Origin of the sequence: Enterococcus malodoratus ATCC 43197, from assembly GCF_000407185.1 — a bacterium.
In the GTDB taxonomy this organism is placed as follows: Bacteria; Bacillota; Bacilli; order Lactobacillales; family Enterococcaceae; genus Enterococcus_A; species Enterococcus_A malodoratus.
In genome coordinates this window covers 1-40,742 of the sequence record NZ_KE136485.1, presented here as the reverse complement: position 1 = coordinate 40,742, position 40,742 = coordinate 1, and the positions used below count along the sequence as shown (strand labels likewise).

44 protein-coding genes and 2 pseudogenes are annotated in these 40,742 nt (G+C 36.9%); 15 read left to right on the top strand and 31 right to left on the bottom strand.

The annotated features are described in order from the left end of the window. Nucleotides 1-183: 183 nt before the first annotated feature. Nucleotides 184-864: an IS6-like element IS1216 family transposase gene (locus I585_RS22570; RefSeq protein ID WP_016249960.1), complete on the top strand. Its 681-nt coding sequence runs from the start codon at nt 184-186 to the stop codon at nt 862-864. Between the two features lie 33 nt (nt 865-897). Here I585_RS22570 and I585_RS22565 read toward each other — a convergent pair whose 3' ends face one another. The 5 genes from I585_RS22565 to I585_RS23985 all read right to left on the bottom strand — a co-directional run bounded on the left by I585_RS22565 (nt 898) and on the right by I585_RS23985 (nt 6,293). Then, on the bottom strand, nt 898-1,614 hold the full coding sequence (locus I585_RS22565; RefSeq protein WP_010738954.1) for an AAA family ATPase: 717 nt from the start codon (nt 1,612-1,614) through the stop codon (nt 898-900). Beyond that, a complete protein-coding gene (locus I585_RS22560; protein WP_010738953.1) occupies nt 1,607-3,043 on the bottom strand; it encodes a Mu transposase C-terminal domain-containing protein in 1,437 nt (478 codons plus the stop codon). The genes I585_RS22565 and I585_RS22560 overlap by 8 nt, the downstream gene beginning before the upstream one ends. Beyond that, the gene (locus I585_RS22555) at nt 3,015-3,608 is read right to left on the bottom strand and encodes a recombinase family protein (RefSeq protein WP_010738952.1); all 594 of its coding nucleotides are present in this window, start codon (nt 3,606-3,608) and stop codon (nt 3,015-3,017) included. The genes I585_RS22560 and I585_RS22555 overlap by 29 nt, the downstream gene beginning before the upstream one ends. 266 nt (nt 3,609-3,874) lie before the next feature. Then, nucleotides 3,875-5,698: a leucine-rich repeat protein gene (locus tag I585_RS22550; RefSeq protein WP_010738951.1), complete on the bottom strand. Its 1,824-nt coding sequence runs from the start codon at nt 5,696-5,698 to the stop codon at nt 3,875-3,877. A gap of 505 nt (nt 5,699-6,203) precedes the next feature. Further along, the gene (locus I585_RS23985) at nt 6,204-6,293 is read right to left on the bottom strand and encodes a type I toxin-antitoxin system Fst family toxin (protein WP_111945280.1); all 90 of its coding nucleotides are present in this window, start codon (nt 6,291-6,293) and stop codon (nt 6,204-6,206) included. Between the two features lie 423 nt (nt 6,294-6,716). Here I585_RS23985 and I585_RS22545 point away from each other — a divergent pair, with 423 nt between their 5' ends. Together I585_RS22545 and I585_RS23795 are read left to right on the top strand one after the other, a co-directional pair. Beyond that, nucleotides 6,717-6,995, top strand: a complete 279-nt coding sequence (locus I585_RS22545) for a hypothetical protein (protein WP_010738950.1) — start codon at nt 6,717-6,719, stop codon at nt 6,993-6,995. Nucleotides 6,996-7,117: 122 nt separating this feature from the next. Then, nucleotides 7,118-7,489 carry a transposase gene (locus I585_RS23795; protein WP_010738949.1) on the top strand — a complete coding sequence of 124 codons (372 nt, stop codon included), beginning with the start codon at nt 7,118-7,120 and terminating at the stop codon, nt 7,487-7,489. Here the strand turns inward: I585_RS23795 and istB (I585_RS22540) are convergent. Together istB (I585_RS22540) and istA (I585_RS22535) are read right to left on the bottom strand one after the other, a co-directional pair. Beyond that, on the bottom strand, nt 7,426-8,154 hold the full coding sequence (gene istB, locus I585_RS22540; RefSeq protein WP_010738948.1) for an IS21-like element helper ATPase IstB: 729 nt from the start codon (nt 8,152-8,154) through the stop codon (nt 7,426-7,428). The genes I585_RS23795 and istB (I585_RS22540) overlap by 64 nt on opposite strands. Then, entirely contained in the window at nt 8,151-9,560 is a 1,410-nt protein-coding gene (gene istA / locus I585_RS22535; RefSeq protein WP_034709730.1) for an IS21 family transposase, read from the bottom strand. The genes istB (I585_RS22540) and istA (I585_RS22535) overlap by 4 nt, the downstream gene beginning before the upstream one ends. A gap of 136 nt (nt 9,561-9,696) precedes the next feature. Between istA (I585_RS22535) and istA (I585_RS22530) the strand changes: the two genes are divergently transcribed. Together istA (I585_RS22530) and istB (I585_RS22525) are read left to right on the top strand one after the other, a co-directional pair. After that, nucleotides 9,697-10,680, top strand: coding sequence for an IS21 family transposase (gene istA, locus I585_RS22530; RefSeq protein ID WP_099050648.1), 984 nt, complete (start codon nt 9,697-9,699; stop codon nt 10,678-10,680). Between the two features lie 8 nt (nt 10,681-10,688). Continuing rightward, on the top strand, nt 10,689-11,483 hold the full coding sequence (gene istB, locus I585_RS22525) for an IS21-like element helper ATPase IstB (RefSeq protein ID WP_010738945.1): 795 nt from the start codon (nt 10,689-10,691) through the stop codon (nt 11,481-11,483). Nucleotides 11,484-11,527: 44 nt separating this feature from the next. On the opposite strand, the pseudogene I585_RS22520 reads toward istB (I585_RS22525), so the two are convergent. From I585_RS22520 to I585_RS22480, 9 genes and pseudogenes are all read right to left on the bottom strand, one after another. Further along, nucleotides 11,528-11,785, bottom strand: a pseudogene (locus I585_RS22520) (DUF4158 domain-containing protein); the annotation flags it as partial. A 3-nt stretch (nt 11,786-11,788) separates the two neighbouring features. Beyond that, on the bottom strand, nt 11,789-12,343 hold the full coding sequence (locus tag I585_RS22515; protein ID WP_010738943.1) for a recombinase family protein: 555 nt from the start codon (nt 12,341-12,343) through the stop codon (nt 11,789-11,791). A 352-nt stretch (nt 12,344-12,695) separates the two neighbouring features. Beyond that, nucleotides 12,696-14,099, bottom strand: a complete 1,404-nt coding sequence (locus tag I585_RS22510; protein ID WP_034709728.1) for a PTS galactitol transporter subunit IIC — start codon at nt 14,097-14,099, stop codon at nt 12,696-12,698. Nucleotides 14,100-14,123: 24 nt separating this feature from the next. Then, nucleotides 14,124-14,420, bottom strand: a complete 297-nt coding sequence (locus I585_RS22505; RefSeq protein ID WP_010738941.1) for a PTS sugar transporter subunit IIB — start codon at nt 14,418-14,420, stop codon at nt 14,124-14,126. Between the two features lie 15 nt (nt 14,421-14,435). Further along, nucleotides 14,436-14,903, bottom strand: coding sequence for a PTS sugar transporter subunit IIA (locus I585_RS22500; RefSeq protein WP_010738940.1), 468 nt, complete (start codon nt 14,901-14,903; stop codon nt 14,436-14,438). 143 nt (nt 14,904-15,046) lie between these two features. Then, entirely contained in the window at nt 15,047-15,988 is a 942-nt protein-coding gene (locus I585_RS22495) for a sugar-binding transcriptional regulator (RefSeq protein ID WP_010738939.1), read from the bottom strand. A gap of 71 nt (nt 15,989-16,059) precedes the next feature. After that, nucleotides 16,060-16,716, bottom strand: a complete 657-nt coding sequence (locus I585_RS22490) for an L-fuculose-phosphate aldolase (protein WP_010738938.1) — start codon at nt 16,714-16,716, stop codon at nt 16,060-16,062. Nucleotides 16,717-16,736: 20 nt separating this feature from the next. Then, on the bottom strand, nt 16,737-17,912 hold the full coding sequence (locus I585_RS22485) for an iron-containing alcohol dehydrogenase (protein WP_010738937.1): 1,176 nt from the start codon (nt 17,910-17,912) through the stop codon (nt 16,737-16,739). Nucleotides 17,913-17,924: 12 nt separating this feature from the next. After that, a complete protein-coding gene (locus I585_RS22480) occupies nt 17,925-18,956 on the bottom strand; it encodes a 2-hydroxyacid dehydrogenase (RefSeq protein ID WP_010738936.1) in 1,032 nt (343 codons plus the stop codon). Nucleotides 18,957-19,192: 236 nt separating this feature from the next. Between I585_RS22480 and I585_RS22475 the strand changes: the two genes are divergently transcribed. The 8 genes from I585_RS22475 (at nt 19,193) to I585_RS22440 (ending at nt 26,023) form a co-directional block, all read left to right on the top strand. Further along, nucleotides 19,193-19,387 (top strand): hypothetical protein, encoded by a 195-nt coding sequence (locus I585_RS22475; protein WP_010738935.1) that lies wholly within the window; start codon nt 19,193-19,195, stop codon nt 19,385-19,387. 332 nt (nt 19,388-19,719) lie between these two features. After that, the gene (locus I585_RS22470; RefSeq protein ID WP_010738934.1) at nt 19,720-21,102 is read left to right on the top strand and encodes a Y-family DNA polymerase; all 1,383 of its coding nucleotides are present in this window, start codon (nt 19,720-19,722) and stop codon (nt 21,100-21,102) included. Then, complete coding sequence (locus tag I585_RS22465) at nt 21,086-21,604, top strand: hypothetical protein (RefSeq protein WP_010738933.1); 519 nt, start codon at nt 21,086-21,088, stop codon at nt 21,602-21,604. The genes I585_RS22470 and I585_RS22465 overlap by 17 nt, the downstream gene beginning before the upstream one ends. Continuing rightward, nucleotides 21,591-21,827, top strand: coding sequence for a hypothetical protein (locus I585_RS22460; protein ID WP_010738932.1), 237 nt, complete (start codon nt 21,591-21,593; stop codon nt 21,825-21,827). The genes I585_RS22465 and I585_RS22460 overlap by 14 nt, the downstream gene beginning before the upstream one ends. A 110-nt stretch (nt 21,828-21,937) precedes the next feature. Further along, the gene (locus I585_RS22455) at nt 21,938-22,267 is read left to right on the top strand and encodes an SOS response-associated peptidase family protein (RefSeq protein WP_010738931.1); all 330 of its coding nucleotides are present in this window, start codon (nt 21,938-21,940) and stop codon (nt 22,265-22,267) included. Nucleotides 22,268-22,403: 136 nt separating this feature from the next. Next, nucleotides 22,404-23,552, top strand: coding sequence for a tyrosine-type recombinase/integrase (locus I585_RS22450; RefSeq protein ID WP_051104497.1), 1,149 nt, complete (start codon nt 22,404-22,406; stop codon nt 23,550-23,552). Continuing rightward, nucleotides 23,539-25,650, top strand: a complete 2,112-nt coding sequence (locus I585_RS22445) for a tyrosine-type recombinase/integrase (RefSeq protein WP_010738929.1) — start codon at nt 23,539-23,541, stop codon at nt 25,648-25,650. Before I585_RS22450 ends, I585_RS22445 begins: the two co-directional genes overlap by 14 nt. Further along, on the top strand, nt 25,643-26,023 hold the full coding sequence (locus tag I585_RS22440; protein ID WP_010738928.1) for a DUF6262 family protein: 381 nt from the start codon (nt 25,643-25,645) through the stop codon (nt 26,021-26,023). The genes I585_RS22445 and I585_RS22440 overlap by 8 nt, the downstream gene beginning before the upstream one ends. Nucleotides 26,024-26,164: 141 nt before the next feature. Here I585_RS22440 and arsC read toward each other — a convergent pair whose 3' ends face one another. From arsC to I585_RS22390, 11 genes are all read right to left on the bottom strand, one after another. Beyond that, nucleotides 26,165-26,569: an arsenate reductase (thioredoxin) gene (gene arsC / locus I585_RS22435; RefSeq protein ID WP_010738927.1), complete on the bottom strand. Its 405-nt coding sequence runs from the start codon at nt 26,567-26,569 to the stop codon at nt 26,165-26,167. A 65-nt stretch (nt 26,570-26,634) separates the two neighbouring features. Then, nucleotides 26,635-27,405, bottom strand: coding sequence for an ABC transporter permease (locus tag I585_RS22430; protein WP_010738926.1), 771 nt, complete (start codon nt 27,403-27,405; stop codon nt 26,635-26,637). After that, nucleotides 27,398-28,333, bottom strand: a complete 936-nt coding sequence (locus I585_RS22425; RefSeq protein ID WP_010738925.1) for an ABC transporter ATP-binding protein — start codon at nt 28,331-28,333, stop codon at nt 27,398-27,400. The genes I585_RS22430 and I585_RS22425 overlap by 8 nt, the downstream gene beginning before the upstream one ends. A gap of 94 nt (nt 28,334-28,427) precedes the next feature. Then, nucleotides 28,428-28,601 carry a hypothetical protein gene (locus I585_RS23480; RefSeq protein ID WP_010738924.1) on the bottom strand — a complete coding sequence of 58 codons (174 nt, stop codon included), beginning with the start codon at nt 28,599-28,601 and terminating at the stop codon, nt 28,428-28,430. A gap of 48 nt (nt 28,602-28,649) precedes the next feature. Next, the gene (gene arsB / locus I585_RS22420) at nt 28,650-29,735 is read right to left on the bottom strand and encodes an ACR3 family arsenite efflux transporter (protein ID WP_010738923.1); all 1,086 of its coding nucleotides are present in this window, start codon (nt 29,733-29,735) and stop codon (nt 28,650-28,652) included. A gap of 278 nt (nt 29,736-30,013) precedes the next feature. After that, a complete protein-coding gene (gene arsA / locus I585_RS22415) occupies nt 30,014-31,741 on the bottom strand; it encodes an arsenical pump-driving ATPase (RefSeq protein ID WP_010738922.1) in 1,728 nt (575 codons plus the stop codon). Between the two features lie 33 nt (nt 31,742-31,774). After that, nucleotides 31,775-32,152: an arsenite efflux transporter metallochaperone ArsD gene (arsD, locus tag I585_RS22410; RefSeq protein WP_010738921.1), complete on the bottom strand. Its 378-nt coding sequence runs from the start codon at nt 32,150-32,152 to the stop codon at nt 31,775-31,777. Beyond that, the gene (locus I585_RS22405; protein WP_010738920.1) at nt 32,130-32,477 is read right to left on the bottom strand and encodes an ArsR/SmtB family transcription factor; all 348 of its coding nucleotides are present in this window, start codon (nt 32,475-32,477) and stop codon (nt 32,130-32,132) included. Before I585_RS22405 ends, arsD begins: the two co-directional genes overlap by 23 nt. Nucleotides 32,478-32,713: 236 nt before the next feature. Continuing rightward, the gene (locus I585_RS22400) at nt 32,714-32,944 is read right to left on the bottom strand and encodes a thioredoxin family protein (protein WP_010738919.1); all 231 of its coding nucleotides are present in this window, start codon (nt 32,942-32,944) and stop codon (nt 32,714-32,716) included. A 20-nt stretch (nt 32,945-32,964) separates the two neighbouring features. Next, nucleotides 32,965-33,951, bottom strand: a complete 987-nt coding sequence (locus tag I585_RS22395; RefSeq protein WP_010738918.1) for a permease — start codon at nt 33,949-33,951, stop codon at nt 32,965-32,967. Between the two features lie 29 nt (nt 33,952-33,980). Then, the gene (locus I585_RS22390; RefSeq protein ID WP_010738917.1) at nt 33,981-34,268 is read right to left on the bottom strand and encodes an ArsR/SmtB family transcription factor; all 288 of its coding nucleotides are present in this window, start codon (nt 34,266-34,268) and stop codon (nt 33,981-33,983) included. A gap of 209 nt (nt 34,269-34,477) precedes the next feature. Here I585_RS22390 and I585_RS22385 point away from each other — a divergent pair. Continuing rightward, a pseudogene (locus I585_RS22385) lies at nt 34,478-34,762 on the top strand (SOS response-associated peptidase family protein); the annotation flags it as partial. Between the two features lie 95 nt (nt 34,763-34,857). Here I585_RS22385 and I585_RS22380 read toward each other — a convergent pair. Further along, the gene (locus tag I585_RS22380) at nt 34,858-35,064 is read right to left on the bottom strand and encodes a hypothetical protein (protein ID WP_010738915.1); all 207 of its coding nucleotides are present in this window, start codon (nt 35,062-35,064) and stop codon (nt 34,858-34,860) included. A 150-nt stretch (nt 35,065-35,214) separates the two neighbouring features. Between I585_RS22380 and I585_RS22375 the strand changes: the two genes are divergently transcribed. Next, nucleotides 35,215-35,784 carry an NAD(P)H-dependent oxidoreductase gene (locus tag I585_RS22375; protein WP_010738914.1) on the top strand — a complete coding sequence of 190 codons (570 nt, stop codon included), beginning with the start codon at nt 35,215-35,217 and terminating at the stop codon, nt 35,782-35,784. Between the two features lie 780 nt (nt 35,785-36,564). Here the strand turns inward: I585_RS22375 and I585_RS22370 are convergent. The 3 genes from I585_RS22370 to I585_RS22360 all read right to left on the bottom strand — a co-directional run bounded on the left by I585_RS22370 (nt 36,565) and on the right by I585_RS22360 (nt 40,223). Continuing rightward, complete coding sequence (locus I585_RS22370; RefSeq protein WP_010738913.1) at nt 36,565-38,058, bottom strand: primase C-terminal domain-containing protein; 1,494 nt, start codon at nt 38,056-38,058, stop codon at nt 36,565-36,567. Between the two features lie 860 nt (nt 38,059-38,918). Further along, nucleotides 38,919-39,380, bottom strand: a complete 462-nt coding sequence (locus tag I585_RS22365) for a hypothetical protein (RefSeq protein WP_010738956.1) — start codon at nt 39,378-39,380, stop codon at nt 38,919-38,921. 3 nt (nt 39,381-39,383) lie between these two features. Then, entirely contained in the window at nt 39,384-40,223 is an 840-nt protein-coding gene (locus I585_RS22360) for a ParA family protein (protein WP_010738955.1), read from the bottom strand. Between the last annotated feature and the right edge of the window lie 519 nt (nt 40,224-40,742).

The window sequence follows — 40,742 nt, the reverse complement described above, 5'->3', positions numbered from 1 at the left end:
TTTATACTCTTGCTATACTTCGTACTGAAGTACATCAGAAAAATGCCAGCTCCTAGTGAAAACCAGGTGCTGGCATTTTTCTATATTTATCCTCTTGATAGAAGAAATCGGTTCTGTTGCAAAGTTTTAAATCTACTATCAAATAAGGTAGAATAATAGAAAAAGATAGCAGGAGGAATGACGATGAATCATTTTAAAGGAAAGCAATTTCAGCAGGATGTGATTATTGTAGCCGTGGGCTACTATCTTCGTTATAACCTTAGCTATCGTGAAGTTCAAGAAATCTTATATGATCGTGACATTAACGTTTCTCATACGACGATTTATCGTTGGGTGCAAGAATATGGCAAACTACTCTATCAAATTTGGAAAAAGAAAAATAAAAAATCCTTTTATTCATGGAAAATGGATGAAACGTACATCAAAATTAAAGGAAAATGGCATTATTTGTATCGAGCCATCGATGCAGATGGTTTAACCTTGGATATTTGGTTACGTAAAAAACGGGACACACAAGCAGCCTATGCTTTTCTTAAGCGGTTAGTGAAGCAGTTTGATGAACCGAAGGTTGTAGTCACAGATAAAGCCCCCTCTATTACAAGTGCCTTTAAGAAACTAAAAGAATACGGCTTTTATCAATGGACAGAACATCGTACCATTAAATACCTGAATAATTTGATTGAACAAGACCATCGTCCAGTAAAGAGACGCAATAAATTCTATCGAAGTTTACGCACTGCCTCTACCACGATTAAAGGCATGGAAGCCATTCGAGGATTATATAAGAAAACCCGAAAAGAAGGCACTCTCTTCGGGTTTTCGGTCTGTACTGAAATCAAGGTATTATTGGGAATCCCAGCTTAAATCATAGATACCGTAAGGGATTTTATTCTTTATTTAAAACTTTGCAACAGAACCAAAGTTACCCTTCGTGATTTTTATGATACTAGTTATAGCTTCGTAGTCTGAAAAATCTTCAAGTTTAAGATCCAATCCAAGATCAGACCACTTATATTCAATGATATGATGAGTTTCATCTTTACTAAGGTTATCAAACTCATGTGCAAATCCGATTCTTGAATAGAGTTGAGGGTATCTACTTAATCGTTTTTCTATACCAGGCATACCGATCAGGACCATAGCAATATCATTTTGATCATAAATATCTCTTAATTGCTCGAAATGTTGAAGTTTTAAACGGTCAATTTCATCAACGATAATTAAATCAATTCCCTTATACGCGTCAGTTGATAAACCTCCGTCTTCTTTTCCTTCTTTTTCGGTAAGATAAACACTACGAGTCAGCCCAATCCGAATTCCATAAGTATGAATATCACTGCTAATCCTAGTTTGTTTTTCTGCTGGTGCTGTGCAAAATATCGTATTGGCGTAAAGAATTTCTTTTGTAGCATCTATCCCGATTTCTTTATTGACTTTGAAATCTATTTGTTTAAAAATATTATCCCAGTTAGCATAATGACGTGCTGAAACAGTCTTTCCAACTCCAGGCATTCCATAACAAACACCAATATACTTATACTTTATGCATGCGTCACAAAACTCCGCAAATCGTTTGTATTCCTTTGTCTCTATAAATTTTTTCGTCTTATTCATTGAGATACCTCTTTAGAATTGATTTTTTCTTTCTATTAGAATTGGAATTTTTTTCCTCTTGTTCTGTAATCAAGAGATCGATTGAACTTGGAGAATGAACTTTTTCCTTCAGTATCTTTTTACGTTTATTCCTTGCTGCAATCAAATCATCCATATCAATCGAATAATTTGATATCTCAGGAGATATTGCATTACATAAAAATTGATTGCGATAAAACACTCGGATTTCTGCTATGTCCGAAGGATTGTATCGAATTAGGACCGACTCTCCTACAAAAGCAGAGAGGTTGGGGTTGGTATATCTTAGCCCTTGAAAATGAATACCATCTGAATGCACTTTTCTCGACTTAGAAATTTCCAGCAACAATAAGTCTAATTTTTCAAGGTTTTCTGGAAGGTTCGGTAAAAATGATTTTGAATTCCATTTATCGGTTGGACACATCTTGATTGAAGAATGTTCTTTAAGGTTATAGTCATAGATCAAAAAATGATGAAGTTTATTCCGAAATTCTTGAAAATTAAGTCGTTCTTCCTTATCAGAGTTTCCAATATATCCTGGTAAAGACTCTAAGAAGAGTTGATTAACTGTGAGAAAGAACCGTTCGATTTTCCCTCGACCACGTGGTACACCTACTTTAGAAAATAGTAAATTAATTCTGAGATCAATCGCGACTTGTTCCAAGTGATCTGAAGTGAAGTCACTCCCATGGTCTGTATAAAAGTGTTCTGGTATACCACAAATAGGCCATTTGGAATCTTGTTTGGTCCAAATAGCCTGGTGCAATGTTAATGCGGTATGAATAGCAGAAGGGGCGTCAAAGGATACAGAATAGCCGGCAATTGCACGACTGTAGTCATCCATGATAATCGTTAACCATGGACGTTTCAGAACTCCTTTAGTATCAATAATCTCAATATCTAATAAAGTATGGTCCGCTTGCCACACTTCATTTGGTCTTTTAGGCTCTCGAATTTTAATAAGGTCAAACATTTCTGAATAAACCTTCTCACCCTCATGAGCCAGTACACCAACAGAAGAGGGGAGAGATTGAATCGTTTTATAGACCTGACTATAGCTAGGGGGAACTAACCTGTTTTCGGAACAAAAGTCACCTAGCTTTCTTTGAATGGTTGCAATACTCATTTTTCTATAACTAAAGAACAGCCTTTCAATTTCACTGACAACTTCTGGTTCTAAGCGAATTTTCCCACTATCAGATCTCTTTTTGTGAACTAGACCTATCAATCCTTCTTCTAGATAGTGCTTCTTCCAGCGTTGTAATGTCCGGAGTGGGATTCCTTCATCTTCAGAAACTTCAGCTAAAGATTTCTGATAATCTAAATTGGATTTGATCATTTTGTATTTGGCCATTGCAGCGTGTCTTTGTTCGTCGGAATAATTAGCTAACTGATCCTTTCTGTTGTTCATTATCTTTGGCCTCCATTTTATTGAGATACCGATAAATTGTTGTCCGAGAGACGTTCCATTTTTCCGCAATCGTTTTAATTGGCGTTCCGTTATCAATCAATGTTTTCAGCAAATCCAAATCACTAGATGTTAATTTTTCTGGCCGACCTCCAAAGCGACCTCTTGCTCTTGCTGCTGCACGACCAGCTGCGGAACGTTCTAAAATCAAATTTCGCTCAAATTCTGCAAATGCCGCAAATAGATGAAACATCAATTGACCAGTAGAGCTAGATTTATCCATCGTAATATTTTCTTGTAGACTATGAAAACTGACTCCACGTTCGTTCAATTGATTGACGATCGAAATAAGATCCTCCATATTTCTTCCTAGTCGATCCAACCGCCAAACAACTAAAGTATCACCTGAGCGGACAAAATCGATTGCTGTTTCTAATCCAGGTCTATTACTTTTTGCGCCACTCATATGATCAGTGAAAATTTTCTCGCAACCAAATTTATTTAAACTATCTTCTTGTAAATCTAAATTTTGCAATCCGGTGGAAACCCGGGCGTATCCTATTTTCAAAAAAATCGCTCCTTTTCGTTAATTATTGTACCATAACTTTATCTATATAGATTAATTGAACATAGATTTTGAAACGGGTTAATGAACACGAAAAGGATTCATTCTAATAAAAAAAGAGTGAAAAAAGAAAGTGTACAGAAAAGGGTCATTTTCTGTACACTGAAGCTCTCATTTATATGTTCATGAGGAGTTTAGAAAGTTCTAGAGGAAACAAAAATATGTTAAACTTCTTTCAATTTCTTTCATCATTGAATAGGACTTCAAAGTTACTCTCTATTGACAATTACGCCGTTATCGAACACATTTGATCCTAATTGACAATCTATAGCAATTGTCACACTAGTCAATTGATTATTCCAGAAAGCATTATAATCAATTGACTTAACGCTGGACGGAATAGATACATCCGTCAACAAATTATTCCCAAAAGCCCAACTTCCGATTGATGTAATGTTTTGAGGAATTGTTACATTCGTAAGCTTATTATCTGTAAATGTTCCCTTTTCAATAGCTTGAAGACTTGACGGGATGGCGATACTGTTTAATTGATTACTTGCAAAGGCGTCTTCTCCGATCATTGTGACTTGATCTGGAATGCTTACTGTCGTTAGCTTATTGTTATAAAATGCGGAATTTCCAATGGTTACCAATCCGATAGGAAGATCAATGCTCTCCAGTTGGTTATGTGCAAACGATGCATAGGCGATAGATTCAATCCCATCGGGAATCGCCACACTTTTTAGTTTATTTTCGGTAAATGCCCGATCTCCAATAGCTGTCACGCTTGATGGGATAGATATAGTCACTAGATTATTATATGAAAACGCATCATTTTTAATCGTTTGAATACCCTCAGGCAGTGCTACATTTTCTAATTGATTTCCTGTAAACACACCACTTTCGATCGAAACGAGGCTATTTGGAACAATAATTTCTTTCAATTTATTATTGGCAAATGCATAACTCTTAATCTCTTTGACTGTATCCGGGATAGTCACACTCGTTAAATTCTTATTCCCAAGTGCCCATGATCCAACTGAGGTCACTGGATACGCGATTCCTTCACGAACAACATACTCTGGAATAACTGGAGCTGTGCTTTCTTGCCCGCTCTTAAACCCAGTAATAGTCGATTCTTTATTTTTAATTGTCGTTGAAAAAATATCTTCGGCATCAGGAACATACTGGAAACTTATTGTCGTATCTGCTTGCACATTATCGACTGTTTGTGTAGTCTCCCCCCACATTGCATACCCAACGATAGTTGGTGCCGTAGCAGTATAACTACTCCCCTGTTCTACTTGGATACTAGTCGCTTGTTGGATATCCTCCTGTGCAGGATTCAGATAAGCTACTTTTATCGTATACTTTTTGCTCTCAATTTTTTTCTCTAATCCATCAAATGCCTTTTGAAGTGTCTCCTTGGCGTTCGTTACTTGTGCTTGCGTGGCTTTTTCATTGGCTAGTACATTTTTGGCATTATCTAAAGTATTCTGGAATGTTTTCCATGACGCCTCGGTATACGTTCCTTTATTCGTCCCCTTAACTTTATTATAAAGCGCTTGTAATTCGGCTTTATTGACTGTAGGTGCTGTTTCTCTTTTCGCGCCATACCAAGCAATATTTTCATTTCTCCAACCGACTTTTATTAAATGATTCTGTTCGGCTTTGCTAACCGTATAGTTATGACTTCCAGCTTTAGCATTTGGATTATAAGCGCGATACAGTGGAATCTTTTTATTTTTATCAGAATACCACCCGATTCCTTCGTATCTCCAGCCTACTTTTACCAAATGATCGCGTTCAAAACCATGCGGTGTGTAGTGATGATCGCCTGCATTTGGATTATACATCCGATATACTGGATCACCACTGGTTGGCGCATACCACCCGATTCCTTCATCATTCCAGCCCACCCGTTTTAACAAATCCCGTTCATTTGTATTTGCCGTGTAAAAGTGCTCCCCACTATTTGGATTGTAGAGACGATACATATCATTTGTCGCGGCTTCTGCATTTGAACTTAAGAACATAATGACTAATAACCCAGCAAACAATAGAATACAACTTAATCTGAAGCTTCTTTTCATATTTTTCGCTCCCTTCAGCTAAAAACATGCCAAACAAACACTTGCCATTGTAACCTTACACTTATATGATATAAGTTATTTTTAGGTTATACAATAAATATTTTAAAAATGACGTTAATAAAAACAATAGGATGTTCGAAGCTAAATCAAATCGCCATTTACTAAAGAAGTAATATGCCATTTAAATTCCAAAGTGACAACCGGAGGAAAAACGCGTTTTCCTTAGAGCCGCAAGGGATAGAGGGTTTTTAGCGAATGTAACACAATCCGTTTGTGTTACATTGATTGATCTAAGATTTTCTCTCTCCGTAATTCAGTTTACAAAAACAATCTTTAGAAAAAAACACACATAAATTAATCCATTCTCCCTATATACCCATTAGATTGAGTCTTGTTCAAATTTATGTTATTATTGTCTTGCAGATAAGAACAATGTGTACACTAAACCCCTAGAGAGGTCGGATTCTCTAGGGGTTCTTTTTTGGCCAATGTCGCCATAATTGTTTTACTTCTTGCTTTTCGTATTTAGCCAATACTCGAAGAGGGCTACGATAAGCCCAACAAGAAGGGGGCAGATAAATGAATAGAACAACATGTACACCTCCTCCCAGTCGCAAAACTGTCGGATAGGCGACTATTCATTTTATCATTTCTATTATGTTTTATCTACATAGGCAAGAACAGAAGTATTTTGAGCAACTCTATTTTGCAGTTTTATTTTCCTCTACTTTATCAAGTATAAAAGCAGGGGAAGTTGTACTCTAGTGTGTTTTTGTGGGAGCAGTTCTATTCACGTATAAATTTTAGGAAATAATTTGACACAAGTATATGACATTTGAGAAATCTCACTGTTAAGCGTTTTAGTCAGCATGCCAAAACTGTTAAGTTTCTGACACGAAAAAAGGAATCGAAAAAATTCGATTCCTTAAAAATACAGCTTAATTTAAAACTCTCTCGCAAAAAGCGTCCCATCAATTGACTCTGATCCACTCCTTATTTCTATTAGTAATGGTATACTATGAGTAAAATAGGAACGGATGGTGTCGTAGATATGAGTAAAACCAAAAAGAATGAGGTCGTTGGTACAATCGTTGAAGTTTTTCAACTTCTACCTGATCCCATAGAAATCCGGAATACTAAGTCTGCCACGTTTAGTTATGAGATTGATGGTAAATACTATGTTTCAGAAAACAGCATAACGGTTCCAATGAGGTTTGAAGTAGGTGATAAAATGACTATAAAATATAATGTCGATCATCCAACTGAGATTTTCAATAAGCACTACTTCGTGATCTGAAATATAAACGTATTAACTTGCTGTGAATCCCGACAGTAAAATGTAAGAAAATGCCGACGAGAAAAATGGTGTTTTTCTTACATTTTTTAGTACACTGATTTAAAAACAATCCGGAGGATTTTATGCGATCAGATGTACGTGAAGGAGTTCAAATTTATATTATGAGTGATATTAAACCTAATTTTACCCACTTAGCCCGACAGTTCGAATGTGATCCGCGTACTGTCAAACGTTACTACGAAAACGATCTATCTAAAAAGAAAGCCGTACCTAAAAAACGCCCGAGCAAATTAGATCCTTTTCGATCAATTATTCAAGAGAAAGTAGAACTAGGCTGTTCTGCGTCAGCGATTTATCTGTGTTGTGCAATAGCTTTTTACAAAAAAATGCAGCCGAAAGTGCAGAGTTTTGCTGCAACTAGTTTTTTCCTTCAATATGATTTAGATAATGAGTTTTTCAACCTGAAACTTTCGCCTTTAAAGCCGATAATATGAGCATGATGGATTAGCCGATCAACGAGAGCGGCTGTTAAACGAGAATCCATAAACACTCGATTCCATTGACTGAACTCTAAATTAGAGGTAATAATAATGCTCTTTTGCTCATACCAATCTGAAATCAGTTGGAAGAGCAGTTCAGCTCCTTCTTTCGTCAATGGTAAGTACCCCATTTCATCAAGAATAATTAATTCTGTTGTTTCGAATCGCTTCTTGAAACTGGCTAGCTGTTGTTTTTTTAAGGCACTTTCTAATTGTTCAACGAGATTGTTTACTCGGAAGAATTTGGTTGAAATACCTTCACTACAGGCTTTTCTCCCTAATGCGATCGCTAGATGTGTTTTCCCTGTACCAGGAGAACCAACACAAACAATGTTTTCTTGCCTTTTTAGAAAATCAAGAGAGACAAGGGTCTCCTTATCTAGATGGGCTGGTAGAAAAATATCTTCGTGCCATTCATAGTTCTTTAGCGATTTTGGTACAGGAAATTTGGCTAATTTTTCCATCCGTTCTAATTTGATCTGCTGTCTGGTCTCAAGCTCTAAACGGAATAAATCGGTAATAAATTGTTCTGGAGCTTCGAAAGAAGCTCTTGGTAAGTTAGTGATGATATGGCTTAATCGAAGCTTTTTACAATAATCTTCTAGAGTCTGTCCAGTCATTTTTGCGCTCCTCCTGATTTTGTTAATGCATCATAGTTTGACCAATTCACATCAAAGTCAGAGGGGGCATCTTCTTGAACAACTAATTCGTAAAATTGTTCATTAATTTGTTGGATATCATAGGTCGCTAATAAACTTAGTAATTGTTTTATACGTCTGTATTTAAGGTGATTATTATCAATTGCTAGATAATTTTGAAGGCGTGCAGGCAAGTACTTCCAATACCTTGAATAACTAACGACATTCAATTTATTACTCCATTGTTTCAAGATATCACGCCATGGGATCAATCGTTTTTTGTTCATATAGGGGCGATATTCGTTCATTAAGAGTTCTCCATGAGGCGTAAGGACTTTGAATGCATTCCAAGTCAAAACAACGGTCAATTGAGAATAGCCATATGCTTTAGGAATTTGAATAACAGTTTGATCCAATTTCATTTCGTGATAACGATTTAGTTTAGCTTCTACTTCTTTAAAAATTGGGTAATCCTCTTGTGGGAGAGAATGTAACGCCTTACTTTCTTTCTTCCACAAGTCTTCGATTAATTGATGTTTTGAATAATGCGTCCTTTTTCGATCTGTTTTCAATTGTTCTTCAAGCTGCTTATTTAGGGACTCAAAAGAGTCCATGATTGGCGAAGTCGAGAAAAAATTGTATCGGACATAGCCCACTTTATTTTCGACATGTCCTTTTTCATGCCCACTACGTGGGTTACAGACTTGAACATCACAACCATAATGAATGGTGAAACGTAAGAATTCATCGGTTAGTTGTGCGTCTTCAAATTTTGATTTTGTTTTTTTCACCGCTGGAGTTAAGTTATCTATTCTGATCGTTTTTGGAACGCCGCCGCATTGATTAAATAGTTGTTTTAATGCTTCCAGGAAACACTCTTGGTTTTGAGCTGGCATGGCACTTGCGAACGTCGCATTACTATAGGGAAATGACATGATAAGAAGTTGTATGTCTTTCATGTGATCTTCGTGCATTACTTCCATTGTTCCAAAATCGATCTGTGCTTCTCCGATCGGATGATCAAGGCGATCGACAGCTTTGTAATTTGTTTCGTCGTAACGCTGTTTTTTCCATTGAGAAATATAGACGCAAACTGTTCGATAGGAGCCAGGGAAACCCAAAGGTTTCAATTGTTCATAGATAGCTTTGGCAGTTCTACGGAGTTTTCTACGTAAACGTAGGTCTTCTTCTAGCCAACTACCGATAATTTCTCCCCAGCCATCATCCATCATGGATTTATTTTTTCGAATAGGATCCGTAATGAATAGCTGATCACTGTCGGCGTATTTTTTCGCTGTTCGCCAATTGATATTCATTGCTTTTCTTATCTGATCAATTGACTGATCACGATTATTTCTCAAATGTTTTATCGTTTTAATATCATCCAAAGTTAACAACCTTTCTGTACCTCCATCACTAAGTCATTAAAACTTATGATGGAAGGAAACTAGTTCGCAGTCAAACTGCTGTATAGTTGTGTACTTTCGGCTGCATTAGTGTGTAGTTAAATTCTGCCACAAACAGATTTATCGCTTTATTAAGAAGAAAGGTTATGAAGGGAAAGATTCTATTCTAAGAGATTACTGCAGTCAATTGCGAAAAACACATATTCAGAAAGCGACAATCCGAATTGAAACACAGCCGGGTTTGTCTGCACAAGTTGACTGGAAAGAAGATCTGGTCCTTTACAATCGTTCGGGTCAACGGTTCCAAATCAATTTATTTTTATATGTTCTAGGCTTTTCACGTTGGAAGTATATCGAGTTAACGCTAGACAGAAAACAAGATACACTACTTCGTTGTTTGAACAATGCCTTTCTCTCTTCTGAAGGAATCCCGCATGAAATCTGGTTTGATAATATGCGTACTGTCGTTGATCAAAGTAGAACGCAGTTTAGAAAGATAACTTGGAACCAAAGGTTCTATGAATACAGTAAAGACGCAGGATTTAAACCAATTGCTTGTCGACCATATCGACCGCAAACAAAAGGAAAAGTAGAAGCCTTAGCCCGAACGGTCGAGCAGCTAAAAGTATACAACGGTGAATTTGATACATTGGATGATTTAATCGATCTTGTTTTTGAATTCAATGAAGAGCTGAACAAAGAAACCTCTCAAGCAATTGATGGCCCACCAATACTGAAATTTACTGCACACGAAAAAGAGCACTTATTGCTCTTTGATTCAAAATTACTAACGACCTACACACAAGATGTCCTCTCTCGTAAGGTATCTAAAGAATCGCTCGTGATTTATCAAAAGAATAAGTACTCTGTACCCGTTCGCTATATCGGCAAGACAGTTTCTCTCCAAGCTGTTGCCGACGAACTTACTATTCATTATAACGGCGAATGCATTCAAAGACATCTTTTAAGTCAGAAAAAATTTAATTATGATTCAGATGATATGCAGGAGATTTTAAAATCCGATGTTTATCGAACAAAATCGGATGAAGAAATTGCACAATATGTTCAAGAAAATTTGAAACTCTACGACGAGTTCTATTAGGAGGCACCATGTCACAATACCAAGAGTTACTAGAGAATCTAACAACGTTAAAGCTAGATCAAATCAAAGAATATCTCCCTCGTTTTTTAGAATCTGAAAAAACAAAAGAACTATCCACAATCGATATTCTTTATTCATTAACGGAACGGGAATTAGCGTTTAGAAAACAACGGGCAGAAAAAATGAATATCAAAACGTCCCACTTTCCCTATGAAAAACGAATGTCCGATTTTGACTTTGATTATCAGCCAAGTGTGAACAAACGGCAACTGTTGGACTTATCCAGTCTGCATTTTATGGAACGACAAGAGAACATTTTATTTATCGGTAGCAGCGGTGTTGGAAAAACACATTTAGCAACGGCAATCGGTATGGAAGCTTGTCGTCAACGAATCAGCACCTATTTTATTACGTGTAATGAACTGATTCAGCGATTGACCAAAGCCTATCAAGAAAACCGGCACGAAGCATTAATAAAAAATTACTGCCGATATAAACTGCTCATTATCGACGAAATTGGTTATTTACCGATTTCAGAGGTTGGCGCAAATCTCTTTTTTCAGTTAATCACAAGGAGATATGAAACGAAATCGACGATTATTACAACCAATATCCCATTATCAAAATGGGGAGCAGTATTCTCAGACCCAACATTAGCAAATGCCATATTGGACCGATTGGTCCACCACTCCCAACTAATCAAGATTACCGGGAGGTCTTATCGCATGAAAGACTATTTGCTTGATAAGGATGTCCTTCAGGCTCCTACAGATGAGAAAAGCAAGAAAATCGGTAAAAACTAGCATATTTCCACCGGCAAAAAATTACATTTGAAAATCGGGATTGACATCTGGAGTTGGCGACTCACATAAGAGGTTAGTCTGGTTGATTTAATCGGCCAATTGCTTAAAGAACACCCAGGATACCGGGCCAAGCAAAGTTGTATGGCAAATCCTAATTTATTGATATTTCCACGGTGTTGATTAATAATCTCTAGATCATAATCAGAAAAACTAAAGTATGCTTGAAAATCTTCTTCTGATAAGTGATCTACAGAAAGAAGTCGCTCACGTTGTGAAGTAGTTAAAATTCTTTTCAAAGCCATATGTTAAGCGTTCCTTCTGTTGAGGTAACGGTAAAAGGTTGTTTTGCTTAATTTAGAGGCATCAAGAATTTGACGAATAGAATATTCTTTGCTGTCATACATTTTTAAAGCTAAATCAATTGATACCTGACCTTTACTTGGACGGCCACCTTTTTTTCCTCGGACTCTGGCTGCCTTAAGACCGGAGTTAGTTCGTTCAATAATAATGTCCCGTTCCAGTTCTGCTAAACTAGCCATAACTCGGAAAAAGAATCTTCCCATAGACGTGGAAGTATCTACATTATCTTGAATAGATATAAAATTGACGCCAAGTTCTTCAAATAATTCAGAAAGTTCAATCAAATGTTTAGTTGATCGTGAAATTCGATCTAACTTGTAAATGACAACAGAATCTCCTTCACGTAGTAGGTTGATCATTTCTTCTAATTGTGTTCGGTCTTTTTTCGCACCAGTTACTTTTTCTTGGAATAGTTTATCAATTCCATAATGAGTAAGCGCATCAATTTGTAAACTAAGATTTTGATCGTCTGTACTCACTCGAGCATAGCCAAAATTCATAAAAATAGCCTCCCTAATTTTTGTAATTCAAATGTACCATAACTCATTAAATACAACCATATAGGAACTATGAAAAAGGAACGGATTTTGGAACTTGATTTGCTTAAAAAATATTTAGAAAAAGCAGGAAATATAAAAGTACCATAAACGAAGGTTTCTGGGAAAGGAAATGGTACAAAATTATGACGGATGGATTTGCTACCGTACAAAAATGTCGAAATCTTGGAAAATGAGCTTTGTGATTGTGAAACAATCACAATGTTTCCTTGTCGTACAAAATTGTCAGATAAGAAAAAAAGCAACCCAGCATTTGCCAGGTTGTCCCAATAATATCTTATTCTTGCTCTCTTAATTACACCGCCGTATCCGCCTCAGCCTCCACATTGGCTTGTTCTAAATAATCTTCCAATTGATTCTTTTTTGTTTTCGTAATGAACAGCAGGCCAAGATAGACAGCCACTGAAATTCCGATTAATAACGGGCTTTGCGAGTTGAAGGCAAAGAACAGTAAAGCAAAAATTGGATTGCTCATATTAGCAAATGAGCAGATCAACATAGCGCCCGCCGGAATAGAGACCCCAGTTTCCACAGCCACTTCTGTAAAGATCGGTGCCACCGCTGTGATCGTCAATAACCCGATTGAAAAGTAAATCGCTCCTGAAATCAGTCCTTTTGCGATATTCCCTTTTGAAACGGACATAATCATCTGAATCACGTATGGAATCGCGATTAAATCCACCATTGGCAAGACCTGATTTCCCGGTAAGAAAATTGCGATTACCAGCATAATCGGAATCAATAGCATTCCTGTAAGTAAAGTTGAAGGTTCCCCGTAGCCGACCGCATCATTTACCCCAAGATACCAAACACGTTCCTTGTTGCCAGACTTAGTCGCCTTTCGTGAAGCGTCAGTGATCGCTGAGAAAGCTCCCGCGAAAATCCCAGCAATTTTTGGAAAGATTGACATCACCGCAGCCATAGAAATTCCTAATATCAGCATTTCGCCCCATGCGTTCAACTCACCTAAACGAGTCAGGTTACCGAAGAATCCTAGAATCACGCCTAAGATAAAGCCTAATGAAGCAGGTTCACCTAAGAAGCCCAGCTTGCTTTCAAGATACTCGGGGTTCAATTTTACCTTGTCCAGCTTAAATAAATTTAACACCTTATCCATCACGATCGCATATGGGACTGTGCAGGACATCAATGGTGCCACAATCACCGTTCGCGGATAGCCATAGAACTTCGACCAACGCTTCGCGATTGATTCGCAAAAAACCAATACATATAAATTCTGTAAAATCATCAATCCCATCGCCAGCCATAGATTGCCGGTAGTCAAATAGACCATCGAACCCCACAGCATGAACTGCCAATTATTCCAAAGATCAGACGGCATGAAAATATTAGTAAACTTCGTTAAAAAAAGAACAGTCTGGATCGCCAAACCAATAATCAGAAACAGCATCCCCACTTCTGTCGAATAAGCCACCACACTAGCCGCCTGCCAACCAACATCCAAAATACGCAGGTTGATCCCGGTATCCTCTACCATGCGCGTAACCACAGGTGTAACAATCGGCGTGAATGCCGTAATGATCATATTAAAGCCGGCTAACCCAATCCCCGCACTCAAAGCTGAGTTAAAAGCCTTCTTTACTGGTACCTTCAAAGCCAAGGCAATAAAGAATAGAACAAAAGGAACAACAACTGACGGACCGAACGCTTCCATAATTTTTGTTAATATCCCTAACACATTATCCAAAGTGGTGTCCTCCTTTTAAAGGTTTTCTACAAATGCATCCAGCTCTTCTTCAAACTCTTCTTCGCCCATCCCCGTGATCAAAGCAATCGCATTAATGACCGGAATCCCATAATCCTTTTTCTTTAAGGGACTTGTAAACACGATCAAGTCAAAACCACCTGCGTCTAAATTGGTTTCGACACCGTTAGGATTTGATTCCACTGTCGTTGATGAGTACCCTCGCTCCTTTAGCATGTCTTTCACTTTGTTCGCCACCATTGAACTAGTGACCGTTCCGGAGCCGCATACAGATAAAATTTTTAGCGTTTTCATTCTTTTCGACCTCCCTTATAGTTGTTCTTTCAAGACTTCTTTGAAGCGTTCAGGAGAATCCACTTGCTGGAATTGATTAGAGATACTTTCATTATTCAATGCCTGCATCATCTTTGTCAATAACACCAATTGATACTCACTTTTAGTAAAACCAAGTACAAAAAGCAATTTCACCGGGATCTCGATCTCTGGCTGATCCATTCGTTTAGTAATCACCTCATCTGTTAAACGAATCGCATAAACAAAAGGTTTCTTCACATATTTTGCATCCGTATGAGGTATCGCAACATTCCCAAAATTAGTGACTAATCCCGTTGGAAAATTTGCTTCTCGTTGCTGTAGCTTCTCACCGTAATCAGACACTACCATGCCCTTTCCTACCAATTCGTTCCCGATATCCTGATAAAGCTCTTGTAGATTTTCTTTCGTGACATCCAATGAAACAAAGAGCTCTGAAGCAAACTTTTCTGCTTCTGCGGTCATACTCAACCTCCTATTTGATTCCCTTATATTCTATTAGCTAAAATGTTTGATACCTCGTGCCTCTTCCCTTGCGTGATACTGCTTCGGAAAAATTAAATCAGAAAAAAATGTATCCGTTTTCATTTCCGCTAAAATGCGATGCTTTATTGCATCAACATTTCCTTCGCTGTGACGGTATCTGTAAAGAGGTAATCCACGTAGCCACCTAGCAAAGTTGCCTTTAAAACATCGCGCTTTTCTTCTCCGATGGCAACACAGACCTTATTTTCGACCTTCTGAAGCTGTTGTGCGCTGATACCGATGTGGCGCTTTGATAAACCTAAATCAAGAACCTGGCCTTCCTTGTCCAAGAAGGTTCCGACAATATCACCAACTACACCTTTTTCCAGCAAATCAAGAAAATCCTCTTCACCAAAATAGCCTGCTTCAACAACGATAGCATTTTTATGGATTTCACCGACACTGAACAAAGCAATGTCAAGCTTATCAAAAGAATCTAGAACATGCTTAATCTGTCGATCCTTCTTCAGGGCTAACGCGATTTCTTCTGAATCTACAAAGGCTGGAACCGGCAATTGGAACCATTCAGAGCCGTAACTTATTGAAAAATTGAGCACGATCGCCTCACTGTTGGTCACCATACTGTTGCGGGCAGCACCACCAGTGATTTGGATGACCTTTGTATCCTTTTTTTGCCTGCCCTTAAGATGCTCCGAAAGTTGATACAACGTTCTTCCCCAAGCCAGCCCGATTGTTTGACCATCCTGAATCAAATCATCAAGAAAGAGGGAAATTTGTTCTGACATCTCTTCAATGATCAGCTGCTTATTTGTTAATTGCGTATCATAAACAAAGGCTTTACGAATACCGAATGCCGTCGCCAACTGATCGCCTAAGCTCTTTTGATACGTCGTAGGAAAATTCAGCTCAACCTTGATGTAGCCATCCTTTTTCGCCCGCTTCAAAAGACGTGAAACAGTCGGCTTTGATAAATTCAGCTCCGTCGCAATTTGTGCTTGATTAATGTCCTGATAGTAGTATTTTTCGGTTACAACCTGCATTAGTTCCAATTGATCTTGTTCCATCTTTTATTTCCTCTCATGAAATTAATTTCACTTCATTCTACCCTTTACATGGAGGTTTTACAAATGTCTTTTTAGCTTACTGGCTGCACCTGTCCATAGGTTTTGAATTTCTCAATCATTAATTCCATCTCTTGATCATCCAATACCATCGGTTTGCCTAATGTACAAGCCATGTAATGCAAACCAGCCAAGCGTTCCACCTCTTCTGCAATCGCAAAGGTTTGTTCGATGGAAGGTCCGCAGGCTAATAGACCGTGATTGGCTAAGAAACACGCATACCGATCCTTCATCGCCTCAAAGGAAACCTCCGCCAGCTCCTTCGTTCCAAAAGTTGCGTATTTCGCACAGCGAACATTATTGCCGCCAGCGATTGCCACTTGATAATCCGTCGCAGGCAAATCCATTCCGCAAATCGCTAATACTGTACTGTACGTTGAATGCGAATGAACCACCGCACGAATTTCTTCGCCGCGTTTTTGATAATAGATCATATGCATTGACCATTCGCTGGATGGTTTGCGGTCTCCTTCAACAATGTTCCCATCTAAGTCCATGATTACAACATCCTCAACTTTTGTCTCGAAATAGTCGATTCCACTGGGACTAATCGCCATCAACTTCTCCACTGGGTTATAGATACTGATGTTTCCCCCTGTTCCGGCCGTCAATCCACTGGTGATCAATTTCTTCCCATACTCAACAATCTGTTCCTTCTCTTTTTCCATCATTTGTTTTCAGCTCTCCTTTTTTAGTAGCAACTCTCTAAGGTTACTTGAATGTCTGTCGGATCAAATTCATATGCTTCATTGTTGTTCATGATCTCTTCGATAATTTTAGGAATCATTTCCTTCGTTACTCCCAGCTCTCTTAAGGTAGAAGGCAATCCCCAAGCATCATAGGTTTTTCGCAAATGATCAATACCTGCCTCGGCATATTCCTCATCGCTCAACCCATCTTCTCGCTCTAACTCCAACACATTTTGGTTGAAACGAATAAACTTCTTCGAGTCTTTCTTCAGCTCATTATTCAGCCAGGCAGGTTCAATCACCGCAAGCCCTTCCCCATGAGAAGAATTCGTCATCGCACCAATCGCATGTTGAATCCAATGACAAGGAAACCCCTTCATGTCTCGTCCGCAATCTGCCAAACCGTTCATCGCTAAAGTTGCTGCCCAGCTGATATTTTCTCGTGCCTCGATATCGTCTAGCTGATCTAACACACGATCATTTTCCAAGATTGTCTTCACAACACTTTCAGCCAAATAATCACCGAGGTCATTATTTGTAACCTGGTCATCGAAATAGCCTTCCAGCACATGTGAATTGATATCCGCCATGCCAGCTGCTGTTAATCGTTTCGGTACCGTCTTGACTAACTCAGCGTCAACAATTGCAATCTCCGGAAATAACAGCTCATCGTGCAGCGCCCATTTTTTCCATTCCGACTTGTCAGCACTACGATCATTGGTCAAGATACAATGACAGCTCATTTCCGATCCCGAAGCTGAAATCGTGGAAACAGCTACGATCGGTTTCTTTTCTGTTGCTTGCTGGCTGCCATTGAAATAGTCCCAAATGTCTACATCAGATACCGCGCCCAGACTAATAGCTTTCGCTGTGTCGATCGAGCTACCGCCGCCGACAGCTACAATAACATCAACGTTTTTTTCCTTTGCCAACTTGATTCCTTCATCCACCACTGTCAAATGCGGGTTTGCTGTTACACCACCAAGTTCAAAGACTGTCATTCCCTCTGCTTCCATTGAATCAATTGCCTGTTGAAAGACACCCAACTCCTTCAAGGGGCCTTCGATTTCGATCAATAACGCTCGTTTTCCAAAATTGCGGGCATTTTTTCCTAAACAAGCAAACTGCCCTCTGCCAAAAATTACTTTCGTTGGACTGTAATACTGGAAATTCCTCATTTCGCCCTCCTACTATTTATATTCATAAAGCAATGGTTCCTGCTTCATATACCGATCTAACTCTTGGATAATCATTTTCGTGTGATTGGTCAGAACATCCGTTGTCGCTCCCGCGATATGAGGGGTGATGACAACATTCTCCAGTTCTGTGATAAACGGATGATCTTCTGGGATCGGTTCAGTCGAAAAGACATCCAAACCTGCACCAGCGATTTGTTTCGTTCGCAGCGCTTCGATCAGATCATCTTCATTCACTACCGCTGCTCGTGAACAATTAATAAAGTAAGCCGATTTCTTCATCTTCTCAAAAGCTCTCTTATCAAAGAAATTCTCCGTTTCCTTCGACACCTTTAAGTGAACCGAAATGAAATCCGATTCCGTCAGTAAACGATCAATCCCCACCTTCTCTGTCGTTAAGGTATCGACATCAATGTTTGATACATAAGGATCAAAAACTAAAATCCGCATCCCGAAGCCTCTTGCGATTGCGGCAACTCTACGCCCAATACTGCCATAGCCGATAATTCCCAGAGTTCGTCCTTTCAACTCCACACCTTTGAAGACAACATAAGGACTTTGCGGACCCACACCCCAGACCACATCCCGCTTCAAGCCTGCCTTCACTTGATTGTCGGTATCTTTACTGCCAGTGTAGTTACCCTTTTTCAATTCTTCATAGGCAAAAGGAATATTTCGTGCAATTGACAGCATCAAGCCGATCGTCAACTCCGCCGTCGAGTCAGAATTCCTACCAGGTGTGAATAGTACCTTGATCCCCTTCTCTCGAGCATAGTCCACATCCACATTCACTGGTGTTGCACGCGTACAGAAAATTAACCTCAGACTTGGTGCCGCGTCAATCACTGCTTCGGTGATGTCATCATAGCTGGTCACGATCACCTCGACATCTGTCACTAAAGAAAGTAATTCTTCTTCAGATAATTTGCCAATCCCCTTAGCCCAGCCCTGAATATCCACGTTACCTAATTTCTGAACTTCCTCGATTAGGGTATCATCATATTCCGCTGTAAATAGAATATTCATCTTACTCTCCTTCCTTGGAAATTTATTTCTATCAAAGAAATTTATTTCTTGATTAGAGCATAAAGCCCTTTCAATAAAAAGTCAACAGTTCTTTACTTTATTTCAAAAATTGAAATTAATTTCAAGGAAATGGAAGTTACAGTCGGAAAAACCTTCGTTATCTAAAGAATTTTTAATCCACGAAATCCCGCAAATATGTTAAACTCAGACAAAAGAAAAAAAAGAGGAGAATTCTTGTGACTGAATATACTGGCTTCGACAAAATTTACCGCGATATCGTCATGGATATTATTGAAAACGGCACGGATCAAGATCCTGCCTTGGTTCGGGCAAAATACGCCGATGGCAGCCCTGCTCCTACTCGTTTTATTCAAGGTGTCAACTTTAAGATCACCCCAGCGGTTCTGTTGCAAAGTTTTCAAAACCAATAATACTACTACATTTCTGACTATAGATTATGCAGGAATTCCTAGTAATATCTTTATTTCTGTGCAGACTGAAAAGCCGAAAAGAAGGAAGCCCTTCGGCATTTCAATGTGTACTGTAAAGGCCATTTTTTTGTGGCGCTTTACATAGACAGCGAGAGCAAACCTTCGTTTGCGGATCTTTTACTTTCTCTTTATTTTTGATCACATTAAATAAAAGGTACGAATATCGCTCTAATTTTAATTAATGAAAAGCTTTCGTTGACAAATATTAGTAATTTTCATACCATTATATCGAACATACGTTCGGTATAATGGTTAGGTAGGAAGTGCCTATTATGGTTATGAATTGGGACGATAATCCAAAATTCATTTACGAGCGTGAACCAAGTCGAGACATACTTTGTATCGATTGCAAACGTTTCTACAGTTCCGTAGAGTGTGTCGAACGTGGGCTAAATCCGTTGACCACCAAGTTAGTGGTTATGAGCTATCCTTCAGACGATCCATCTGAAAGGGGAAGCGGACTGATTCTAGCGTCTTCCCCAGCCGCAAAAAGAGCCTATGGCATTTCAAACGTGTCTCGTGCCAGAGATTTGCCGTTTCCGTATCCTGATGATCTCGTTATTGCACCGCCACTAATGCGAGTATACATGCAGAAAAACATGGAAATTAACAACATATATAGAAAGTACGCTGACGAAAAGAATCATGCAGTATTTAGTGTAGATGAAAGCTTTTTAGACGTTACAGACTCGCTTAAATTGTATGGCTGTGAAACAGCTGATCAATTGGCCCGCTTGATTCAAATTGACGTATTTCAGCAAACAGGCATATATACAACAGTTGGAATCGGTGATAATCCTTGGTTGGCGAAGGCCGCATTAGACCTATACTCCAAGCACAATAGAAATATGCGTGCTGAAATCCGTTACGAGGACGTTCCAGCAAAACTGTGGAATGTGCAGGATCTTACTGAATTTTGCGGAATCGCAAAACGAACAAATAAACGGCTGGTCCGAATGGGAATCAAGACCGGTTACGATCTCGCTCACGCTGATTATTGGCGTTTAAAAACCCAACTTGGCGTTGTTGGTACTGAACTTTACGCAAAAGCATGGGGGATCGATCGTAGCTTTTTAGGTCAAAAATACACCTCAAAATCAAAGTCGATCGGTAACTCCCAAGTGCTAAACAAGGATTACACCAGACGTGACGAGGTAGAAACAGTCATCAAGGAAATGGCTGATCAAGTAGGTACACGTCTCCGGCGAAGCGGCGCAAAAACTGAATGTGTAAGCTTGTTTGTTGGCTATTCAATGGGATACATAGATTACAAAAACCCCGATAAGCACGGTTTTCATCAGCAAATGAGAATACCGCTGACAAATTCAAGTAAAGAAATCGCTGAAACGCTGCTGATTATCTTTGATAAGAATTACCGGCGACAGGATATAAGAAACATTGGTGTCAATTGTTCAAGACTTACTTTTACGAATTCATTGCAGCTTAACTTGTTTGCAGAACCCGAAGAACAAATTAATGATCATAAAGTTGATTACGTTGTTGATACCATTCGAAAAAAATATGGGTTCAAAGCAATTGTTCACGGAACTAGCCTAATGCCCGGATCGCGCGCTATTTCGAGGAGCAGTTTAATCGGCGGCCATGCAGGAGGGCAGGGCGGAATCGAGAGTGAACCGCATGGTAAAGCGAACTAAGAAAGAATTTCACGACTATAATGATTTTCACGATCGGCCTTTCGGTTTGAAGTGGGGCACCGCCTATGCAATGGACGACTTAATGAAAGGCGTTATCGCAAATGAAGAATACGCCTTAAAAAACAATGCTGCTAAACCTCTATTGAGTCGTGAAGAAATTGATATAGTTCTTTCTGAATCATTTTTAAAACGCAAGGAGGTAACTCTACAGCTAAATATTGTTGACGAGTTTGGTCGTTTAGTAGACGAAATATCCGGATATTTTTCAGGAGAAGCCTATCAGGATTATTTTGTCTTTGAAGATCAAAAAATTGATTGGCAAGATGTCCGCAATGTATCTATAGTTGATAATTCTAAATGGTACAAAGTTGATATGTTTAAATCACCAAAAAAAGATAGTCTAAATACTGAAGCTAAATTTGATCCAGAGCTTCAACTAGAGAAAGATAATGAATTCTATCAGCCATTTTATGAAGAAGGTGAGAACCATGAATCTGAATGAAGTCAGTATTTTCGTGCTGCGTGAACTCAATGTAATTCGACTTTATGAACAAAGATACATCAATCAGGAATCATTTTTTGATTTAGTGACAGGGTGCGGCGAACAAACTGAATATGAAGAAGGCAGGGATAGACTCACCTACTATCTTAGACTAGTTGCTAACAGCGAAAATGACGATAGCGTCAAGAAGTTTGACTATTTTATCAATCAGTATCCAAGTTAACACTTATACTCCGCTCCTAGAAGCTTGTTACGTGTAATTCCCTACGCAACGAGTTAAAATGACCTTAAAATCGCTTTATGAAACACCAAATAATGAGAGGTGATCAGAAAATGTGCGGTAGATACTTTTTTGACCTTGATTCAGAAGAACTAAGCGCTCTATATAAGAAGATCCAGGAGCAAGCTAGGCAAGAAGAAAGGCTAGCTGAAAAAATTGCTACAGGTGAAATTTATCCAACGAATCATGTCATTACGATTGGTGGAAATAAGGACAACAAACCAGTGGCAGGTGTAACAAAATGGGGCTTTACCGGCTTTAAAAAAGGCCAGCTAATGATCAATGCTAGATCTGAAAGCGTCGAGCAGAAAAAGACCTTTGCAAAGCCATTTCAAGATAACCGGTGTGTATTTCCAATGACTGGTTTATATAGAGTAAGATAAATAGAGGCTGATATGTTCATTATGCGAGCATATTCTCCTCTATTTCTTTATTTTAGAATCTTTATCTTTACTGATTTTATTTTGACCAATTTGTTTAATATATGTTTTCCTATCATAGCAAAGAAGAGGTGATCCTATTAGAGTTCAGGAAGTAATTTTAGACACTAATAAAAAACGCTATCTATTAATAGATCAGCAAGGAATATCAGTTACACCCGTTCAAAAATATTTAAAATATTTAGATTCAACTCAAAAGAGTCCGAATACACTAAAAACATATTGCTATGCCTTAAAGCATTTCTTCACTTTTCTAAGCGAAAATGATTTAGATTACAAGAAAGTTAAATTAGAAGATTTAGTCGATTTTATGTCTTGGCTAAGAACCCCCTATAACAGCACCAAAATTATCCCATTGCAAGCTTACTCACCGCCACGAAAAGAAAAAACAATCAATCTAACTTTATCAGTTATAAGTAGTTTCTATGATTATCAATATAGAAATGAAAATTTATCCAATACTCAGGTAGAAAATTTATTCAAAAAAACTATGGGGAATAACTCAAGGTCATATAAAGGCCTCCTACATCATGTATCGAAAAGAAATGAAGTAAATAGAAACGTTCTAAAAGTAAAAGAGCCTAAGATAAAAATCCGAGCATTGAACAAAAATGAAGTAAATATAATTTTGAATGCGGCAACCAATATTCGCGATAAGCTGCTTATTCAAATATTGTTCGAAACTGGCATGAGAATTGGTGAGGTACTATCCCTGCATATAGAAGATTTTATTTTCGACCACCAGCTTTCTCACTACATCAATATTGTTTATCGTGGACAATTAGAAAACGGTGCGCGTTTAAAGAGTGGTGAGCGGAAAATCCTCATTTCTCAGGAATTAATGGAGCTTTATGATGACTATCTTTATGATGTGATTGATGAAATTGGATCAAAATCTAATCACCTTTTTATAAAGCTTGCAGGACAAAATAAAGGAGACCCTATGGAATATTGGAATGTAAGTTCAGTATTTAAACGGTTAAAAGAAAAAACAAATTTACATCTATATCCTCACCTACTCCGCCATACCCATGCAACTTTGTTTTACCAAAAAACCAAGGATATAAAACAATTACAAGACAGACTCGGTCATGCTCAGATTCAAACAACTATGGATTCCTATCTCCATCCTACGGATGAAGAGATTAGAGCATCCTGGTTAACTGCACAACCCGAATTCAATTTTGACAATACTATTCTTCAGGAGGACTGTAATGACCCAAAATAATCAAAATCACCCAATATCAGTTTATGAACGAATAAACAATGATTTATCTCACTTCTTAGAGAAAACAATTCACTCAAATAAGTCTGTTACCACAAATCAAATTTATACAGATGTTTTCTTAGAGAATGACATTTGGACAATTGACATGTTCCAAGATATCAATCAATTTGTAGCTTCTGTAGAAAAGCATAGGATATCCAGTGAAGCTGGTAGGAATAAGCTGAAATTTAAAAGTGTAAATTCAAATATTAATTCAGAACTGAAATATGTATTTTATCGCAGACTTTTTGATGACCTTTGGACGATTTACGGTGCCTTCCATACGTATAGCGGACCTCTTTATTCAGTAACCGTATTTTTGAACGAAAAATATCCGAATTTAAATTCTTTATTAGATTTGGATATTGATGCTGCTGAGAAAAGGTATTTTTTTTGGCTTAATGCTAAGGGAATCTCTTCTCACTATCAAAAGAAGAATAGCGAAAATCGTGAATATAAAACCATACGACCGTCAGCTGCATTTTTAAGAAGACTACACGACTTCCTATTTGAATACACTGATTTCCGTGAAGAATGGGAAAAAGATAAATGGAACATCAAAAATCTTCACAGGAATTACGGTCTTGAATATAACAGAAGCACAAGTAATTATTATATCGATTTTACAAAAGTAAACGAGAAAATGATTGATCCTCTCAGAAAATATTTTAAGCATCGTTTACTAGGAAAAAGAAACTTCACTGTTGGAACAGCTCAGATGACAATTTTGTATTTAAAGAAATTCATTAATTTCATCTTCATGATTGAACCGCACTGGAATGATCTTAAGGATTTAAACCGGAGCCACATTGAACAGTACATTGAATATCTTAACAAATACACAGCAGATTCGAGAGATTCTATTTCTAACCCCGAAGGATATATCAATAGATCATTACACTATCCTCAAAAGTTTTTAGAGGACATCCAAATATTTAACTATGACGTTGCTCCCAAAATAAATATAAATCATTTAATGTTTCCTGAGGATAAACCCAAAAGAAAGAAGAAGTCAATTGATCAAATTGATTACATTCCGGATTTTGTTCTGAATCAGCTTTTTGAAAATATTAACGATCTCTCCCCCGAAATAGTTCCAATTGTATGGATAGCTCTAAAGACAGGATTACGAATCTCAGATGTTCTAGGACTTAGAAAAGACTGCTTAAAAAAAATTAATAATAAGTATTGGGTACAAACCGATATTGAAAAAACTTTTGTCAAAGACCATCGAATTCCAATAGATAATGAATTAGCCTTGATTATCGCCTCTTTAATTGATAAATCTGGTAAGCTGAGCAATCAAGAGAACAATCTCTTAAATTATATTTTCGTTTGTTATCATGGGAACAGGAAAGGGAATCCTTTGCCTCAAAAGTCGGTTGCATTTCATCTGAACAACTTTGCTCAGAAAAAGGGTATCACTGACGAGTCCGGTAATATTTTTCATTTTAAAACGCACCAGTTCAGGCACACATATGCGGTAAAAATGCTGAATGGAGGAGCCGACATATTAACTGTTCAACAATTATTAGCACACGCTTCGCCTGAAATGACTGTTCAATATGCAAAAATTCTTGATGATACAAAGCGTAAAGCATTTGAATCTGTTGTAAAACAAGGTATTTTCAGTTTCGATTCAGTGGGTCAGGTCAATGAAGTCGCTTTACAATCTGAAGTATCCTCAACGAGTCTCAAGCTACTCTGGCAAGATTATAAGCTACATGCGATTGATAACCCTTTCGGGACCTGTCATGCTCGTCTAAAGGGTAATTGTCCATATATGGATTCTCCACCTTGTCTAAGTTGCGGTACCAACCAAACACCATGTAAAGATTTGGCTATAGGTTTCTCTGATTTGGATATTTCAAAATACGAACTTCATGTAAAAACAGTTACAAGGGCAATCGAATTAGCAACAAAAGTCGAAAGACCCGAACTCATATCAGCGAACAAGAAAAATCTGGAGAGGTATCAAAATATCCTATCTACTCTCTATGAAGGAAACTTTATCTTCGGAAGAAAAAACAGATTAAACCAGGAGAAAATTAATGGATAATTACAATCAAATAGAACACTTGAAACGTGTACATGAAGATAGAAAAGCTGCCACCGCGAAAAAAGTTGACCATGCAATAAATGCACTGATAGCTCAACAGAAAAAAATAAATTTTAATAGTGTTGCAAAAGAAGCAGGCGTGGCAAAAGCTACTTTGTACAGCAACAATGCGTATCGTAGCAGAATAGAAACTCTCAGAATTACTTCAGATAATCAAAAAAGGTTTAGTGGAAAATCCTTAGATAATTCTTCGAATAGCAAAGATGCACTAATCGAGTCTTTAAAAAGAAAGAATAAAAAGCTAGAGATAGAAAATGGCCGACTAAGGAATGACTTAAAAGTAGCTTATGGGCAGATTTATCAAAGAAACTAAAAATCCCCAGATTAAGACCATCCAATGATTTTAATCTGGGGATTTTTCTCTTAAATATAAAACCCTTACCTTCTGTTATTTCTGCTATTAAACTAATCTTGTCGCTGGTATTATACAGCGTGATTATACTTTGAAATACCCCTATCTTAAATTCATAATGTTCTGCTTTATAATATCTCTTGTCTTTCTAAACTCTGACAGTATTTCTTCTTCCGTTCCAGTTGCTTGAGCAGGATCTTTTAAATCCCAATGAATATGTTCAACGTCTTTTGGAACCCTTGGGCATTTGTCCTTTGCGTCACCACAGAGAGTAATAATTAAATCAGCTTGATTAAAAAAATCCAAATCAATCAAATCAGATGTTTGTTTTGAGATATCTATGCCATCTTCTGCCATGACTTTCACAGCTCTAGGATTCAAACCATGTGATTCAATACCAGCACTTCTAACCTCAAACTCTGAATCAGATAACACTTTGTGTCCATAGCCCTCAGCCATTTGACTACGGCATGAATTGCCTGTACATAAAAAATAAATTTTTTTCACTAATATTTTCCTCCAATCGATAATGAGAAACTAAAGAAGCACTCAACAGACACGATTATTATGAATTAGCTTCTCAATCCTCTACCAGTATTAACTATATAGTAACAAACAGTATAAAGAACTAAAATGAACAGAACAAGTATTGTGATTGAAACGGTTATTGGTACATCGGTCGTTCCTAAAAATCCATATCTAAACGCTGATATCATATAAACGATCGGGTTGATTTTTGAAACATTTTGCCAAAATGGAGCCAACATTGATATCGCATAAAATACGCCACCGAGATAAGTAAGTGGTTGTAAAATGAAAGTAGGAACGATTGAGACATCGTCGTAAGATTGAGCAAAAACGCCGTTTATTAAGCCTGCTAATGAAAATAAGGTTGCTGTCATTAACCATGTGAGAATAACGATTATCCAAGAATGTACATTAAGTGGCACAAAAAATAAAGAGACAATCGTTACAAGTGTTCCTACTAGAAGACTTCTTCCTAGTCCTCCGATGACAAATCCCCAGATAATAATGTGAGTTGGTACTGGTGCAACCAATAGTTCTTCAATATTTTTTTGCAACTTCTGAGAGAAAAATGAAGAAGAAACATTTGCATAAGAACTAGTGATTGCTGACATCATAATTAAGCCTGGAACGATAAATTCCATATAGGAAAACCCGCCCATATCACCAATTCGACCACCGATCATTTTCCCGAAAATTATGAAATACAATGACGTTGTGATAACAGGCGGTACCAACGTTTGCACCCAAATTCGTAGATAACGGGTGGTTTCTTTTACGGCCAGACTTTTTAAAGCGGTAAAATATAGATTAAGCATTGGTCTCCTCCGATAGACTATTTTCCTCAGTTATTTTCAAAAATAGCTCTTCTAAACGATTAGACTTATTACGCATTGATAAAACTTTCATACCTTGATCGCTGAGCTGATTGAAAATATCATTTACTCCTTGATTTCGCTCTACTTCCACCGATAAAGTCAGATCATCTTCCAAAAAATATTTATATCCGTTTATTTTAGGTGTTAAATCATGAGGTGACAAGTCTAAAATGAATGTTTCAAACTGTAATTTTGAAAGAAGATTTTTCATACTAGTATTTTCGATCAATTCGCCAGATTGAATAATCCCTATATGTCTACAAAGCATTTCGGCTTCTTCCAAATAATGGGTGGTCAAAATAATGGTAGTTCCATTTTCATTTAACTCCCTTAAGAACGTCCACATTTCACGTCTCAATTCAATATCTACTCCGGCAGTCGGTTCATCTAAAATTAGCAGTCGTGGTTCATGCATCAGTGCTCGAGCAATCATAAGTCGTCTCTTCATCCCACCAGAAAGCATTCGAGCACGTTCATTACGTTTTTCCCATAAATTTGATTGCTTCAAATACTTCTCACTACGTTTCAATGCTTCTTTTCTAGGAACTCCATAGTATCCTGCTTGATTTACTACTATTTGTTGAACAGTTTCAAAAGGATTGAAGTTGAATTCTTGTGGGACAAGGCCAATCTGTTGCTTTGCTTTTTCTAAATCGGTATCAAGATCGTAGTCAAAAACTTTTACCTTTCCAGATGTTTTGTTAACAAGAGAAGTAATAATCCCGATCGTAGTTGATTTTCCAGCACCATTTGGGCCTAAAAGAGCATAAAAATCGCCATTTTCAACCTTTAGATCAATTCCTCGTAATGCCTTAATACCTGTTCCATATACTTTTTCCAGATTTTCTATTTCAAGTGCGTTTGCCATTGATTATTTCCTTTCATAATAGTCATCTTAATTAACAAAAATATTTCAAATACTTTTCCTTTAAAAAATCATGTGGTCAATTGACCACATGACTCTATTTTTTCTTACTTTTACTTTCTTTCCTTTTTGCTAATAAATAGAGGACTAAAATTAGCGTAATAAAGTTGATAAATATACCGATACTAATTGGATAATTCAATAATTTAGCTAGAATAAAAGCCATTGACATTCCTGATAATCTAGCGACTGTTCTCTTTTCTTCAGACATGATTCAAATTACCTCAGCAGCTTACTATTTAATCACTTTCTATCTCAATCAGTTATATTGATTATGGATTTTGGAAATATCATCTGGTTCCACAAACCATGACTTTGTATTATTGGAAATTTTTACTAACAACAACATGACAGGTACTTCAACTAGCACTCCTACTACTGTCGCTAAAGTCGCACCTGACTGTAGTCCGAAAAGAGAGATAGCAACCGCTACTGCCAGTTCAAAGAAGTTGCTTGCTCCAATCATTCCTGCTGGTGAGGCAATTTCATGTGGTAACTTCCAAAATCTTGCCCATCCATAGGCAATGGTAAAAATTAATAACGTTTGAATAGTTAATGGAATTGCAATTAATAAAATATGGGTTGGATTTGCCAGTATTTTTTCTCCTTGAAAAGAAAAAATAATAATCAAGGTTAGCAATAAACCAACGATTGTAACAGAATCAAATTTCTTTAGAAAAACATTTTCGAAATAGTCTTTTCCTTTATTTTTGATTATCAATACTCTAGTAGAAAAGCCTAGAAGTAATGGCACTACAACGAAGAGGACTGTTGATAAAAGTAGCGTTCCCATTGGAACAACAACATTATCCACACCAAGTAAAAAAGCCACTATAGGTGCAAACAATATTAAAATAATTAGATCATTGATCGCTACTTGTACCAAAGTATATGCTGCGTCGCCTTTTGTTAAGTAACTCCATACAAAAACCATTGCCGTACAAGGTGCAGCCCCCAAGATAACCGCGCCGGCAACATACTCTTTAGCTAACTCTACAGGAATAAGATTTTTAAAAACTACATAGAAGAAAAATGCTGATATAGCATACATTGTAAATGGTTTGATCAACCAGTTCGTTACACAGGTAACAACTAAGCCTTTGGGCTTTTTAGCAGCACTTACAATACTGGTGAAATCAATCTTTAGCATCATTGGATAAATCATTAACCATATTAAAATTGCCGTGGGAATTGATACTTGATAATACTCAAACTTGCTTAATGTATCTGGAACACTCGGTAAGAATTTTCCAATTAATACTCCAACAGCCATACACAAAATTACCCATAGTGTCAGATATTTTTCAAAAATACCTAAACCCTGTTTATTATTTTCAGAACTCATCTATTTCCTCCTAATGGCTTGCGCCTTCTTTTGAAAAATATTTTTTAAAATTTAAATGCACCATTCACTAAAGCAATTTAAACTTGGCTCTCGGAAGTGAATGATAATGATATTGCGATTGATTACTTGTACTATTTTTTAAATAAAATAATGCTGTAATAGCTATTCGAACAACATTCAAAGGTGACTCAGTAACTTTTTCATCTTTATTTTATTTTTTGCGCAAATTAATAGATGAATCTATATATAGAGGTTCATCTATATTAAATTCAAAAAAATTAATGAACTAATTCTGCGTCAAAATTCGGAACCCATTCAGCAACAGCAAAATGCCCGTCTGAGAGATCTTTTACCTTATTAATCCATTCAATTTCATTCATTGCACGTGCTTTTAAAACCTCGTTAGACGTATCAGTAGCGTACATGCTTTGATTGACTAACCACCACGTATGCGCAATTTTTGCACGATCCAAATCTTCATCCAAGCGCATTGACTCATAGACCGGTGTTGTTTCAGGAAGTGTGACCATTAATACTTCCGTTTCATTCCCGTTCTGTAATCTTGGTAATAGTTTTTGAATCGACATTGGTACTTCACCAGAACTTCTCTCAACCTCTCTTGCATAACTTTGAGTAGAGTCTAAAAGAAGTAACGTATGTCCCGTAGGTGCTGTGTCAATAACCACAATCTCATTTTCTGATTTATCTACGATTTCCGCAAAAGCTCTAAATACCGCGATTTCTTGTGTACAAGGTGAACGAAGATCCTCTTCAACATAAGCAACATCATCAGCGTCCATCGTCTCACGAGCTTTCGAAAGAACTTCTTCTTTGTATGCCTCTAGTTCCTTTTCTTCATCAATGTGGCTAATTGAAATTGGCAGCTCATTTGAAAGAAACAAGTTTAGATGATCAGCAGGGTCAGTTGTTGCTAAATGAACCTTTTTACCTGATTGTGCTAGCTTTTCAGCAATTTGGATTGCAACTGTCGTCTTACCAACACCACCTTTACCCATTGTAAAGATAATCTTTTTATTTGTGCGAATAAACTCACTTACAATAGAATCTAAGTTAGGAAATTCAATCAATTCCTGTTCTTGTTCAAATACAATCGGTTGTTGATCGCTTAACAAGATTTGAAGTTTGTCTATACCTGTAACATTATATGGGCGAAGTGGAATATAGTATGTTTCAAAACTAGTCAATGATTCCGGCATTTCTTTTAGATCATTTTGTTGCTCAGAATAGATCACTTGAGAAATCGCATCATCAGGGTTATTCAATAGACCATTAACCACTAATTTCTGATTCTTAATCCCTAATTTTAGTAACTCCTCAGAAGCACGTTCAGCTTCAATTAAAGGTGCTTTTTGCGGTCGAGTAACTAAAATTAAAGACGTTTGCGTTGCGTTAGTCAGTGTCTCCACTGCTTTTTCATATATATCTTTTTTATCGCCTAAACCGGATAATTGGCCCAAACAAGAAACTCCTGTGGTGTTTTCATCTAGGTAATTATTCCATGCAGAAGGCAATTGTAGCATTCTTAATGTATGACCAGTTGGGGCTGTATCGAAGATGACATAGTCATATTGTTCTGCAACATCTTTATCAGTTAAAAAATTAGCAAACTCGTTAAATGCTGCGATTTCCACTGTACAAGATCCCGATAATTGTTCCTCCATATTGAACAGTGCACTATCAGGAAGAATACCACGATACGGACCAACGATACTTTCCTTATACTCTTCAGCAGCCGTAACTGGATCGAAGTTTGCTACTTTTAAATTTTTGATTCCATCAATCGAAGTTGGTTTGTTGGTTAAAGTCGTTTGAAAAATATCTTGCAGGTTTGAAGCTGGATCAGTACTAACCAACATGACTTTATTACCCTCTTGCGCCAAAGAAGTTGCCGTTGCGCAAGCAGTCGTTGTTTTACCAACGCCACCTTTACCTGTAAAAAACAGATACTTGGTTAATCCCATCTTTTGGGGAATATATTGAAGCATTCTATCTCCTCCTTATTTTTTGGAAAGAGGCTGTTAGCAACAGCCTTCGTTTCCACTGTTTCCGCCGCAGCAACCACCAGAGTTACTTGCTGATTGAGTGACAAAATGAACATCACCATATTTTCCAAACTCTTCAAGCGTAGGATACGACCCTTCTTTTACGATTTCGCCGTCTAGCAATGTCACTGGCAGAATATCATTTCCCTTTTCTTGGAGTAATTTTAAAATCGTTGGTTGATTCACAAAAGCATCAGGATCGCTTGTTAGATTATGACGAGAAGCATCAACTGAATCTAGCCCTTCGAAAGTTTCAAAAACCGAGGTCACCATTAATAATTCTTCATCTACTGATGGGCCGCAGACTCCTGTTGAACAGCACATTGCTGGTTCAAATAGTTCCAATTTTTTCATCGTTCTTTTCTCCTTTACAATCACAGTTTATTTTTTTACAAATACAATCATCTTTAACAGAAAATAATTGCATCATTGAACCCATAAATTGATCGATAAAAGCATCTGTTAGTTGATAGTGATGCCAAGTACCTTCCTTAGTTACAAGGACAACTCCAGCTTTCTCCAATACTTTCATATGATGAGAAAGTGTTGGTTGGGTAAAATCAAAATGATCTAAGATGTCACAAGCACACAGACTGCCGCATGACAAAAGATCGATGATCTTCAGACGTTTGGGATCAGCAAGTGCCTTTAATGTTTTTGACATTTCATCATAATTCATTCCTGTTCCTCCTTACATAGATATTTATCTATGTTTAAAATATAGATAAATATCTATGTTTTGTCAAGAGATTTTCTTTTCAATAATCAATCTTTTAATATGTGTACTTACATATAATTAACTAATGATAAAGAGTGCGTCCTAATCCAGTAAAAATGCTCATCAAGATTAATGGATATTCCTACTTGACGAGCACATCTTTAAGTTTGGTTGTAATAAAACTTTTAGAAGATCATTTAAGGGAGTAGTTCTTTAATTTCTTTAGCTTTAGGCACTCGCCCCGACACAACTACTTTGTCATCAATAACTAATCCAGGAGTTCTCATCACACCATACTTATGAATCTCAATCATGTCAGTAACTTTCACGATTTCCGCTTGAGTATTCGATGAATCAAGTGCTTCTTTTACGTTTTTTTCTAGATTTTGACAATTTTTACAGCCTGGTCCTAAAACTTTGATAATCATTTTCTTCATCCTTTCGCTATCTAAATTGGTAATAAATTAAAAGCAAATCCAATAAGTAAAATGCCAACCATACATATACCTATGAATAGTGCTAATAGTTTCGGTTTTACAACCTTACTCAACATAATCAATGATGGTAACGATAATGTTGTGACTGACATCATAAATGATACCAATGTCCCAATTGGAACCCCTTTACTAAAGAGAGCTTCTGCAATCGGCAAAACACCAAAGATATCCGCATAAATGGGCGCACCGATTACAGTTGCCAGAACGACTGCAAAAGGATTGTCTTTTCCTAATACAGTTTGAATAAAGCTCTCTGGTATCCAATTATGGATAACTGCTCCAATACCCACTCCGATAAGCACATACGGCCAAACTTTACCAGCTACTTCTTTAACTTGTTCAATTCCAAAGCGAAACCGATCCTTCCAAGTTAATTCTTCGACAAATGTTGCAGCGTCTTCCATTTTCCTTATATAATCCTGTATTTCGTTTTCCATCCCTAATTTATCGATAATAGTACCTCCAATTACTGCAAAAAATAATCCTACAATTACATATAATATAGCGATTTTAACACCAAAGAAAGACATCAGTAATATTATTGAAGCAATATCAACCATAGGGGACGAAATCAAAAATGAAAATGTTACACCTAATGGAAGCCCCGCAGTGGTAAAGCCGATGAAGATCGGAATACTAGAACAGCTACAAAAAGGGGTCACAGTCCCCAGTAAAGCTCCTAAAATATTGCCTTTCCATCCTTTTATACCGCCAAGGATAACTTTCGTTTTTTCAGGGGGAAAGAACGATTGTATAATTCCCATTGTAAAAATCAAAACTGATAAAAGAATAAAAATCTTAATAGTATCAAATATAAAAAATTGCAGACTACTTCCAAGTTTACTGTCTAACGATATCCCAAAAAATTCCAACAACCTACCAGCTAAATCATTTAGCCAGACCATTTTGAAAACTTGGTCACTAACCCATTCCCACATCCAATACTCCTCCCAACCTTACTTAAAGATTATTCTGCGCTTGTCGAAATAGAGAGAATTTCTTCAAGCACACCCATTACTTGCTTCATAAATTCATATTCTAACGAATAATGATGCCAACTTTTGTTCTTTGTCACAAAAATAATTCCTGCCTTTTCTAATACTTTCATATGATGTGAAAGAGTTGGCTGAGTAAAATCAAAATGCTCTAAGATATCACATGCACATAAACTACCATTTGACAAAAGATCAACGATTTTCAAACGATTAGGATCAGCGAGTGCCTTTAACATTACGGACAACTCAACATGGTTCATAATGTATATGCCTCCTTACATAGATATCCGTCTATACATTGAATATAGATGAATATCTATGTATTGTCAATAGTCTCTTTTTTCTATTTTGTATGCATAAGTAAGTTGTTTAGTCAGACTCTTCTTCTAAATTTTCATCAATAATTTAGACATGTCCATTATATAAAACTATTCATTTGACAGTATTATTTCAAATTTGGTATTGATAATCCGGATTCTATGAATGGGACCAGGACAAAAAGAAATTCTTGTTTACCAAAGATAAGGTAATGTACGTGGCCGGATTCTATCGTATCCACCATTCGGCTGAAGGGATCGAAACGGAATCAATCATAATGACAACAGAGCCTAATCAATCAGTTTCAAAAATCCACGATCGTATGCCGTTGATCATCGAAAAGAAGGATATCAACAGCTGGATTGCTGACATAGATTTCGCTAGAGAACATATCAAAGCTGAAATGCCAGCTCTTAAAAGTGAACTAGTCTCATAGATCCAAATAAAAGCAGCAGCATACATTTAATTGTACGCTGCTGTTTTCTACTGTGTGTTTTCGTATTTGGTCTTCGACCTCTCAAAAAGGCAAATTTAATTCTCTACAATGCTACCTATTCTCATAGAAAATACTTTCCCACATTCTTCGCATTTCCAATAGTAAGATCCATTCCCGTACTGAGATCTTCCAATTATTTTGTCGCAATCACATTGAATATATGTTGGTGGCCAAGACAATGATTTACTAAATTCATTAATTGGTACCATGTTCGGATCATAACATTCTCTTCCATCAATCATTTTCTTTCCTCCCTTCAAAAGGTTATGCTATTGCTGTCTTAGAATCTATGTTGTTTCCTCCGTTAGCAGAACTTCTCGGTCTAAAGTCTAATAAAATTATTAAGCACACTAATGTATACTTAATAAAAACACGAGGAGAGAACCCAAAATATGAATATTTTAGTTGTTTATGCTCATCCCAATGAGGATAGCTTTAATAATGCAATTTTAGACTCATTCAAACAGAAAATTTCTGCCCATCACCAAGTTAAAATTCTTGATCTCTATAAAGATAATTTTGATCCTGTACTTCATTTTGACAAGGACAACAAACGCCGAGATCTAAAAGATTCTCCTTCAACTCAAAAATATCGAGACGATTTGACGTGGTCCGACCATTTAGTCTTTATATACCCTATTTGGTGGAGCAGTATGCCCGCTATACTGAAAGGTTACGTTGATAGAGTTTTTGTAAAAGGCTTTGCGTATGAATATAAAGGAGTTGTACCTGTAGGGTTATTGCCAAATAAAACTGCAACTGTGATTACAACTCATGACACACCAAACATCTACGCCAGAATATTTCAACAAGACTACGGAAAAGTTTTAAAAAAACAAGTACTTAAAATGTGTGGCATTAAGACAACTAGGTCGATTACGCTACCCTTCCTTCGCAATACTGACGAAAACGAAAGAAATTTTTTCCTAAACAAAGTATCTGATTATGCTGAAACGCTTTAATAGTTCCAAAAAAGACTAGGCTGACTGGTCTTTTTCTATGTAAAAGCTCCAGATCATGGAGCTTTTTCTTTTGATTTAACTAGGTTTAAATGGGGTCACTGGAACATCCATACAGAAAATAGCGGTAGTGGTTGTTTAAAAAAATCAAGAATGCTGTTAAATCAACGTTTCTGATTTTTTTTAAGTTTTTAACTTGAGAAAGTATCTGGAACATTCGTACAGAAATTAGCGGTAGCGGAAAAAAGACGAACGATCACTTGTTTGAAAGAACTTAAATTATCTGAAGAAATCGCCTAGTTAACATAACTGCCCTTAGATTAAGCATTTACTCTCCCAAGCGTTTCAGCTGAACACTTTGTGAATTTCAAGAGGTCTAGTTCAGCTTTCTTGATTTATCAACGTTTTAGCAATCAAATTCTTTGTGAAAAGACTTAACTATAACGTTGCATAAGTTTCCCTGTTTAAGGTTCTATAATCGAACAATTTACTTAACTACGTTGAAATAGTTTGTATTCTTACCGCTATTTTCTGTATCACTGTTCCCTATACCCCCTACCCTGTCAATCATGAACAGTAAAGGTTACAGGGATTATCCGTGTAACCCAAGACCTAGAAAACAAAATTCTCTGGGGCTAAGGCCCAAGGGTTAAGCAGCATAAAAAACAAGATTCACCAGCCCAAAGCTTGCTAAAGCAAGAAGCGCTAAGGCACCAGTTCTGCTCAGCGGAAGAAGGAGACGTATCATAGATATAATGTATAGGCAGTTTGCGGGTTTTAATTTCAGCCGACACCCGAACTGATTAATTCTATTGCTTCATAGTCTTTCTTAGCCGGTAGCAACTGATAAAATACCTTTTGAATTAATGTACCTGGCACAAGGAAAGCCTCTCTAACCGCGTCAAAATAAGCTTCACGCACTTCTTTTTTCGTTAGAATGATTGACCGCATAAGGGCTTTAACTGAAGCGATCATAATTCCGCCACCACGTCCGGCCGTAACTCGATAAAATACCTGGTTCGTTTCTTTCAGCTTTTTAAGTGCAGCATCGAAAGATCTCTCCGGTACACCAATTTCTTCACGGATCTCCTTTTTCGTAGAGTAAACGAACGGTTTATACGTGTAACTTTGGTTCGCCAAATAAGCAAGGATGTCTTGCTGCCATTCTACTGAGTGAGATCTAACTCGTTCATTACGAGCCTTTTGGAATTTATACCAGCACTTTGGTTGTGAAAACAGCTGATCGTCACTCAAATTAGGATCAATCCAGGTATGACAGATCTCACGAATGTAATCTTTCGAAGCTGCTTCGTATTTTGAAGAGTAAGCACTCTTAATAATCCGCTTAATTTCTGACTCTTTGAGCGGATTTTTTAAACGATCATTCAGCATGATCATATTATATTCGCATGTTTCAATACTTGATTTTGAAGAATAATAGGCCAAAGATAGCGTAAAAATGGCGTTGTTTCGTCCTAATACTCCTTTTGAACCGATTAACTTTTCAGAGTTAATCAATAGATCTACCCATTTTTCATCTAGTTGACGGATCTCGTTCTTTTGATGCGGAAATTGAATCACTTCAGCCTTTTTATCTTCAGAGATTGTCATTGACCAGTTCATCCACTCCTGGAATGTGTACGTATATGATTCCTCATGAAACAGAATGTTGTCAGCACGAGGAATTCTGGTGATTCCAAAGTGGTTACAGTTCACATCGATACCAGGTAAATCTTTTGCTAGTTCTTTACGGATATTTTTTGAGATCTTCTTTGCTACCCGATCGATCACTTTATAGTTTGTCTTTTTAGTTACATAAGCAGGAGATTTAAGAACAAAGAAAGCTTGATAGCCTTTTGGTGTATCCAAGATCATAGTCGGCATGAATCCTAAACGATCGTATGCAGCAAGCACGATTTCACCGTGATTAAACTTTGTACTGTTTTCAGGTAGATCAATATCTACAAAAAATGTGTTGATCTGTCTTAGATTCTCTTCTTCATGGCCAATTGGAAACTGGCGGCCACTATCCGAATAAGTTCCAAAACAAAACACATTTGGTGTCCAGTGGGTCAACTGATCCATGTTTTCAGATAGACCTTCTTCTGAAGTAATCACAATTCCCCGGCCTTGTTTCATGTGATCTTTTGTCCGGTAACCAAAGATAGCCCCTTTATTACCTTCATTGCTATCAATTGGTTTAATCTTGCTGTTTTTATACTTGTATTTGCGCAATCCGTTTTTCAAAATCGCTGCATAGACACTTGTTAAATCCATTTGACACACCTCCAGACATAAAAAATAGAGAACACTAAATAATAGTGTTCTCCGAAGTTAAATAAAAAAGGCAATAAAGCGCAATAGAGCACACTTAAATAAGCCTTCTACTATTGATTTTTTTCTAAAAAGAAGCTATAATTTCATTGTTAGATTTATAGCAAAAAGTGATCTACCAATCACTTTACTTTCTTCGAAAAAGAGTGAAGAACACACGTAGACGATTATCATTATTTTGAACGCCAATTCAAAATTTTATTTCGTCTCTTTTTTTATTTTCAAATTGAATAATATCTAATTAGATTTAAATAGGCAACTTAATTTAAGTTTGAATACACAAAACTTTAGATGTCTACTTTTGAAGTTTAACGCAAAAAAAAAAATAAGAAACAGTTTTTGGAGATAAATTATAATGCGCTACACCTCAATTATTATTTAAGGTGTAGCGCATTATTAATTGCGGTATAGCTCAATGTTTATTAAGGTGTAACGCAATACACATTGAGGTGTAGTGTAAACAATCAAAATATATAGTAATTTTAGAATTGCGGTGTATCTCAATTAGCACCGTATAGTTAAGCATCATTAACTAGCGTGGAATACCCATCTAAGTTACTAATGTTGATATTATCACGTTTTCATATAAATTAATCTAATATCAGAGAATTTGAAAGCACTCATTTCGAGATAATTACAATACACCGCAATATGAACAAAGTAATACCTCTATCACAATTGAAGTGTAGTGCAATACTGTTTAAAGTGTAGCTTAATAGCAATTTAGGTGTAGTTCAATTATATTTAAAGTAGAGAATTTTTATTAAATTTTTCTTTTTGCGGTGTAGCGCAATACACTTCAATTAATTTCCTTTATTGATTTTTCCTTGCTTAGAAGGTGGGATTTTCATTTTCCCAGCTAAGTCTTTCATATCCTTAACATATTTCTCTTTAAAGTATTCTCTCTCTTCAGCTCGCAAATCTCGATCAACATACTGATCACATAGAGTATTTATTACCTCGGCAAATGGTTTTCCATCAAAGTTAATTGACTTCAGTATTTCCATCTTCAATTTGACACTAGGAGAGATCTTTAGCGATTCAGTTGACTTGAAGCGCCTATCTTCATACTTGATCTTTCTTCCTGGCCTTTTCTTAGTTTCTTCAGTAATTGTTTTCTCTTCTTCAGATGGTCTTAGATTTCCTACAAAGCTTTCGTAATTTTCATCTTCAGCTTCTTCATTCAATATTTGGTCAATATCTGGCATGTTATGTGATTGCAATTCTTCTGGATCTTTTAAAAGTGACCTCATTTTCTTTTTCATTTATTATAAATCCCCCAAAGCTTCTTCATTTTCATCAAGTTCATCAAGAATATCTAAGAAAATTCTATGTGTATGAGCATCTTTCTTATTGATGTGTCCTTTTTTGGTAAGTGTTTCAGTGATTCCATCACCATCGTATCTCTTCAACCTGCCATTGTTGAGAACTACCGTTGAGATCAGGTGTTCCGGATACAACTCTTTTGCCATATCATAAACTTCAATATCAACTGAATCTCTTTTTTGAACCATAAATGGAACAATTCCCAAAACATCTAATTTTGCACTATGTTTTTTCTTAAAAAATTTCATATAGTCAATGTAGTCTTGTCCACCTCGTAAAGACTTAACTTGGGTTTGGAGAATAAGTATTACCCAATCGGCAACATACATTGCAGCGTCAGAGTATACACTAATTGTTGGTGGCACATCAATATAAATCACATCATACATTTCTCTTAAAGGTACAATGAATTCAGCAAAATATTTAAGCTGTTCAGTAGTATTCTTCAGCTTGCCTATAATGTACTGTGGGTATGCAGAAAACTTGATATTTGCAGGAATAATATCCAAATTTTCAGCAACTGGATAAATTACCTTCGTTAAGTCTTTGTATGTTGTTATACCTTCCCAGATTGTCTCTCCATTTTTAAACGAAACTTCTTTTCCAGTAATGTTTTCAGATGTAAGTTCCATTACTTCTGAAGCGTTCCCTTGTGGATCCATATCAATTAAAAGAGTCTTTCTTTCTTTCTTCAGAGCACTTTCATAAGATAGCATTTGAGCGGTTGTACTCTTACCAACTCCACCTTTAAAATTTCCAGTCACATATATTGTTGCAGCCATGTATTTCCCTCCTACTTAATCATTAATATGATTACACTATACCGCATTCGATTACATAAGTAAATGCGGTGTAGCGAAATAACTTATCTTTTTAGGTGTATTGCAATACACCTATATATTAAATCTCCAAAAAGCACTGTTCTTAGTACACTAGTTATACTAACATGATAAATCGCTATTAAAGTAGATTGTAATACACCTCATATCCCAAAGGACAATTCGTGACTTGATGCTAATCAAAAATATTTTTTAATCTAGTTTAGTTTTCAATTGTTCTTACTGAGTATTATGGCTTTGCTCAAATATATGGCTACTTTTAGGTGGATTGTAATACACCTTATTAGGCATTCGCTATGCAATGATAAACACAGAGCTACGTAGATGGTTGTATTGAAGTAGATTGAAGTAGATTGTAATACACTTTATTAAAAGCATCATACCAAAAGATGGTTGCTGCTTGTCATCGTTGTATTCAATTGCTTCAGCCTAATAGTATTGTTGCAAATCTCTCCAAAATAT

Bases quoted from the DNA above. Each gene is read 5' to 3' on its own strand.
- I585_RS22570 (WP_016249960.1), top strand. From the start codon at position 184: ATGAATCATTTTAAAGGAAAGCAATTTCAGCAGGATGTGATTATTGTA.
- I585_RS22565 (WP_010738954.1), bottom strand. From the start codon at position 1,614: ATGAATAAGACGAAAAAATTTATAGAGACAAAGGAATACAAACGATTT.
- I585_RS22560 (WP_010738953.1), bottom strand. From the start codon at position 3,043: ATGAACAACAGAAAGGATCAGTTAGCTAATTATTCCGACGAACAAAGA.
- I585_RS22550 (WP_010738951.1), bottom strand. From the start codon at position 5,698: ATGAAAAGAAGCTTCAGATTAAGTTGTATTCTATTGTTTGCTGGGTTA.
- I585_RS23985 (WP_111945280.1), bottom strand. From the start codon at position 6,293: ATGTTGTTCTATTCATTTATCTGCCCCCTTCTTGTTGGGCTTATCGTA.
- I585_RS22545 (WP_010738950.1), top strand. From the start codon at position 6,717: ATGAGTAAAATAGGAACGGATGGTGTCGTAGATATGAGTAAAACCAAA.
- I585_RS23795 (WP_010738949.1), top strand. From the start codon at position 7,118: ATGCGATCAGATGTACGTGAAGGAGTTCAAATTTATATTATGAGTGAT.
- istB (WP_010738948.1), bottom strand. From the start codon at position 8,154: ATGACTGGACAGACTCTAGAAGATTATTGTAAAAAGCTTCGATTAAGC.
- istB (WP_010738945.1), top strand. From the start codon at position 10,689: ATGTCACAATACCAAGAGTTACTAGAGAATCTAACAACGTTAAAGCTA.
- I585_RS22515 (WP_010738943.1), bottom strand. From the start codon at position 12,343: ATGAATTTTGGCTATGCTCGAGTGAGTACAGACGATCAAAATCTTAGT.
- I585_RS22505 (WP_010738941.1), bottom strand. From the start codon at position 14,420: ATGAAAACGCTAAAAATTTTATCTGTATGCGGCTCCGGAACGGTCACT.
- I585_RS22500 (WP_010738940.1), bottom strand. From the start codon at position 14,903: ATGACCGCAGAAGCAGAAAAGTTTGCTTCAGAGCTCTTTGTTTCATTG.
- I585_RS22495 (WP_010738939.1), bottom strand. From the start codon at position 15,988: ATGGAACAAGATCAATTGGAACTAATGCAGGTTGTAACCGAAAAATAC.
- I585_RS22490 (WP_010738938.1), bottom strand. From the start codon at position 16,716: ATGATGGAAAAAGAGAAGGAACAGATTGTTGAGTATGGGAAGAAATTG.
- I585_RS22485 (WP_010738937.1), bottom strand. From the start codon at position 17,912: ATGAGGAATTTCCAGTATTACAGTCCAACGAAAGTAATTTTTGGCAGA.
- I585_RS22480 (WP_010738936.1), bottom strand. From the start codon at position 18,956: ATGAATATTCTATTTACAGCGGAATATGATGATACCCTAATCGAGGAA.
- I585_RS22470 (WP_010738934.1), top strand. From the start codon at position 19,720: ATGGTTATGAATTGGGACGATAATCCAAAATTCATTTACGAGCGTGAA.
- I585_RS22465 (WP_010738933.1), top strand. From the start codon at position 21,086: ATGGTAAAGCGAACTAAGAAAGAATTTCACGACTATAATGATTTTCAC.
- I585_RS22460 (WP_010738932.1), top strand. From the start codon at position 21,591: ATGAATCTGAATGAAGTCAGTATTTTCGTGCTGCGTGAACTCAATGTA.
- I585_RS22455 (WP_010738931.1), top strand. From the start codon at position 21,938: ATGTGCGGTAGATACTTTTTTGACCTTGATTCAGAAGAACTAAGCGCT.
- I585_RS22445 (WP_010738929.1), top strand. From the start codon at position 23,539: ATGACCCAAAATAATCAAAATCACCCAATATCAGTTTATGAACGAATA.
- I585_RS22440 (WP_010738928.1), top strand. From the start codon at position 25,643: ATGGATAATTACAATCAAATAGAACACTTGAAACGTGTACATGAAGAT.
- I585_RS22430 (WP_010738926.1), bottom strand. From the start codon at position 27,405: ATGCTTAATCTATATTTTACCGCTTTAAAAAGTCTGGCCGTAAAAGAA.
- I585_RS22425 (WP_010738925.1), bottom strand. From the start codon at position 28,333: ATGGCAAACGCACTTGAAATAGAAAATCTGGAAAAAGTATATGGAACA.
- I585_RS23480 (WP_010738924.1), bottom strand. From the start codon at position 28,601: ATGTCTGAAGAAAAGAGAACAGTCGCTAGATTATCAGGAATGTCAATG.
- arsB (WP_010738923.1), bottom strand. From the start codon at position 29,735: ATGAGTTCTGAAAATAATAAACAGGGTTTAGGTATTTTTGAAAAATAT.
- arsA (WP_010738922.1), bottom strand. From the start codon at position 31,741: ATGCTTCAATATATTCCCCAAAAGATGGGATTAACCAAGTATCTGTTT.
- arsD (WP_010738921.1), bottom strand. From the start codon at position 32,152: ATGAAAAAATTGGAACTATTTGAACCAGCAATGTGCTGTTCAACAGGA.
- I585_RS22405 (WP_010738920.1), bottom strand. From the start codon at position 32,477: ATGAATTATGATGAAATGTCAAAAACATTAAAGGCACTTGCTGATCCC.
- I585_RS22400 (WP_010738919.1), bottom strand. From the start codon at position 32,944: ATGATTATCAAAGTTTTAGGACCAGGCTGTAAAAATTGTCAAAATCTA.
- I585_RS22395 (WP_010738918.1), bottom strand. From the start codon at position 33,951: ATGTGGGAATGGGTTAGTGACCAAGTTTTCAAAATGGTCTGGCTAAAT.
- I585_RS22390 (WP_010738917.1), bottom strand. From the start codon at position 34,268: ATGAACCATGTTGAGTTGTCCGTAATGTTAAAGGCACTCGCTGATCCT.
- I585_RS22380 (WP_010738915.1), bottom strand. From the start codon at position 35,064: ATGATTGATGGAAGAGAATGTTATGATCCGAACATGGTACCAATTAAT.
- I585_RS22375 (WP_010738914.1), top strand. From the start codon at position 35,215: ATGAATATTTTAGTTGTTTATGCTCATCCCAATGAGGATAGCTTTAAT.
- I585_RS22370 (WP_010738913.1), bottom strand. From the start codon at position 38,058: ATGGATTTAACAAGTGTCTATGCAGCGATTTTGAAAAACGGATTGCGC.
- I585_RS22365 (WP_010738956.1), bottom strand. From the start codon at position 39,380: ATGAAAAAGAAAATGAGGTCACTTTTAAAAGATCCAGAAGAATTGCAA.
- I585_RS22360 (WP_010738955.1), bottom strand. From the start codon at position 40,223: ATGGCTGCAACAATATATGTGACTGGAAATTTTAAAGGTGGAGTTGGT.